General features: G+C 39.8%; 38 protein-coding genes (1 of these 38 only partly in view). 14 read left to right on the top strand and 24 right to left on the bottom strand.

Annotated features, from left to right (window positions below; translation table 11 throughout):
* The 6 genes from IE056_RS03020 to tamL form a co-directional block, all read right to left on the bottom strand.
* Window positions 1-622 carry the 5' portion of a sigma-70 family RNA polymerase sigma factor gene (locus IE056_RS03020; protein WP_029035204.1) on the bottom strand. Its footprint begins 242 nt before the window's first position, so only the first 622 of its 864 coding nucleotides appear in the window; the start codon lies at window positions 620-622; its stop codon lies beyond the left edge, outside the window.
* 226 nt (window positions 623-848) lie between these two features.
* On the bottom strand, window positions 849-3,086 hold the full coding sequence (locus tag IE056_RS03025; RefSeq protein ID WP_189603176.1) for a polyribonucleotide nucleotidyltransferase: 2,238 nt from the start codon (window positions 3,084-3,086) through the stop codon (window positions 849-851).
* A 322-nt stretch (window positions 3,087-3,408) separates the two neighbouring features.
* Window positions 3,409-3,678 carry a 30S ribosomal protein S15 gene (gene rpsO / locus IE056_RS03030; protein ID WP_189603183.1) on the bottom strand — a complete coding sequence of 90 codons (270 nt, stop codon included), beginning with the start codon at window positions 3,676-3,678 and terminating at the stop codon, window positions 3,409-3,411.
* A 136-nt stretch (window positions 3,679-3,814) separates the two neighbouring features.
* Entirely contained in the window at window positions 3,815-4,672 is an 858-nt protein-coding gene (gene accD / locus IE056_RS03035) for an acetyl-CoA carboxylase, carboxyltransferase subunit beta (RefSeq protein ID WP_189603185.1), read from the bottom strand.
* Between the two features lie 107 nt (window positions 4,673-4,779).
* Window positions 4,780-5,847, bottom strand: a complete 1,068-nt coding sequence (gene fbaA / locus IE056_RS03040) for a class II fructose-bisphosphate aldolase (protein ID WP_189603187.1) — start codon at window positions 5,845-5,847, stop codon at window positions 4,780-4,782.
* 41 nt (window positions 5,848-5,888) lie between these two features.
* Window positions 5,889-8,459, bottom strand: coding sequence for a translocation and assembly module lipoprotein TamL (tamL, locus tag IE056_RS03045; RefSeq protein WP_189603188.1), 2,571 nt, complete (start codon window positions 8,457-8,459; stop codon window positions 5,889-5,891).
* A gap of 37 nt (window positions 8,460-8,496) precedes the next feature.
* On the opposite strand from tamL, the gene IE056_RS03050 reads away from it, so the two are divergent.
* The gene (locus IE056_RS03050) at window positions 8,497-9,240 is read left to right on the top strand and encodes a TrmH family RNA methyltransferase (RefSeq protein WP_189603190.1); all 744 of its coding nucleotides are present in this window, start codon (window positions 8,497-8,499) and stop codon (window positions 9,238-9,240) included.
* Here the strand turns inward: IE056_RS03050 and porT are convergent.
* Both porT and ubiE read right to left on the bottom strand, forming a co-directional pair.
* Window positions 9,227-9,934: a type IX secretion/gliding motility protein PorT/SprT gene (porT, locus tag IE056_RS03055; RefSeq protein WP_189603192.1), complete on the bottom strand. Its 708-nt coding sequence runs from the start codon at window positions 9,932-9,934 to the stop codon at window positions 9,227-9,229. The genes IE056_RS03050 and porT overlap by 14 nt on opposite strands.
* 5 nt (window positions 9,935-9,939) lie before the next feature.
* Entirely contained in the window at window positions 9,940-10,665 is a 726-nt protein-coding gene (gene ubiE, locus IE056_RS03060; protein WP_189603194.1) for a bifunctional demethylmenaquinone methyltransferase/2-methoxy-6-polyprenyl-1,4-benzoquinol methylase UbiE, read from the bottom strand.
* 129 nt (window positions 10,666-10,794) lie between these two features.
* On the opposite strand from ubiE, the gene trkA reads away from it, so the two are divergent.
* Both trkA and IE056_RS03070 read left to right on the top strand, forming a co-directional pair.
* Window positions 10,795-12,144, top strand: coding sequence for a Trk system potassium transporter TrkA (gene trkA, locus IE056_RS03065; RefSeq protein ID WP_189603196.1), 1,350 nt, complete (start codon window positions 10,795-10,797; stop codon window positions 12,142-12,144).
* On the top strand, window positions 12,144-13,640 hold the full coding sequence (locus IE056_RS03070; RefSeq protein WP_189603199.1) for a TrkH family potassium uptake protein: 1,497 nt from the start codon (window positions 12,144-12,146) through the stop codon (window positions 13,638-13,640). The genes trkA and IE056_RS03070 overlap by 1 nt, the downstream gene beginning before the upstream one ends.
* 261 nt (window positions 13,641-13,901) lie before the next feature.
* Here the strand turns inward: IE056_RS03070 and IE056_RS03075 are convergent, their stop codons facing one another.
* A complete protein-coding gene (locus tag IE056_RS03075; protein ID WP_189603200.1) occupies window positions 13,902-15,092 on the bottom strand; it encodes a pyridoxal phosphate-dependent aminotransferase in 1,191 nt (396 codons plus the stop codon).
* A gap of 19 nt (window positions 15,093-15,111) precedes the next feature.
* Window positions 15,112-16,212, bottom strand: coding sequence for a fatty acid desaturase family protein (locus tag IE056_RS03080; protein ID WP_189603202.1), 1,101 nt, complete (start codon window positions 16,210-16,212; stop codon window positions 15,112-15,114).
* A 110-nt stretch (window positions 16,213-16,322) separates the two neighbouring features.
* Here IE056_RS03080 and rsmG point away from each other — a divergent pair, with 110 nt between their 5' ends.
* Window positions 16,323-16,952, top strand: a complete 630-nt coding sequence (rsmG, locus tag IE056_RS03085; protein ID WP_189603204.1) for a 16S rRNA (guanine(527)-N(7))-methyltransferase RsmG — start codon at window positions 16,323-16,325, stop codon at window positions 16,950-16,952.
* Between the two features lie 47 nt (window positions 16,953-16,999).
* Here the strand turns inward: rsmG and IE056_RS03090 are convergent, their stop codons facing one another.
* The 4 genes from IE056_RS03090 to pruA all read right to left on the bottom strand — a co-directional run bounded on the left by IE056_RS03090 (window position 17,000) and on the right by pruA (window position 38,667).
* Complete coding sequence (locus tag IE056_RS03090; RefSeq protein WP_189603205.1) at window positions 17,000-24,244, bottom strand: DUF8693 domain-containing protein; 7,245 nt, start codon at window positions 24,242-24,244, stop codon at window positions 17,000-17,002.
* Window positions 24,245-24,487: 243 nt separating this feature from the next.
* Complete coding sequence (locus tag IE056_RS03095; protein WP_189603206.1) at window positions 24,488-34,057, bottom strand: DUF8693 domain-containing protein; 9,570 nt, start codon at window positions 34,055-34,057, stop codon at window positions 24,488-24,490.
* Window positions 34,058-34,283: 226 nt separating this feature from the next.
* Window positions 34,284-36,665: a PKD-like domain-containing protein gene (locus IE056_RS03100; RefSeq protein WP_189603207.1), complete on the bottom strand. Its 2,382-nt coding sequence runs from the start codon at window positions 36,663-36,665 to the stop codon at window positions 34,284-34,286.
* Between the two features lie 373 nt (window positions 36,666-37,038).
* The gene (gene pruA, locus IE056_RS03105; RefSeq protein WP_189603208.1) at window positions 37,039-38,667 is read right to left on the bottom strand and encodes an L-glutamate gamma-semialdehyde dehydrogenase; all 1,629 of its coding nucleotides are present in this window, start codon (window positions 38,665-38,667) and stop codon (window positions 37,039-37,041) included.
* Window positions 38,668-38,807: 140 nt separating this feature from the next.
* Here pruA and IE056_RS03110 point away from each other — a divergent pair, with 140 nt between their 5' ends.
* Window positions 38,808-39,524, top strand: a complete 717-nt coding sequence (locus tag IE056_RS03110) for an NRDE family protein (protein ID WP_189603209.1) — start codon at window positions 38,808-38,810, stop codon at window positions 39,522-39,524.
* Between the two features lie 19 nt (window positions 39,525-39,543).
* On the opposite strand, the gene apaG is transcribed toward IE056_RS03110, so the two are convergent.
* From apaG to IE056_RS03125, 3 genes are all read right to left on the bottom strand, one after another.
* On the bottom strand, window positions 39,544-39,930 hold the full coding sequence (gene apaG / locus IE056_RS03115) for a Co2+/Mg2+ efflux facilitator ApaG/CorD (RefSeq protein ID WP_189603210.1): 387 nt from the start codon (window positions 39,928-39,930) through the stop codon (window positions 39,544-39,546).
* A 2-nt stretch (window positions 39,931-39,932) separates the two neighbouring features.
* Window positions 39,933-40,994, bottom strand: a complete 1,062-nt coding sequence (locus IE056_RS03120) for a DUF3667 domain-containing protein (RefSeq protein ID WP_229793633.1) — start codon at window positions 40,992-40,994, stop codon at window positions 39,933-39,935.
* 61 nt (window positions 40,995-41,055) lie between these two features.
* The gene (locus IE056_RS03125; protein WP_189603212.1) at window positions 41,056-42,309 is read right to left on the bottom strand and encodes a type IX secretion system plug protein; all 1,254 of its coding nucleotides are present in this window, start codon (window positions 42,307-42,309) and stop codon (window positions 41,056-41,058) included.
* A gap of 160 nt (window positions 42,310-42,469) precedes the next feature.
* Between IE056_RS03125 and IE056_RS03130 the strand changes: the two genes are divergently transcribed.
* The 8 genes from IE056_RS03130 to IE056_RS03165 all read left to right on the top strand — a co-directional run bounded on the left by IE056_RS03130 (window position 42,470) and on the right by IE056_RS03165 (window position 50,100).
* Complete coding sequence (locus tag IE056_RS03130) at window positions 42,470-43,813, top strand: Na(+)-translocating NADH-quinone reductase subunit A (RefSeq protein ID WP_189603213.1); 1,344 nt, start codon at window positions 42,470-42,472, stop codon at window positions 43,811-43,813.
* 10 nt (window positions 43,814-43,823) lie between these two features.
* The gene (locus tag IE056_RS03135) at window positions 43,824-45,011 is read left to right on the top strand and encodes an NADH:ubiquinone reductase (Na(+)-transporting) subunit B (RefSeq protein ID WP_189603214.1); all 1,188 of its coding nucleotides are present in this window, start codon (window positions 43,824-43,826) and stop codon (window positions 45,009-45,011) included.
* Window positions 45,012-45,013: 2 nt separating this feature from the next.
* A complete protein-coding gene (locus tag IE056_RS03140) occupies window positions 45,014-45,754 on the top strand; it encodes a Na(+)-translocating NADH-quinone reductase subunit C (protein ID WP_189603215.1) in 741 nt (246 codons plus the stop codon).
* Window positions 45,755-45,836: 82 nt separating this feature from the next.
* Window positions 45,837-46,526: an NADH:ubiquinone reductase (Na(+)-transporting) subunit D gene (locus tag IE056_RS03145; protein WP_373297278.1), complete on the top strand. Its 690-nt coding sequence runs from the start codon at window positions 45,837-45,839 to the stop codon at window positions 46,524-46,526.
* A 24-nt stretch (window positions 46,527-46,550) separates the two neighbouring features.
* The gene (gene nqrE, locus IE056_RS03150; protein ID WP_189603217.1) at window positions 46,551-47,165 is read left to right on the top strand and encodes an NADH:ubiquinone reductase (Na(+)-transporting) subunit E; all 615 of its coding nucleotides are present in this window, start codon (window positions 46,551-46,553) and stop codon (window positions 47,163-47,165) included.
* Window positions 47,166-47,174: 9 nt separating this feature from the next.
* Window positions 47,175-48,464, top strand: coding sequence for an NADH:ubiquinone reductase (Na(+)-transporting) subunit F (gene nqrF / locus IE056_RS03155; RefSeq protein ID WP_189603218.1), 1,290 nt, complete (start codon window positions 47,175-47,177; stop codon window positions 48,462-48,464).
* A gap of 265 nt (window positions 48,465-48,729) precedes the next feature.
* Window positions 48,730-49,089 (top strand): DUF8840 domain-containing protein, encoded by a 360-nt coding sequence (locus IE056_RS03160; protein ID WP_189603219.1) that lies wholly within the window; start codon window positions 48,730-48,732, stop codon window positions 49,087-49,089.
* A 3-nt stretch (window positions 49,090-49,092) separates the two neighbouring features.
* The gene (locus IE056_RS03165; RefSeq protein ID WP_189603220.1) at window positions 49,093-50,100 is read left to right on the top strand and encodes an FAD:protein FMN transferase; all 1,008 of its coding nucleotides are present in this window, start codon (window positions 49,093-49,095) and stop codon (window positions 50,098-50,100) included.
* On the opposite strand, the gene IE056_RS03170 is transcribed toward IE056_RS03165, so the two are convergent.
* From IE056_RS03170 to gpmI, 6 genes are all read right to left on the bottom strand, one after another.
* Window positions 50,101-50,865, bottom strand: coding sequence for a class I SAM-dependent methyltransferase (locus IE056_RS03170; RefSeq protein ID WP_189603410.1), 765 nt, complete (start codon window positions 50,863-50,865; stop codon window positions 50,101-50,103).
* Complete coding sequence (locus IE056_RS03175; protein WP_189603221.1) at window positions 50,865-51,428, bottom strand: HNH endonuclease signature motif containing protein; 564 nt, start codon at window positions 51,426-51,428, stop codon at window positions 50,865-50,867. Before IE056_RS03175 ends, IE056_RS03170 begins: the two co-directional genes overlap by 1 nt.
* A complete protein-coding gene (map, locus tag IE056_RS03180; RefSeq protein WP_189603222.1) occupies window positions 51,421-52,245 on the bottom strand; it encodes a type I methionyl aminopeptidase in 825 nt (274 codons plus the stop codon). Before map ends, IE056_RS03175 begins: the two co-directional genes overlap by 8 nt.
* Before the next feature lies 1 nt (window position 52,246).
* The gene (locus tag IE056_RS03185; protein WP_189603223.1) at window positions 52,247-52,657 is read right to left on the bottom strand and encodes a BT0820 family HAD-type phosphatase; all 411 of its coding nucleotides are present in this window, start codon (window positions 52,655-52,657) and stop codon (window positions 52,247-52,249) included.
* Window positions 52,658-52,730: 73 nt separating this feature from the next.
* Window positions 52,731-53,303: a TlpA family protein disulfide reductase gene (locus IE056_RS03190; RefSeq protein ID WP_189603224.1), complete on the bottom strand. Its 573-nt coding sequence runs from the start codon at window positions 53,301-53,303 to the stop codon at window positions 52,731-52,733.
* Window position 53,304: 1 nt separating this feature from the next.
* A complete protein-coding gene (gene gpmI, locus IE056_RS03195; RefSeq protein ID WP_189603225.1) occupies window positions 53,305-54,822 on the bottom strand; it encodes a 2,3-bisphosphoglycerate-independent phosphoglycerate mutase in 1,518 nt (505 codons plus the stop codon).
* 276 nt (window positions 54,823-55,098) lie between these two features.
* On the opposite strand from gpmI, the gene IE056_RS03200 reads away from it, so the two are divergent.
* Entirely contained in the window at window positions 55,099-55,851 is a 753-nt protein-coding gene (locus tag IE056_RS03200; RefSeq protein ID WP_189603226.1) for a murein L,D-transpeptidase catalytic domain family protein, read from the top strand.
* Here IE056_RS03200 and IE056_RS03205 read toward each other — a convergent pair.
* Entirely contained in the window at window positions 55,848-57,503 is a 1,656-nt protein-coding gene (locus tag IE056_RS03205; RefSeq protein ID WP_189603227.1) for a L,D-transpeptidase family protein, read from the bottom strand. The two genes, IE056_RS03200 and IE056_RS03205, sit on opposite strands and share 4 nt — an antisense overlap.
* Window positions 57,504-57,671: the final 168 nt, after the last annotated feature.

Raw genomic sequence — 57,671 nt, forward strand, 5'->3', positions numbered from 1 at the left:
TGTCTGGGTTTGGAGATTCTCCCGAACGTAAAACGTCATACAGGTTTGAATCTTCTCCTTCAACCAATGGCGCATCCATAGATACGTGACGCCCGGAATTCTTCATGGATTCCTTCACATCATTGATGGTCATATCAAGTTCTTTTGCGATCTCTTCGGCACTTGGCGGACGCTCATGTGACTGCTCAAGGAAAGCAAAAGTTTTGTTGATCTTGTTAATGGAACCAATTTTGTTCAATGGTAAACGAACAATACGGGACTGCTCTGCCAAAGCCTGAAGAATAGATTGACGAATCCACCAAACAGCGTAGGAGATAAATTTAAATCCACGTGTTTCATCAAAACGCTTTGCAGCTTTAATTAATCCTAAGTTTCCTTCGTTGATAAGATCGGGAAGTGTTAATCCCTGATTTTGATATTGTTTTGCCACAGATACCACAAAACGTAAGTTAGCTTTTGTAAGTTTCTCCAGTGCACGGTCATCACCCGCTTTTATTCTTTGTGCTAATTCTACCTCTTCATCAGCGGTAATTAAATCAACTTTACCAATTTCTTGCAAATACTTATCCAGCGAAGCAGTTTCACGGTTCGTTACCTGCTTCGTAATTTTAAGTTGTCTCATCTATCGTCTCCTTGGAATTTAATTGTGAATGACTCTTGTACTAAGTTATACGTACAGAGTCGGAAAAATGTTACAGAAATAACAGAAATTAAATTCTAATTTTAAAAATGATTTAATTCAGCTTGCTTTTCCTGCGTCTATTTTAAACGTAATAATCCGGATTTTATGCATAAAAAATGCCCCGGAAAATTATTTTCCGGGGCATTTGGAATGCAATAAGAAACTTTTAGTCGTTCCTGTTGTTATCTCTAGATCCCCTATTGTCGCGGCTGCGATTGTCTCTTGAACCTCTGTTATCACGACCTCTGTCGTTGCGGTCATTGTTGTCTCTTGGCGGCCTTGCCTGGTAACCTTCCGGTTTATCAAGTAAAGCTTTTCGAGAAACTTTTTCCTTTCGGGTTTTTGGATCTACTCCAAAATACTTCACATCTATAACGTCTCCAATATTTACAACATCGGTTACATTATCCGTACGATCCCATGCAAGTTCAGAAATGTGTAATAGAACTTCGTTTCCGGGAGCATCTACATATTCCACCACGGCACCAAAATCAAGGACTTTAATAACTTTTACTTCGTAAACACTTCCTTTTTCAGGCTTGAAAAGGAGAGAGTCTATCTTCGCAAGAACCTTATCGATTCCTTCTTGATTTGTTCCCAGAATTTCTACCACTCCCTGTTCGTCAACCTCGTTGATCACGATCTCGGTTCCGGTAGTTTTCTGTAGTTCCTGGATTACTTTTCCTCCTGGACCTATTAATGCACCAATAAATTCACCAGGAATAGTTCTTGTGATGATTTTTGGAGCATGAGCTTTTACGCCGGTATTAGGTTGAGAAATAGTTTCTTCTATTTTATCAAGAATATGAAGTCTTCCTTCTCTAGCCTGTTTAAGAGCTTTTACAAGAATCTCATAAGAAAGACCCTTTACTTTAATATCCATTTGACAGGCGGTGATCCCGTCTCTTGTTCCGGTTACTTTGAAGTCCATGTCTCCCAAAGCATCCTCATCTCCTAAAATGTCAGAAAGTACTGCGAAATCTTCTCCCTGGGAAATTAATCCCATGGCGATTCCTGAAACCGGTTTCTTAATCTGTACGCCGGCATCCATAAGGGCCATTGTACCGGCACAAACCGTAGCCATAGAAGAAGATCCGTTAGATTCTAATACTTCAGAAACAATTCTTACTGTATAAGGATTTTCTGAAGGGATCATATTTTTAAGGGCACGTTGTGCCAGGTTTCCATGTCCTATCTCCCGTCGTGAAGTACCTCTTAAAGGGTAAGCTTCTCCTGTGGAGAAAGGGGGGAAGTTGTAATGCAGATAGAAAGTTTCTTCTCCCTGGTATGTTGGCAGGTCAACCTGGTTGGCTTCTCTCGAAGTTCCAAGTGTAACGGTGGCCAACGCCTGAGTTTCACCTCTGGTAAATAAAGCTGAACCGTGGGTAGAAGGTAAGTATGCAACTTCTGACCAGATTGGTCGAATTTCATTTGTTTTTCTTCCGTCAAGACGAACACCTTCTTTTAAAGTTAAGTCTCTAATTGCAGCTTTCTGAGTTTCCTTGTAGTAACGGGAGATCATTGCTCCGTTTTCTTCCAGTTCTTCTTCAGAAAATAATGCTTTTACCTCTTCTTTTATTTCAGAAAAAGCAGCACTACGGTCATGTTTCGCTTTAGCATCTTTAGCAGTATCATAAATCTTTTGGTATGCAGCTTCTCGAACCTTTTCCCTTATGCTTTCGTCATCTTTCGATGTTTCATACTCACGAGGCTCTTTTTTTCCGAAAGCTTCAGCAAGTCTTATTTGGGCGTCAATCTGAATTTTAATGGACTCATGTGCAAATTTAATAGCTTCTGCCATTTCTTCTTCGCTACACTCGATCATTTCCCCTTCCACCATCATAACAGAATCTGCAGAAGCACCAACGATCATATCTATATCGGCTTCAGCAAGTTGTGAGCGGCTTGGATTGATCACGAATTCACCATTAATACGCGCTACTCTGGCTTCAGAAATAGGGGTTTCGAAAGGAATGTCAGATAATTGGATTGCGGCAGATGCTGCAAGACCGGCCAATGCATCGGGCATTACCTCTTCGTCATGCGACATCAACTGGATCATTACCTGAGTCTCAAATTTATAATCTGAAGGGAATAATGGTCTTAATACCCTATCCACTAATCTCATTACAAGAATTTCTTCTGTACTTGGACGTGCTTCTCTCTTAAAGAAACCTCCGGGGTAGCGACCTGCAGCTGCAAATTTCTCTCTGTAGTCCAGCGTTAACGGAAAGAAATCCATTGTGGTGGGGGTGTGAGAAGAAACTACCGTACATAGCATAACGGCATTTCCCATTCTTAGCTCTACAGATCCATGCGCCTGTTTTGCCAGTTTTCCGGTTTCGAGGGAAATGGTTCTTCCATCTCCTAGATCGATAACCTCTTTAAATGTTTTTGGAATCATAAGTTTTTAATTCTTACCTGCCGGTGGCAGGTGTTGTTAAACAATGGTCTCCCATCATACAGGATGGGCCTGGTTGTTGTGTTGTGTGTTGTTGTAAGACCAATGAAAAACCGCCTTTTTAGCAAGTAACTTAGTAATGGTTACGAACCTTGGGGAGACATTTATTTTTAATTGCTCCTGAAATACCGATAGCTATCGGAACAGGTAAAAATTTACATAGATTTTAATTCAGGAAAAAAGAAAAAATCATTAAAATTTTAAAAACAGGAAATTAACCTGAAATCTACAGATAAAAAAAAGGGGCGCGAGGCCCCTTAATTATTTATTTTCTTAATCCTAATTCTTTAACGATGGCACGATATCTCAAGATATCCTTCTTCATTAAATAATCCAAAAGACTTCTTCTTTTACCTACCAGTTTTACCAGTGAGCGCTCAGTATTGAAATCCTGACGATTATTTTTTAAATGTTGGGTTAAGTGTTCAATTCGGTGAGTGAACAATGCGATTTGCCCTTCAGCAGATCCTGTATCATTCTTTCCTTTACCGTGCTTTGCAAAAAGTTCTTGTTTTGCGTCTTTAGTTAAATACATTCCAATATTAATTTTAATGATTTTTATGTATATGACAGCTTTTCTGCCAAGCGGCAAATATAATACTTTCCTGAATAATTTTTAACCCTGAAAGGCTTTTATTTTATAAATTGCTAAAAACCAGTTATTGTAAGAGCTAAGCTCTTACAGGCTGATTCTGAATAAGGTCGATATAAAGGTTTATCTTATCTTTTAATTCAGATCTTTTTGTGATAAAGTCCAGAAATCCGTGTTCTTTTAGGAATTCTGAAGTCTGGAAATCTTCCGGAAGATCTTTTCCAGTGGTGTCTTTTACCACCCTTGGGCCGGCAAATCCTATCAGAGCCCCAGGTTCAGCAATGTTGATGTCTCCCAGCATTGCAAAAGATGCCGTGGTTCCACCGGTGGTTGGATCTGTACACAGAGAGATGTATGGAATTCGTGCATCTGCCAGTTGCGCCAGTTTTGCCGATGTTTTTGCTAACTGCATAAGGGAAAGTGCTGCTTCCATCATTCTCGCGCCGCCAGATTTTGAGATTACCATAAGCGGAAGTTTATGTTCCAAAGCATAATCTGCTGCACGGGCAATTTTTTCCCCTACCACAGATCCCATGGAGCCTCCAATGAATTTGAAATCCATACAGGCAATTACTAACTCGCTGCCTTTGGATTTTCCAACTGCAGTTCTAACCGCGTCTTTTAATCCTGTTTGTTTCTGTGCTGCTTCAAGCCTGTCGGTATATTTTTTGGTGTCCTCAAAGTTAAGAGGGTCTTTAGAGGTTAGATCCTTGTCCAATTCTTTGAACTCATTGTTGTCAAAAAGGATCTTGAAATATTCTGTACTTCCTATTCTTACATGATACCCATCTTCCGGACTCACATAAAAATTCTTCTCCAATTGTTCTGCGTCAACAATTTTACCGGTAGGGGATTTGTACCATAAACCTTTTGGTACATCCTTTTTATCTTCGGTAGCTGTTTGTATACCTTTTTGTGTTCTTCTAAACCAAGCCATATATGTTGGATGTTTTCTGATTCAGGAGTGGATAAATCTCCTCTTCCTGATAAATAAAAATTTCAGGCTGAAAATCAATATAAGGAATTTTCAGCCTGAAGGATGTTTTATAGAGTATTTACGTTATTAAGGTCTTCAAAAGCCTTTTTAAGTCGAGTTTTAAAAGTAAGTTCTCCTTCTCTTACCCATCTGCGAGGATCGTAGTATTTCTTGTTGGGACTATCATCTCCTTCAGGATTACCGATTTGAGCTGCAAGATAAGCAGTTTTTTCTGCCATGTAATCTCTAATCCCTTCCAGGTAAGCATACTGAAGATCTGTATCAATATTCATTTTGATAGCTCCATATCCGATTGCTTCGCGAATTTCTTCTACAGTAGAACCACTTCCGCCGTGGAAAACAAAGTCAATACTATTTTCACCAACTCCGTATTTCTTAGAAACATAATCCTGGGAATTCTTCAGGATCTTTGGAGTAAGCTTTACGTTACCCGGTTTGTAAACTCCATGAACATTTCCAAAGGCAGCAGCGATAGTGAACTGGTCACTAACTTTGCTTAGCTCTTCATAAGCATAGGCTACTTCTTCTGGCTGCGTGTATAATTTTGACGAATCAATGTCTGTATTGTCCACTCCGTCTTCTTCACCTCCTGTTACACCAAGTTCTATCTCCAGGGTCATTCCCATTTTGCTCATTCGCTCAAGGTATTTTTTGGATATTTCGATGTTTTCTTCAAGAGATTCTTCAGAAAGATCGATCATGTGTGAACTAAATAATGGTTTTCCTGTTTCTTTATAAAAAGCTTCACCGGCATCCAACAAGCCATCGATCCATGGGAGTAATTTTTTGGCTGCATGGTCTGTATGCAAAATTACCGTTGCACCATAGGCTTCTGCCAGGGAGTGTACGTGTTTTGCTCCCGCCACGCCTCCTGCGATTGCGGCTCTCTGGTTTTCATTGGAAAGGCCTTTTCCAGCGTTGAAATGGGCACCTCCGTTTGAGAATTGAATAATTACAGGCGATTTCAGCTCGGCTGCAGTTTCTAAAACCGCGTTGATACTGCTAGATCCAATAACATTCACAGCAGGTAAAGCAAAGTTTTTGCTTTTTGCATATTTGAATATTTCCTGTACTTCTTTTCCGGTGGCTACACCAGGTTTTATGTTGTGATTCATACCTAAGATTTTGAATAACAAAAATAAGAAAATTTGTTGGCTTAAAAAGGATAATTGATTCCTACATTGAAAACCGTTTTAGAAAAGTTCCAGTCTTTGAACCATCTATCGCCTTCTTCTCTGGCGGGATTATAGGTTTTAAATCCTAAATCGAACCTTAGTACGAAAAAATCAAAATCATATCTGAACCCCACTCCAGATCCTACTGCGATGTCCTGAAGGTCTTGCAGGGAGGTGAAGGTGGATGCTTCTTCTTCTACTATATCCAAAACATTCCATATATTTCCTGCATCAATAAAAAGAGCACTATTAAGATCTCCAAGTAATGGGAAACGATATTCGGCACTAAATGCCAGTTTTAAATTTGCTTCATTAAATTCATTTCGTCCCCCACTGCTCCCGGGACCTAAAGAATATGGCTGCCACGCCCTGTTGTCGTTGGGACCTCCTCCAAAGAAACTACGGGTAAATGGAATGCTGTTGGAATTTCCATAGGGTATTGCAATTCCTCCAAAGGTGCGGATTGCAAATACGTTATTTCTTCCCAGGTCCCAGTGTTTGATATAGTCAATCTCTGTTTTAATGTACTGAGAAAAGTTTACCCCGAAGATATTATAACGACCATCTTCAGATTTATCGACGTTTGCGATCTTTGAAATTCCTGAAAGAAAGTTACCCGCACTTTCGAGCTTCACGCGTAGCCTGGAAAAATCTTCATCATAAATATCTTCTTTCCGGTTGATGATATATGAAAAATTAGTGGCGAAAATCAGGTTGTCTTCTGTTAGTCTGTTTTTCCTTTCTCTGATATCATTCAGGTTTTGAGTCTGATTTTCAGTAAGGTTAAAACCTCCAGCACGGGAATCCTGTAAAAAATTGTTTGCTCCTTCAGGAATTATAAGACGTTGGTTCCCGGCATTGTCTACAGGCGTAAAATAACTATCGTTTGCAATAACATTTTCTGAAGTCGCTATTTGATTAAGTTCCTGAAAAGAGTTGCGATACACATTGAAATAATTATCTGTATTCAAATTTCGTACGTACTGGATGTTGAGTAAATCCAGTTGGTGTGTAAGAATATCTGAAGGAGACCATCTGTAATTCATGATGGCTGTGAGGTTCTGCTTATCCAGACCAATGTTGGTTTGGGTATTTGCACCCAGGCTAAAGGAGGTAAAAGGGTACATGTATTTTGGGATAAACCCTTCAGTGGAAATGGGAAAAAAAATTCGGGGAAGCGTAAGTTTAATATCAGTTCCCAATTCTGTTATGTCGAAAAACTGATCATTATTTCCTGTTACTGCTGCATCTTTTGAAGAGCCAATGCTTCCACGTGCGGAGATTTCCAGGATCTCTGCTCTTCTAAAAATATTTCTGATTAGCAGTGAGCCTCCAAAACCAATTCCGAATTTTTGAATATTACTTTGAGAAACGTCAAATTCAAAGCCAAGAGAATATTTTGATCTTGGCGTAAGAAAAATATTGGCTATGAGGTTCGTATTAGTAGTATCTGCGGGATCGGGGATGTATTGAATATTGGGATATCTGAAAACCCCCAGTTGATTTATCCGATTATAAGTGAGACTACGGTCATTATCTGCATAAATGCTGCCTGGAGAGATGAAAATTGCATCTGTCAATGCCTGCGATCTGTAATGTATCTCCTCGAATCCATAAATGTCATAACCTTCGTGTGACGTGGTGTCTGTAACAGGACGATTTCTGTTTTCAAAGGTATAATCAGGGAAAATATTTACATGACTTATTTTGTGAACCTTGAATGGCACCCGGGTATTTACTCCATCTACAATTGCTTCCCGGTTTTGAATAATGACGGTTGAATTTACTTTTTTGTCTGTTTCAACAGTATCGGCTTCAAAAGTTAAATATTCCTGCTCGAAATCATAAAGGCCATTATTTCTGAAAAGTGTAGTAAGCCGTTCCCGTTCTGCACTAAAATCAGCAGTAGTGTATCGAAGTCCGGATTTAATACGGGATTCATTCTTGTGTATTCGATAAATGGAATCGGCTGCCCGGGAAGCGATGCGGGTATTTACTGAATCGATAATATACGGCTGGCGTGGATTCACGTAATATTCTACTTTCGCTCGCTGGTTTTTCTGGGGAAGAATTTCATAAGAAGTTTCTGCATCAAACCAACCCTGATTCCAGTACCAGGTCCTTAATCTTTCAGCAGACCGTTCTGTCCTGCTTTCCTGTACAATGGATGGAGTCTCTCCTACTTCCTGTAGCCATTCGTTAATATTTATATAAGAATTTCCCAGTCTTTCAACCTGTTTTTCAGAAAGTAAGTTTATTAACCGCTCTTCTCTTTCAGGTTTTTTTGTCAGCCAATGGTTAAAAGTAGAATCGGGCGTCTGGTCTGCGAGGTTGTATATATGCAATTGCAAAGGGAATCCCAGCAAGGAACTGTTAGGTTTTTGGCTGAGTTGATTGTATAAACGGTTTTCATAAGCTTCTTCTCCGTTAACAAAAATAGTGTTGTCAGAAAGTAAAAACTCATCATTTTCAACTCTTTTAACTGCGTTACAGGAAGAAAATAAGATGAGCGTTAAAAGAATTAATGATATTTTTGCCGAAATGCTTTTCAAATAATGGATTTAAAGTGTTCAAAAATACGATTTTGGAATGTTTAGTAAAAGCCAATATAAACTAATAACAAGTCTTGCTCAAAAAAAGTATAGAGAGAAACACGGACTATTTATAGCTGAAGGTAAGAAAACGATTATTGAGCTTATAAACTCCTCATTGCGTTTACATTCTCTTTTTACTACGGAAGACATTTTTACCGCAGAAAAAGAAAAAACATATTTTCTGAAAGAAGAAGAGCTTATAAAAATTAGCCGACTTTCTACAGCGCAGACCGCTTTGGCAATTTTTCATGTGCCGGAACCTTCTAAACCTGATTTATCTGATCTAATTGTGGCTCTGGACGGGATTCGTGACCCCGGAAATTTAGGAACGATTATAAGGTTATGCGACTGGTTTGGAATTGAAAACCTTGTATGTTCTGAAGATACAGTGGATTGTTATAACTCTAAAGTTGTCCAGGCTACGATGGGCTCTATTGCTCGAGTAAACATCCTTTATATTAATTTAAGCGATTTCTTAAACGAATCGGCTACTGAGGTTCCAGTGTTCGGAACTTTTATGGAAGGAGAGAATATCTACAGTGAAAATTTACCTGCTAAGGGAATTCTTATTTTTGGAAATGAGGCGAACGGAATCCGTCCTGAAACTGCTGCGCTTGTGGATAAAAAATTAAGTATTCCCAGGTTTGGTGAATCAGGTGAAACTGAAAGCCTTAATGTAGCTACAGCGACAGCTATTCTTTTAAGTGAATTCAGAAGGAGGAGCCTTACTGGAATGTAAAGTTCAGGAAGATTCCACGGGATGACATTTTCGAAACATTGCCGGTATAAATACTATTTGGGTCTTCATCCCTTATAAGCTCATCATTAATAGCAAACACTCCTCGAATTGAGGGAGAGAATTTGAAATAATATAAATAAAAATCTATTCCAAAACCTAGTTCGTAATAATACGAATTGGTTGTCATTCTGAACTGTCCATCTGAATTATCTTCAGGATTATTTTCATTACTGGAGAGATTCCATGAGGTAGAGAGACCTCCAACCACAAATGGTTTGAAATTGTTGAGTCGTTGAGTAGAAAATTTTAGCAAAAGTGGAATATGTACGTAAGTAGAATTTATTTCTCTAAAGGTATCAGGGTCGGCTTTGGTTACCATGAAATTTATGCGGTTAAAACTTACGCCGGGTTCCAGACGTAAATCCAGGTGATTTGACAGACGTAGATTCCCAATCAAGCCGACATTAAAGCCTATAGTTCTATCTACCGGAAAATCTTTCTTTAAAAACGATCTGTCCGAAACTTCTATATAATCAAAATCAAAATCATAGGTGTTAAATCCAAGAAAATATCCCCATGATAAACGCTGGAGGTCTACATTTTCATTATTTAATACGCCGTTTCCTCCAAAAAACTGGGCATTAATAGGCTGTACGCTTGTTAGGAGCAGAACGATTAGAAAGTATTTTTTCATAAATATTATTTGGAAGCTACATAAATGGTAGCAACTCCTAATGTTTGAGGTTTGTTCTCTACATCTTTAAACCCAATTTTTCGTAAAATATTGTTGAGCTTTTCACCATAAGGAAAAGCACAAGCACTTTCACTTAGGTAGGAATAGGCATCCCTGTCTTTAGAAAATAGTTTTCCAATTAGTGGGAGGAGATTTTTTGTGTAGAAATTATAACCTTGCTTAAAAGGAAATTTTGTAGGAACCGAAGTTTCAAGGATCACGAAAACACCACCCGGTTTAAGTACCCGAAGAATTTCTTCAAGACCTTTTTTCAGGTTCTCAAAATTCCGTACTCCAAAAGCTACAGTGATAGCATCAAAAGAACTATCCTCAAACGGCAGATTTTCCGAATCTCCCTGAATCATCTCGATTTTTTCTGAAAGCTCTTTTTCTGCAATTTTTTTGCGTCCTACAGCAAGCATTCCTTCAGAAAGATCCAGTCCAACAATTTTTGATGCTCCTGTTTTAGCAAGATTAATTGCCAGGTCTCCTGTGCCTGTAGCTATATCAAGTACCTTATCAGGGTCAGACTGCTCCACTATTTTCACTACCTTCTTACGCCACTTTACATCTATACCAAAGGATATGACACGGTTTAATCCGTCGTAATTAGTGGAAATAGTGTCAAACATTTCTTCCACCTTTTTCTTGTTAAGATCTGAACCTTTATATGGAGTTGTCTTTTTGCTCATCTGCAATTTTTGCCCAAATATACAAGTTATCGCCTAAATGCCTTCTGTAGTTTCCTTTTTTCTAAAAGGGTAGTTTGTTTTGGTTCAGTGAAATATCATACCTTTGTTATTCTTGATTTACAAAATCCTATGAAGATAATAATTGCCGGTGCCGGTGAAGTTGGGTTTCATTTAGCAAAATTGCTTTCTTATGAATCTCAGGATATTACCCTGATCGACAACAATAAAGAGCATCTGTTGTATGCAGATACACATCTTGATATCAGAACCTTAAAGGGGGATGCTACTTCTATAGCTGTCTTAAAAGATGCGCAGGTAAAAAACGTAGATTTGCTTATTGGGGTTACTTCAAGTGAGACAACTAATATTACGGTATGTGTTCTAGCAAAACAATTGGGAGCAAAACGAACCATTGCAAGAATTGCCAATACAGAGTTTCTCGAGAACAAGGAAGAAATAGGATTTGTGAAATTTGGGATCGATGAACTTATTTCTCCTGAAGCTCTTGCGGCAAGGGAGATTGAATTGCTGTTAAATCAATCGGCTTTTAATGATAGTTACGAATTTGAGGAGGGAGCTTTGACCATGGTTGGGCTTAATCTTTCCCGAACAGCCGCTTTTGTTGGAAAGACAGTAAAGGAGGCTGCGCAGATTTTTCCAGGGTTGCAGTTTATGCCCATTGCCATTCAACGCTTCGGAACTCAGTATACGCTTATTCCGCGGGGAGATACCCAGTTTAAAGAAGGAGATCAGGTGTATTTTGTTACTACCAGAGGTGGGGTTGATGAACTTTATAAACTTACCGGGAAAGTAAGGCAGGAAATTAAGAATGTAATGATTCTTGGTGGTAGTAAAATAGGAAAGAAAACGACCAGGGACTTATGCCAGAATAATTTCAGGGTAAAACTTATAGAACAAAACAAAAACAAAGCTTTTGAGCTCGCAGATGAACTTCCTAAATCTTTGGTGATCCATGGTGATGGCAGGAACGTGGAGCTTTTGGATGAAGAGAACATTCAGGATATGGATGCTTTTATCGCTGTGACGGGTAATTCTGAAACAAATATCATGACCTGTCTCGTTGCTAAATCGAAAAGTGTAAAGAGAACGATCGCTCTGGTTGAGAACATGGATTATTTTCAGTTAAGTCATTCTATTGGTATAGATACATTAATCAATAAAAAATTGCTTGCTGCCAATAATATTTTTCGGTACATAAGGAAGGGTGAAGTGGTAGCCATGACGAAACTGAATAATATGAATGCCGAATTACTTGAATTTATAGTAAAACCGACTTCTAAGGCCAGTGATAAAAGAATAAAGGATCTTGATTTTCCTAGGTCGGCTATTATTGGTGGGGTGATAAGAGAAGGGGAAGGGCAGATCGCCCTTGGAGATTTCCGAATCAAACCGGGAGATCGTGTGGTGGTGTGTTCTTTACCGCGTTCTATTAGTAAGGTGGAAAAAATGTTTCTTTAATGCCACGTCTTAATTACAAGATCATTTTTCATATTATGGGTTTGCTGTTGCTGTGCAACGGTGGATTCATGTTAACAGCTGCCCTTGTAAGCTGGTATTATGAAGATGGGGTTACCATGCAAATTTCTGCGGCATCGCTTTTAACACTGCTCTTCGGAATGTTCCTGATGTACAATACGAGAGGTCATCGCAAGGAGATAAAGAAACGTGAAGGTTACATTGTTGTAAGTTTTGGCTGGATATTCATGGCATTAAGCGGAACCTTACCATATGTGCTGAGTGAAAGCATCCCATCTTTTACTAATGCATTTTTTGAAACTATGTCCGGTTACACTACAACCGGAGCTTCCATCCTGAATGATATAGAATCTATTCCAAAAGGCGTCCTTTTCTGGAGGAGTCTTACTCACTGGATTGGTGGTATGGGTATTATTGTCCTTGCCATAGCCATTCTTCCTTTGTTAGGAATAGGTGGAATGCAGTTGTTTACTGCTGAAGCTCCGGGTCCCAGTGCAGATAAATTGAAACCCCGGATCACAGATACGGCAAAGAGATTGTGGTTCATCTATGTGGGGCTGACAGTTACGGAAGCTATATTGCTTAAAATAGCCGGAATGGGAATGTTTGATGCGGCAAATCATGCTCTTAGCACCTTGTCAACCGGCGGCTTTTCAACCAAAAATGCAAGTGTGGCCTATTGGAACGATAATCCGATGATTCAATATATTATTATTGTATTTATGTTTTTGGCGGGAACCAATTTTGTAATCAGTTATTTTGCTTTTAAGGGAAGAATCCAGAAGATACTGCAAAATGAAGAATTTAAATGGTATTCTATTTTTACAGGTGCTTTTTCAATAATTACAGCTACAGTGATTTATTTTGGTGCCGACCTTGGCTTATCTTCCATTGCGCATCCTATGGTTTGGGGCGAAGCGGAGAGCGCATTCCGACATGGAGTTTTTCAGGTTCTGGCCATTGTTACTACTACGGGTTTTGTAAGTGCCGATTACACCCTCTGGACACCTTTTCTTACGGTTCTTTTCTTCGGATTATTCTTTCTGGGAGGTTCTGCGGGATCTACTTCTGGTGGTGTCAAGGTGATGAGGCATGTAATCATGATAAAAAACGGGCTTGCTGAATTTAAAAGAACCCTGCATCCTAATGCTATTCTTCCTGTCCGGTTTAACGGAAAAGCTATCGGAAATGAAATTGTATTTAATATCCTGGGATTTTTCATCCTTTACATGCTTTCCTTTATTATAGGGGCTGTGGTACTTGCGGCTTTAGGGCTGGACCTTCAAACTGCCATAGGTGGAGCTGCTTCTTCTTTAGGAAATGTCGGTCCGGCATTTGGAACTCTGGGGCCTGTCAATAATTTTGATGCACTTCCTGCCGCCGGAAAATGGTGGTGTGCGTTTTTAATGCTAATTGGCAGACTTGAATTATTTACTGTACTTATTCTATTAACACCTTTCTTCTGGAGAAACAGATGATTTCAGTAGGTAGTGATCAGGTTTCAGTTTGCAGTCAAAAGAAAAATATGCAATATTTAGTGAGGATATAATCTTCCCTAGTTAGTTTGATTTAAAAAGGATGTTTTGAGAGAGAGTTTTATGAGTCAAAGAAATAGAGAGTTTCTTTCACATATTGGTCCAACGGATTTATTCTTTCCTATTAAAAATAAGCAAAAACAATAAAAAATCCCCTGACCATTCGGACAGGGGATTTTCGTATTAGAAATATAACTAAATCTATTATTTCTCTTCAGAAACAGCTTTTTTTATTCTCTTCATTGCCTCTTCTATTTGGGCTTCACTGGCGGCATAGGAAAATCTTATACAATCAGGACTTCCAAAGGCATCACCTGTAACCGTAGCTACAAGGGCTTCTTCCAGTAGAAACATAGAAAAATCGGTTGCGTCATTAATTTTATGTCCTTTTATTGTTTTTCCGAAGAAATAAGAAATATCAGGGAAAACATAAAAAGCACCTTCGGGCTCGGTAATTTTAAAGCCTTCAATGTCTGTCATCAGGTCGATGATCAATTTTCTGCGTTCCTTGAACTTGTCAACCATGTATTGAATCTTGCTCACAGGGGCTTCCAATGCGGTAATCACAGCACGCTGTGCAATACAGTTGGCGCCACTAGTAATTTGCCCCTGGAACTTGTTACAGGCCCTGGCAATAGCTGTGGGTGCACCGATATATCCTATTCTCCATCCGGTCATGGCAAAGGCTTTGGAGACCCCGTTAACCGTTATCACACGGTCATACATGTCCTCAAATTCTGCCATGGAAGCATGTTTACCAACAAAATTGATGTGTTCATAAATTTCGTCACTTACTACAGTGATTCCAGGGTATTTTATTAAAACATCAGCCAGTGCTCTCAGTTCCTCTTTGCTATACACCATCCCACTTGGATTGGAAGGGGAACTGTACCAGATCATTTTGGTTTTAGGGGTGATAGCTGCTTCCAGTTGTTTGGGAGTCATTTTGAAATCACTTTCCACTCCTGTTCTAATCTCCACCGGAACACCTTCTGCCAGTTTTACAATTTCAGCATAACTAACCCAGTAAGGGCAGGGAAGGATTACTTCATCCCCCGGATTTAGCATTACCATCGCAACATTCGCCAAAGACTGCTTGGCTCCTGTAGAAACCACTATTTGTGACCTGTCATAGGCAAGGTGATTGTCACGTTTGAACTTTGTGATGATGGCATCCTTAAGTTCAACATATCCATCCACCGGGGTGTAGGAATTATAATTTTCGTTAATAGCTTTAACTGCTGCTTCTTTAATGAAATCGGGAGTGTTGAAATCTGGCTCACCTAAACTTAGGCCAATGATATCCTTTCCTTCATCACGTAGTTCACGGGATTTTGCTGCCATCGCCAAAGTTTGTGACGTAGCCATTTTGTTGATTCTGTCAGATAATTGCATTGATTGGTTGATTTTTCTGTTAAGCTGAAATTGCAGGTTTGGTTCCCATTTCCTTTAGGTGTTTAAAATGGGCAATTATAGCTGCACGTGTAGTTTTATATTCGTTATAAGGTAGTTGGCATTCCTTTGCTGTTTCCTTTACAATTTCTGAAATTTTGTTGTAATGGATATGGCTGATGTTGGGAAAAATATGATGTTCTACCTGATGATTTAATCCGCCGGTAAACCAGTTTACGATCTTGTTATTCGTGGAAAAGTTAACTGTAGTAAATAACTGGTGAATTGCCCAGGTATTTTTCATTGAACCAGTATCATCTGGTAAAGGCATATCTGTTTGTTTCACAACGTGTGCCAGTTGAAATACCACGCTAAGAATCAATCCTGCCGTATAATGCATTATAAAGAATCCTATAAGAATTTTCCACCAGGCAATAGATAAAATAAGCATTGGAATTACGATCCAGATTCCTATGTAAAGAAGTTTTGTGATTGCAACAATACTCCACTGGGTTATGGGATTAGGGAATTTCCCGTAAGAGAGTTTTCTGGCGAGATATCTTTTAGTTTGTTTAAAATCTGTAGTGATGGCCCAGTTAAACGTGAGTAATCCATACAGGAAAATAGAATAATAATGCTGGAATCTATGGAACTTGTGCCATTTTGCATGTTCTGAAAACCGAATGATCCTTCCGGCATCGAGATCTTCATCATGTCCATGAATATTGGTATAGGTGTGGTGAAGGACGTTATGTTGTACCTGCCAGTTGTACACATTCCCAGCCAGGACATAAATGGTTCCCCCCATAAATTTATTCACCCATTTTTTTGAAGAGTAGGAGCCATGGTTGCCATCGTGCATAATATTCATTCCTACTCCTGCCATGCCTATACCCATCACGATGGTGAGAAGCAACATGAGCCATTGAGAAATATCAAAAGTAAGAATTAGAAAGTAGGGGGTGAGAAATAGGGAGAACATCACAATTGCTTTGAGATGTAATTTCCAGTTTCCGGTCTTAGGCAGGTTATTTTCCTTGAAATAAGCATTTACACGCTTGTTTAAAGTTTTGAAAAATTTAGCCGAATCTGTTCGGGAAAATCGGATAGTACTTTGATTCATTTATTGTTATAGTTAAAAGACAAAGGTAAAACATAAAATTTCTTTCGTGGAAGGAAAGTCGGAAATTAACTTCACCGATTTTAATTACTTTTGTGATAAAAATAATAACATTGGAGTTAATTCAAGAGTATTTTCCGGAAATTTCTGAAGACCAGAGATTAAAATTTAAATCTTTGCAAGATCTGTACCATGACTGGAATTTAAAAATAAATGTCGTTTCGAGGAAGGATATTGATGAGCTTTATTTGAGACATGTGCTGCATTCCCTGGGTATTGCCAAGGTGCAGAAATTTAAAAAAGATGCAACCGTCCTGGATGTGGGAACAGGTGGTGGTTTTCCCGGGATCCCATTGGCTATAATGTTTCCCGAAACTAATTTCCATTTGGTAGATAGTATTGGGAAAAAGATCAAAGTGGTGAATGAAGTTGCCGAAGGATTAAGTTTAAAAAATGTCCATACCTCCAATGCAAGGGTAGAGGAAATTACCGGGCATTATGATTTCATCGTAAGCCGGGCAGTAGCAGTGATGCCAACATTTGTACACTGGGTGAAGGGGAAGATAGCTAAAGAGAGTAAACATGAACTTAAAAATGGAATTCTGTATTTAAAAGGGGGAGACCTGTCTGAAGAGCTTGCAACCTACCCAAAGGCAAAGATCTATGATCTTCAGGATTATTTTAAAGAAGATTTTTTTGATACTAAAAAAGTGGTGCATTTACCACTTAAATATAAAGGTTAGCAGCCCTTGATATGAGGAAAAGCTCCTAAGAGTTTCAGGAGCTTTTTTTATTCCTTGATGAATTTTATTGCACTGTTGCCTTCTTTCAGCCTTAACTTCATAATATAAACTCCTTCAGGAAGGTCAATAACTGGTAACTTTACCAGTCTTTCCAGAGGGATATTATGAAATTCCTGAATTTTTTGTCCCAGGATATTATAAACCGCACCCGATTTTATCATTTGTAAACGGGGATTTTTAATCCCTATTTCATTATTGTTGCTGGAATAATAAAGCTCAAACCAGCCAGTCGGAATTTCTTCCACAGGCTTTTCTTCTTCAATTGCCGGGGTTTCTTTATTGAAAACAATGGAAAACCTATTATTTATCGATCCTCCGGTGGCAGAAGTCTTATAAGTTGACTCCTGTAAATCATGAGTAATTTCTGTTACACTATCTTTAATATAGATCCTGAAATCATCAGATAGATTCATGGTTGTGTCAATGGAAATGGAGAAATCTCCATCATCTTTGATTTTTACACCCAGAGGAAGCACCCGTTGCTTGTCAAAATCTGGTACCCCTTGAATTACAGATTTTATGCTGTCGATCATCCAGTACATATCTTCTTTGTTGTTTTCAATGAGGGGGGCATCAAATCCGAGGTCAAAAGAACTGGTAGATCTTACATCATTGGTAACCAGTAACTGGCGTAAATAGCCTTGCGGAGATTTAAAATATAGGAAAATTTTGGGACGTTTGTCACCATTTTTGGTTTCTGGTTTTTCATTTTCGGGGGTCTTAAAAATAGATTCGTCTCCGGCCTGGTCGTCGGTTTTAAAAATTCGCTGTGTATTCTGAAAAATAATATTTCCTCCGGAAATTGTTTCAGGCATTTTTGTATTGGTTTGTGTACTTACCAGGAATGCCTGACCTACCGGAATATACTGGAGCGGGATGCTGTTTTCTTCTGCGCTTTCTCCGTTGGCATTGATCCGCTCGTCTGTTGCTACAGCAACTACCCCTCCTGAAAGATTTAAGGTAGCATATCCACCTACGTATTCCTGGAGGTAATGAGATTTGCCGGAGAAATGATCCCAGAAATAAATGGTTCCATTAAAAATATTCTGACTGTTATTGCCGCCACTTGCACTTAAATTGTCCAGGATGAATTTCTCACTGTCGATAGCTGATGGATATGGATTTCCTATCAAATAATCATTTCCGGCATCCAGGGTAAGCTCAATAGTTCCGTTATTAGGTTTTCCTATATAAGTATAATTCTGTCGGTCTGTTATTTTTGCAGATCCTGAAGTTCCTTTCATAGAATAACCTTCCGCAGCTTTTATGGTTCCATTTTCACCAACATGCTGCCATTGAGAGTAGGTGTTACTGGTATTATTTGTGTAAATGTGCAGCCAGTAACTACTGATTCGTTTTGCACCCGAATATTTCCAGTCTGCAAACTGAAAGGAATTATTGAAAACCAAAGGTATTGGATTGGCAGGGTTGCTTCCATCTCTCAGCACCTTCTGTACTGTGTACGGACTGTTATTGGCTGTTCCCTGAGGTGCAACCGGCGAGGACCAGTAATTATAGTTAAAACTGCTGGCAGTTCCCTGCTGGTCGCGCTCAATGTAACCAGAGCTGGTTTCTGCAAAAATGCTTTCGTGGTCCTGTAGTAACTGAGACTCCCCAACCAGATCTATTGTGCCATTTAGCTCCAGGTAATCTGTGATTCGTAAACTTTGTCCTGGATCATATTCACTGGCATTATTACCCATTTTGCTAACGCTCAATTTGCCTTTCTTAGAGATAAGTCCCAAGAGAGTGATATCGCGGTTACCAGAGGAAATATCATGGGAAACCTCGGCAATATTCCATTCAATCCTGGTATTCCCGTCAATCCCAATACTGTTTGGAGCATCCCAGACTTCTGATTCGGCCCATGGAGTGCCATCCCATGTACCGGTACTGCCAGTGTAATAAGGAAGGGGAGCTGTATTATCCTGTGTGGATTGTATATTTTTTAACCGGCCGTGAATTCCATTATCAATTCTGTTTTTAGTAATTCCATTAGTGGCTTCAGCAGTCATTAATCTGTAGTAAGCTGTTAAATTACTCCAGTTTAAGTTTTCAGGGACATCCAGAGGAAGAGTTTCGCCTCTTACTTTTCCGTTGTTGAGAATTCTCTGATTCATCATGAACCTGAGCTGAGTAAGATTTAAAGCGGTACCCCAAATTCGCACTTCTTCAATCCAACCGTGAAAGAAATTCTTCGGAAGTGGAGTGGAATTACTATCATAAGCAGCACCAATTAAGAACGGACTTGTAGAAGAACCGGGTATGCCTAGATTTCCATCAGAAACTTTAATTCCATCTACATAAAGTCCTTCATCAGGACCGCCTTTTATGACTGCGATATGATACCACCTGGCTGTATTTATAGGAAAATCTGAAGAAAGTGAGCTATCGTTCCACCTAAACTTCGGAATGTCGTTTTCAATTATAAGGTCGAATCCTCCTGCAGTTGGACTGGAAACATCCTTTTTTGAAAGAATAGTTTTTAATCCGGCGGAAGTTGAAGGGTTTTGTTTTATCCAGGCTTCAATGGTGAAATCACCGGATAAATTATAATTACTGCTAAAATCTATATAATCATCCTGACCGTCAAAATCTATGGTACTACAGTTCCTGAAGATGATTTTTACATCGTCATATGCCCCGCAGGGGACCGTCCATCGTAGCGTATAAGTTCCTGTTGCGCTAATGGAGAAGAGAGCCGCTGGATCGTTGGCATCTGAAAAGGCAGAGCCGGCAGGGCCGTTTATCACAGTCCATTTTCCGAATTCCATTTCTCCGGTAGCCGGGTTTGTATAATCTTCAAAAATAGCACCCAGGTTCACCTGATCTACACCACAACCAAGTTCCTGGTCCGGGCCGGCATCGGCAACTGCAACAGGAGGCTCAACTATCTCTATTTCTGTAGATATTTCACATCCATTGTTGTCAACCACTCTCACCGTATAGAAACCGGCAGAAAGATTGGTAGCTGTTCCGGTATCTTCAGTAGATGTCTGGCTTATATGGTCCCAGACAATGGTATAGGGGGCTGTACCACCTGAAGCCCGTACGGTAGAAGTGGCATCATTCCCGCCGTTACAGATCAAAGGAGTGTTGCTGATTTCCTCTAAAAGTAGCGCATTATCAGGTTGTATGATTTCAATGTTTCTTCGGGTGTAGGAGTCATTGTTGTCTGAAACAGTCACGTCATAAATTCCGGCAGGTAAATTTTCAAATAAAAAGGAAGTTTGAGTGATTGTTTCGCTAGTCCCAAGATTTTTTACTGTATAAGTATAAGCGCCGGCTCCACCCGAAGCATTTACTTTAATAACTCCTTCATTGCTTCCATGACAATAGACGCGGGTAACATTTACTGTAGCAGATAGAGGGAATTTTATTTCATCTTTTTCATTGGTTGAAACACACATTTTTTGCCTTACATCCCCGCAAGGTTTGTGGGAGCCATTAGTCCAGTCCATGTAGAAATTTTCCAGGTTTACAGCGTAACCACAAGACCAGTTGTTCACTTCTCCAATTCTGAAGATTTCCGGAATTTTGCCGTTGCCTTCCATAGGAACACAACCGGTGATCCTCTCTTCGGAAATTACTTCCTGATTTTGGGGATCTGTAATAGTGTATATGAATTCTACAGAAGGATTGTAAGCATTGGCATTTTTTTCAATATTTAAATATATATAGATTTTTCCTGTATAGCCTTCACACTCAGAACTGGTAAGGATACTGCCATCTTCTTTGCCTACATAAAAAGAATTTACAAAATCAAGATTACCGGTTTTTCCGCAGGCTTCAAAACATTCACCTACATAATAATCCAAAATTTCAATGAATTCGTTGCCTGCCGAATCTGTTACAGTTAAGGTAATCGTATAAGTTCCTGTTGCTATGTAATCAACCACATGAACTCCTTCTCCTTCGGCGGTACTGACACCGTTTGTGGTTTCCCCACCAAAATCCCAATGATATGTGTAAGGTGCAATACCCCCTCTTACACTCTCGACCTGGAATGTTGAGGTTCTTAGTCCTCCATCATCGCTAAGACATTTTGAGATTGGAAGCATCACTGCTTCCAGCGGATCAATCACTATAGTGCTTTTTGATGCTGTACAGCCATTGGCATCTGTAACAGTGACAGAATATTCACCGGCGGTAAGTCCTGTCGCTACTTGAGTTGTTTGTCCATTAGACCATTCAAAAGTATAATTAGGTGTTCCTCCTTCAAGAATAACAGTTGCGGTTCCTGTAGAAGATCCAAATGTATTTGTTTCTGTAGTTACAATGTTTGTAATGATGAGTTCATCGGGCTCATTGATGGTAACAGTTTCTTCCTGGGAACATCCGTTATCATCCACAACCTTGAGACTATAAGTTCCGGGGGCAAGATTCTCTATAGTTGTTCCTGGAACTTGCGCATCATTAAGAAAATAAGTGAGTGGTGTTGTGCCTCCTGTTGCAGTAAAAGATATTTTTGCATTATTCTGTCCAAAGCATCCTTTATTGATATTGATGTTTGTAATCTCAATAAAAGATTCCGGTTCACTAATGACAAATTCTTTATGAGCTGTACACCCATTAACATCTGTAACTGTAACTTCATAATTCCCGGGACTTAATCCATCTTTTGAAGGACCAGTCCCCAGGATACCCCAATCGTACGTAAAAGGAGCAATACCATTTGTGACCACGGCTTCTGCCCCACCTGTAGCAAACCCATTACATAAAATATCCTGAGTGTTGACACCTACTTCGATCTGGTTTATAATGACCTCTTGTGGTACTGAAGAACTATTGCCTTTACTGTCTGTAAAAGTCCAGGTAATTGTGCCTGAAACAGGGAAAACAAGGCTGCGGTTTCCGGTAGCTGTAATTTCCCCTTCACAATTATCAATGGCTACTGGAGGCGTAACAGTATATTCACAACCCCACACCACTGGCTCCAGTTGCGGAGCTACGGGGGCTTCATTATCAGAAACAGTAACCGTTTGTTGTACCTCTACGGCCAGATTGTTATTATTATCTTTGGCAGACCAGGTAATGGTGGTGGTTCCAACGGGATATGGAGCACTCATTGCCTGCCCGTCACTTCTTGTTCCAGTAGGAACCGAAGAACCACAATTATCGCTTACTACTGGTGGTTCAATAGCGATAGTAGCATTGCAAAGACCAGCATCTGTATTTGTGTTGATTTCATTAACTGATGAAATTACAGGAATCTCATTATCTACCACAGTAACTGTTGCAGATCCAGAAGCAGAATTTCCATTACTGTCTGTCACTGTGATTACCACAGTATTTTCTCCCACATTAGAACAGTTGAAAGTAGTAACATCCGTGTCAAAAGTTAATCCTCCACAGGAATCGGAGGTACTTCCGTTCACAGCGTCTTCAGCAATGGATGCATTTCCAGAAGCATCAAGCTGCACTATTATATCCTGAGTAGTAACGCTGGGTGCGGTATTATCCAAAACAGTAACAGTTGCGGTTCCAGAAGCAGAATTTCCATTACTGTCGATAACGGTTAGGATCACATCATTAACTCCCACGTCAGTGCAATCGAAAGCAGTGATATCTGTGTCAAAAATAAGTCCGGCACAGGCATCGGATGAACCATCGTTTACAGCGTCTTCAGCGATGATGGCATTTCCGGTAGCATCCAGTTCTATAGATATATTTTGAGTAACCACTGTTGGAGCAGTATTGTCCTCTACAGTAACTGTTGCAGTTTCTGAAGTAGAATTCCCATTATCATCTGTTACCGTAAGTGTTACGGTATTGGCTCCAATGTTTGTACAGTCAAAAGAAGTAATATTTGTGTCAAAACTGATTCCGCCGCAGGCATCGGATGAACCATTGTTTACGGCGTCTTCAGCAATTACCGCATTTCCGGTAGCATCCAGTTCTATAGATATATTTTGAGTAACCACTGTTGGAGCAATATTGTCCTCTACAGTAACTGTTGCAGTTTCTGAAGTAGAATTCCCATTGGAGTCCGTTACTGTAAGCCTTACGGTATTGGCTCCAATGTTTGTGCAAACAAATGTGGTAATATCGGTATCAAAAGTGAGTCCTCCACAAGCATCAGATGATCCATTATTCACAGCGTCTTCAGTAATTACAGCCTTCCCTGTAGCATCTAATTGAACAGTCAGGTTTTGAGTAGTAACTGTTGGAGTAATTTTATCTACAACAGTAACTGTTGCATTTTCTGAAGCAGAATTTCCATTGCTGTCTTTTACTGTAAGAGATACAGTATTAGCTCCTAGGTCTGTACAGTCAAAAGAGGTGATATTGGTGTCAAAACTTAATTCGCCACAGGCATCTGAAGATCCATTATTTACGGCATCTTCAGCAATTACTGCTTTTCCTGAAGCATCAAGTTCTATAGTAATGTCTTTTGTTACCACAGCCGGCGCTACATTATCTTCTACAGTGACCATTGTAGTTTCTGAAGCAGAGTTCCCATTATTATCTGTGACAGATAAAGTTATAGCGTTCTGCCCCACATCTGCACATGTAAAATTTGTTTTACTCAAGGAAACAGTCGAGATTCCGCAGTTGTCGGTAGAACCGTTTTCAATATCGGCTTTAGTGATCGTGGCGTTTCCGTTAGGACCTAATGATACGGTGAGGGATCTGGTTCGTACAAAAGGTTTTTCGGTGTCGTTGACCGTAATGATCTGTACGTCTGTAGTAGTATTTCCATCGGCATCGCTTGCAGTCCAGGTAACAGTTGTAGTTCCTAATGGGAAAGTAGTTGGTGCATCATTTTTAATACTTGATACCCCACAGTTATCACTCATTGTTGCACTGCCAAGGGAGACATTTGAGGCTGTACACAACCCGAAATCTGCAGAAATGGTTTTATCTGCTGGAGCTGTAAGAACCGGATCTTCCAAATCCTCCTGAATTATAGTGAAAGTAGCCGACTTTGTTACAGCGGTGGGAGTAGTTTGGTCTGTGACGGTAAGTGTGTAAGTTCCCTCCGCAAGATTGCTAATGTCTTCTGTATTTCTGGTGAAGGTGCCGGGGCCTGCCCAGGAATAACTTAAGGTACCCGTCCCCCCAGAAATGGATACGGAAATGCTACCTGTGTTTCCTTCTGGACAAACAACATGCGTAAGATTATCCTGTGTTATCGTTATTTCATTAGTCTGAAATGCCATCAGGAAAATCAGGCTTCCGGACAGTAAAATAATAGAAGAAAATTTAAACAGAGTAGTTTTTTTACCCATACATTTTGGCTAATAAAATATAGCAAAATTACAGAAAATTCTGATGCACAGGCCTTTTTAGATGATTTTTTATCGATTAAAGTCTTGTTTTCCTGGATGAAAGGTTCTAAACCTATTGTTTGGAATGTATAAAATTTTATAAGTAGGAGGATGATTACAACGTTACTATAGCCTAAAATGGATCCATAATAGTGGAATGATCATTAAGCTAAAATCTATATATCTATTGTTAATAGTGATTAATTATTCTAAGATTACCTTCTTTGAAACAGATCCTTCACTTGACTGAAGCCTTACGATATAAACGCCGCTGCTAAATCTTGCCACTGGAAGTGAGATTTCCTGTTGCAAAGGAACATTATAGAAAACATGCACTTGTTGCCCCAAAAGATTACTTAAATTAATTCTTGAAATATCTAACAATTGTGGATTTCGAATCAGTATTTCACGGGTGTCATGAACATATATTATTTCAAGTCCAGCCGGAAGAATATCTTCATCTTTTGAAATAGTTTCTTTGAAAACAAGTGCAAACCTATCGTTTACACTGCCAGGTACTGCAGTGCTTTGATATGCAGACTTTCTTAAATTGTGAAAAAGTTTGTTTTTGCTGTCTTTTAAATAAATTTCCTTGTCATCAGGAATGTTTGAGAGCCTTGAAATATTTATGCTGAAGGTTCCGTCGTCTGCCACTTTAATTCCTAATGGAAGCTCACGGTCTTCATCAAAACCTGGTACTTCCTGGGTGAGGAATTTGGATTCCTCTATGAGCCAGTACATGTCTTCTGAAAGATTTTCCGAAAGTATTTCCTCTTTGCCGGCATCAAACTTATCTGTGCTTTCTTCATCTGCTATTACCCGAAGCTTCCGGGTATGACCATTTGAAGACTCGAAATTTAACCATATTTTTGATCGGTTGTCTTCAATAACTTTTCCATCAGTAAAGACAATCTCAAAACGATCGTTAAAAGTTCCTGGCTCAATTGCCAGTTTAAATTCTTCATCACGTAAATTATGATACGTTGTGTCCTGATTGTCGCGTAGGTAAATTTCTGTTTCCTCTGGCACATTTAATAATTCTGCAATTTCAATAGTAAATTCCCCTTCCACTTCTGTTTTAATGCTCAATGGTAAAACCTGATCTCTGTCAAAATTTGAAACACCCTGGATCACAAATTGATGTTCCCTAATTAACCAGAACATATCTTCTTTGTTATGATTCATAGATAAAGCATCAAATCCAAGATCAAAATCATTGGATGCATCTTTATCGACTCCTACAAGGATTTGACGATGATAGCCATTGGGAGATGAGAAATTAAGCCTGATTTTACTGCGTGTATCTTCTTTAACAGACGATTTTTCCCGTATTTCCGGCATCAGAAACATAGAGGCACCCGGGGATTCCGGTGCAAAGGCCCGCTGATTGTTTTTAAAAGTTAAAGTTCCTCCCTCTACAGAGGTGAAGTTGGATATATCGGAATCAAGAGTGGTATTAATAAAGAATCCCTGTCCTACAGAAATATATGCGCCGGGTCTCTTTGTTCCTTTGGCATTATTAGCATTTATCCGTTTATCTGTAGAAGCAGCGGGAACTCCATCCAACCGGTTCCTGGTAGCATAGCCTCCAATATATTCTTCAAGATAGTGTGTTTTTCCGGAGAAGTGGTCCCAGAAATATATGGCGCCATTAAAAACATTTACACTGTTTCTACCTGCTCCGTCTTTTGTATTTTCTTTAATAAATTCTTCTATGTTAATCGCTGAAGGATATGGATTCCCAATTAAATACTGCTGTCCCTTACCAACCTGTAATTGGACATCCCCGTTATTAGGAAAGCCTTTAAAAGTATAATTTTGCTGAATTTTTCGGGCTGCAGCATCGGCTACAGAAATATTTTCGGGACCTTTCATTGTATAACCTTCTCCCGCAAGCAGCTCGTGTTCACTTCCCACATGTTCCCAGCTACTGTAATCGTTTGCCTTTTTGTTTCTGAAGGCATTGATCCAGTAATTACTTATTTTTATGGGGCTCGTAAGAGGACCATCTGCATAAAATGGTCCGTTCCCAAAGTTTATTGTTTTCCAGGCACGGGCACCATCTGCAGCTCCATCATACATTATTTCAGCAACTTTAAATGTAGAGGCTGATGCGGAAGGAATTACTGGTGAAGACCAGTAATTATAATTAAAACTACTGGAAGTACCCTGTTGATCCTGTTCAATGTATCCGGTTTTTGAGATATCCAAGTTAGGGGATTGCTCAATTTTGCTTCCTTCAGGTTGAATAAGTTGAGATTCGCCATTCAGGTCTATTATACCATCCAATTTAAGGTAACTGGTGATTGTAAGCGCATTGCCCTGTACGTTGTTCATTCCCATCATTTCCAATGTGCCTGCTTCAGAAATTAGCCCTAGCAGGGTGATGCTATTCATATTGGTAGGACTGCCTGGATTTTTCACATTCTGCGGTAGTTTTACAATGTTCCAGTTTATTTTTGTTCTTTGGTCTATTCCGGTGCTATTAGGAGCTTCCCAAACATTTCTTTGGGATATGGATCTTCCATTGATTTCTGCAGGTAGTTGCCAGGTTGAATTATCATACCAGTTCCCGTTATTAGTAGTATATAATATATATGGCAGGGGAGCTGTATTTTCCTGATTGTCTTCAATGTTCTTTAGCTCTCCGTCAATTCCGTTAAAGGATAAATCTGTTGTGGTTCCATCAGTTACTTCTGAAGAAAGGAGGCGGTAATAACCGACTAAGTCAGACCAGACGAGATTTCCCGGGATAGATACTGGGAGCACCTCTCCCACTATACCTGAGCTTCCTTCCTTTTCCACTCGTTGATTCATTATGAAATGAAGCTGATCTTCAGATAAGGCTTTCTTCCATATTCTCACTTCTTCCATCCAGCCGTGAAAATAATTTTCAGGAACATTTTGGGTGCTAGCATTATGCATGGCTCCTATCAAGGTGGGAGCAGCAATCTCACCAGGTGTTTCATTGAGAGATTGTGTTTTCACCTTTAATCCGTCAATATATATATTTACTTCACTTCCATTATGAGTCGCGGCTATATGGTACCATCGGGAAAAAGTCAACCTTTGTGTGACGGAAATAGTGGTATTATTTATTCTTAAGGCAGGACGTCCGGTATTGAGAATAAGATCATATCCTCCTTCAGAAAGGTTATTCGAATTTCGTTTGGAAATAATCGTATTGATACCTACGAGGGTGTGTGGTTTTACCCAGGCTTCTATGGTAAAGGAATTTTGGATATTCAGGTTATGGTTGTCTCCAAAGGAAATGTGATCATCCTCACCATCAAAATTTAATTTACTGCATTCAGCCGGAAAACCTACTGCTACAGGCTCAGAAACTACAGGTGGACAATCGATGATGGGTGTTACCGTCCAAGTTAATTCGTAATTTTTCCCAGCCTCACCGTAGAAAGTAGTGGCATTAGAAGTAAGATTTGTAAAGTTACCTGTACCACCATTAGAAGAAGTGAAAGACCATTCTCCGGAACCAATTTCAGGGTCAACCTGTACTGCCTCCAAAGCTACTACTTTGGTGCCACATTCATTAGGTGGAGTTATAATTCCTGCATCGGCAATGACTTCAGCTGGTTGAGTGATGGTTACATTTCGAGTGAGTGCAGAGCAGCTTTCTCCGGTGCTTACCAAAAAGGTGAAATTACCGGCTACAAGACCAGATGCTGTAAAAGAATTTTCTTCTGAATTTTCTTCTGAAAAAATGACACTTCCTTCACTATTCAGAAGCTGATAATTATAAAGAGGTGTATTTCCGGCTAAATTACCTCCTGAAAGCACTATAGTTGCTGTACCGTCTGCATTGCCAAAACAAGTTGTTTCTGTATACTCGACTGAAGTGATTTCAAGGGCAGTTGGTTCTTCAATTATGATGTTATCTGAAGTTACAGAGCAGCCGTTCGCGTCGCTTACTATAACAAACAAGTTCTCTGTCTCTTCTGTTTCTGATAAACCCGTAGCTGTTTCTTTGGTTTGTCCATTGCTCCAACTGTATGTGAAAGGAGGAGTTCCGCCACTCACGATCACTTTTGCCGAACCATCCGACCCGGAGAAGCATAACGGAGAATTAACTTCAATCCTGTCAATGACTGGAGTGGGATTAATCTGGATGCTAACCGAATCCAGGACTGGCTCACATGGCTCATCTGGGGCATTAGAAGTTAAGGTGAGAGTTAGCCTTCCTGTAATTATTTCATCGGCAGTGGGAGTATAAATTGCGTTTAATGTACCTGAATTCGGATTAAAATTACCATTTCCTCCAGACCAGAAACCTGATGAGACAGATCCTGAAATTTCCCCATTAAGTTGAATTTCTGCTTCTTCAGCACATATTATAAGATCTTCCCCTGCATCTACTATTGTTTCAGGGATAATAAAGACTTCTGTAGTTCCTACTGTTGGATCACAACCGTAGGCATCGGTCACTGAAAGTGTATATGTACCTGCATCTTCTGCAGAAATATTTTCCAAAACGGGATTTTCCTCTGTAGAAACTACTTCTCCATCTGAATTTGTCCAGGTAAATTCAATAGGTTCACGACCTCCCTCTATGTTTGAATATAATTCTAAAGTATCTCCTGAACATATAGTAGAATTATTTGATGGATCTATACTGAAAATAATAGGTTCAAGTGTTCCAAAAGAAATATCATCCAAACCAAAATCGTTTCCTCCAAGAGTCACGTTAATATTCACAATTTCTAATGTAACACTTGTATTTTCTTCAGAATTCCAGAAAGGATTACTGTAAAACTGGATCCAATTTTCCCGACTCACCTGATTATTACTCGTAGGTTTATCAGCATTATCGAGATATGCTACTGTTCCTGTTAATTCCCCATTTACTCTGAACTGTAGCTGAGCAGGTGAAGCAGGGTTTACATTCATTCCCCATGCACTAAAGTAATAATTAGTGTTAGGCTGAATGTCATCAATAGTCTGTTTCCAAATAACCTGATTTTGCCTTGGGGAACCATTAACAATTAGAAAATTGCCATTTCCTGTAGTGTGGTCTCTTCCGTAGAAGTTGCTGTGGTAATCATGGGCATCATCATCTACTGCATAATCACCTTCTGGATAAAGGTCTCCGGTTCCTGTTTTGTTTCGATAATCTGTTTGAAAATCCCTTGCACCTGCTTCGAAATCTCCATTGGCTACCAATTCCTCAGAAATGTTTATAGAGCCTGTCCCTGTACAGCCATATTCATCTGTAACTGTTAATATATAGGTTTGTGCAACTTCTACATTCAGTGTTCTGCCTCTTCCAAACTCTTTTCCGGCAGATTCCCAGTAATAGGAGGCAAATTCATTATCTGAAGTTAATTCTATATATCTCGAATCACCGCAGTAATTTGCACTTATTGTTACCTCTGGAGGTTTACGTACAATAACTTTTACTGAAGCTCTACCGGGACATTGTGTAACCGGATCCATATACGTAGCAGTATATACCGTAGTTTCTACAGGAGTGACATCTTTAGGGTTTGGTTCCGTTGAGGTGAAATCCCCGATATCTGAAGTCCATTCAACTTCCGGAGAACCCGATCCCTCTCCGGTAATTCTTATATTATCAACAGCCCAATAGCGATCGTTGTAAGCGTTATCATAATTAAAACGGATTCGTACATCTTCTTGTCCTACGGGAAGATTGTAAATCGTTTCCTTCTCAAAACGGTCTTCTTCCCCCTGAGTTGAAGTATAAGTTTCTAAATTTAGCCAATCACCATTATTAATAGAATATTGTAGCCTTCCTATATCTTCCTGGTTGTTTCGATAACCTCCCCCGTCTTTATAGTGATGCCAAAAAGATAATTCTAATGATGTATATCCTTTTGTACTAAAAGATGGACTTATCAAACTAACATTGCTGTAATCTCTATTGTTTTCATAACTGCTTATAAGGAAAAATTGTGAATTATCATTTGAATGAAAATTAACTTCTCTGTCCTCACAAATAAGTCTCCAGCGCCAGTTCTCAAATCTATAGTAGCAGTAAGTTCCACCATAGGCTCTTGTTCCACTATTCGTCAAAGACCAGTTAGTGTTGTTTGATGAAGATTGTGTGGTCCAATTCTGTATTCCGTTGTTGAAATCTGATGTAAGAAGTACCGGAGGTAAATTCTCTACAAAAGAGGTGGAAGAGAATAAATCCACACTCTCCCCGGGACATACCTCAATCTCATTTTTAACCGGTTGTTCTCCTCTTTTTGATACCAGTACTTCGGTTTCCGGTGCCGGAATTACAGTCACAGTCAAATTGTAAGTATCAGGATTTGTACAGTTATTACTGCTAAGGCTGTAAATATATGTAACTGTTAAAGGTTGATTAGTGGTGTTTTCAAGAGTTTCATTAATAGAACCTGTGCCACCGGCTGCTGAGTTACGAATGCCTTCAACGGCTGCCCTGGTCCATTTAAATACTGTTCCTGAAGTTTTGCTTAAAGGTGTATATTCAAAAGGTGTTTCACTACATACAGCTGGAGGTGAAAGGGTGCTGGTAAGGGTGGGAGTAGGTGTGACGGTGGTCGAAATTTCCTGAATGTTAGGACAACCGTCTTGGCTTACCAGTGTTATTTCGTAAGTGACTTTAATGGGGTTGTTCGTGTCATTCACCAGGACTTCACCAATATTTCCCTCTCCTCTGTTCGCCGGGGTGGAAATCCCGTCTATTGCCTGGCGATCCCAGGAGTAAGTTGTCCCGGGTATATTACTGGAAAATTCATATACAAAAGGGGTTTCAGAACAGAATCCGGAGGCTTGTAATGGACTGGTAAGTTCTGGGGTGGGATTTTCTGTCACTACAACAGGTTTAATGATCGAGCAGCTACTGCTGGTAGTAGCCTTTATGAAATAGGTTCCAGGACCGACATCATTTGGATTGGCCACCGGCCTTGTTGCTCCTTCATTTGTCCAGTATGACAGACTCAATCCTGAAGATGAACCCTGGGTGATTTCTTCAGAAGTTAGGTCTACAACCGCAGGGGAACATACGGTTTCGGGATCCGTTATGTGCAGTACAGGTGTGGGATTAACTGTTACAGTTACAGTAATGGGAGTTCCTTCGCAATCCTTGGCAGAGGGAACCACCCTGTATTTTACTGTTGCAGGACTATTTGTATTGTTCGTTAAGGTTTGTGCTATTTCGCTCCCGTTGCCATCTGCAGCTCCCTCTATACTTCCGGCAGGAGAAATTTCTGAAACAGTCCAGTTAAAAACAGATCCCTCAATACCACCTGATAAAGAGAGGCTGGTAGTTTCTCCTGAACAAAGTTGCTGATTCGAGGGTGAAATGCTAACGTTTGGCGTAGGATTCACCGTCACATCATAAGTTACTGGATCACCGGTACAACCATTTGCCTTTGGGATGATTGTGATAGTGGCAGCGACAGGTACGGTGGAATTATTTACAGGAATAAAAGAGGGGATTTCTGGGACGCTCATTTTATTAGATAAACCAATGGAGCCCCCCCCTAGTATATCGTACTTTACTCCTGTAGGAGAACCAGAGAGGGTGATACTTGTCGTGGTGACTCCGTTACAGTAAACTATATCCGCCGGAGCGTTTACTGTAGGATTGGGTTTTACTTCTATTTTAAAAGTTTCTGGAATTCCTATACATCCGTTAGCCGAGGGGGTGATGGTAATGTTTCCAAAGATACTTTCAGTGCTATTGTTCACAGCAGTAAATGAAGGTAGTTTATTTGTTCCACTTCCTAAAAGACCTATAGCAGGGTTGTCATTGGTCCAGCTTATATCACTTCCATTAACTGAGGCTCCTGAAAAAATAATTTCGGGAACTACTTCTCCGTGACAAACTACCATATCTGCCGGTTTTGTAATAGTAGGAGTAGGGTTGACTATAATGGAGAATTGTCCCGGTTGACCTTGACAATCATTTCCAAAGGGAATAACAGTGAACAAGGCTGTAACAGGTTCATTGGAAATATTTTTAGCTGAAAAAGCAGGAATGTTCCCTATGCCACTTGAAGGTATTCCTATATCTATAGTGTTTCCGGTGGAGCTTTCATAGGACCAGGAATAGGATTTGTTTTCCAAAGTGTTCCCTGTGAATACTATAGCGGGAATTTCTTCTGTGTTACAAAAGGCTGAACCATCAATTTCAGGTATTTCAACAGTAGGTTCAGGAATAACTATTTTTTGCGCCTCGGCCGTAATGGAGTTCTCATTCCCGTCATTAAAAGTCCAAGTGACAAAATATTCTCCGGGAGAAGAAAATGTTGTAGCGTCTGATGTAGTACCAGTCACCTCCCCTGCACAATTATCATTTGCTATAGGTACTGGAATTTCCTTGCCACAACTCCAGTTATCAAGTTCTTCTATTGTGGGTAGAATGGGAGCCACTTTATCTTCCACTGTAACTATAGCTGTTTTGCTGTCAGACTTTCCGTTTTTATCTTCAACTGTGAGGGTTACGGTATTGATTCCTACATCATTACAGTCGAAGCTTGTGATATTTGTATCGAAAGTTAGTCCCCCACATGAATCGGAAGATCCGCTATTGACTGCATCTTCGGCGATAGTGGCATTTCCTGAGGCATCCAGTTGGACGGTGATGTTCTTGGTGACAATAGTTGGTGCCACATTATCCTCCACTGTAACAATAGCTGTTTTATTGTCTGACTTTCCGTTTTTATCTGTAACTGTAAGGGTTACGGTATTGGTCCCTACATCATCACAGTCGAAGCTTGTGATATTTGTATCGAAAGTTAGTCCTCCACATGAATCGGAAGATCCGCTATTGACTGCATCTTCGGCGATAGTGGCATTTCCTGAGGCATCCAGTTGCACGGTGATGTTCTTGGTGACAACAGTTGGTGTCACATTATCCTCCACTGTAACAATAGCTGTTTTATTGTCTGACTTTCCGTTTTTATCTGTAACTGTAAGGGTTACAGTATTGGTCCCTACATCATCACAGTCGAAGCTTGTGATATTTGTATCGAAAGTTAGTCCTCCACATGAATCGGAAGATCCGTTATTGACTGCATCTTCGGCGATAGTGGCGTTTCCGGAGGCATCCAGTTGCACGGTGATATTCTTGGTGACAACAGTTGGTGCCATATTATCCTCCACTGTAACGGTAGCAGTTTTGCTTGCTATTTTTCCATTTTCGTCAGTAACTGTTAGAGTTACAGTATTTAAACCTATATCATTACAGTCAAACCTGGTAATATCTAAAGAAGTTGATTTAATTCCGCAGGCGTCATTCGAACCATTGTCTATTTGTTCTTTTGAAATTGAAGCGTTTCCATATTCGTCTAGTTGAACGCTGAGGTCCCGAGTGATAACTTCAGGATCAATATTGTCTTCAACTGTTACTATCGCATCTTTATAAGCTGAATTTCCTTTAGCATCAGAGATTGTTAACCTAACCAATTGCTGTCCCACATCTGAACAGCCAAAAGTGGACTGACTTAAATTTCTGTCGGTAATCCCGCAATTATCTGAAGAACCGTTGTCAACATCATCTGCGTCTATTGTTGCTGTTCCGGCGGAATTAAGACTAATGATAATATTTTTTACAAGTACTGTAGGATCTTGAGTATCATTTTCACAGTCATCATACCCCAAAGCAAAAACACCAAAAGGAGACTCATTCCAGGATAGTTGTTGTTGGTCAATGGTAGTAGGGAAAAGCACCGCACCTTTAGCTGGTGCTTTCCAATACGAGGCCAGTGCTGAAGTCAGCACCAATAAAAAACTAACAAGTAGAATAGAGGTAGTTTTTTTCCTCATAAAAAATTGTTAACAATATAACCGGGTAAAAGTAGGAAAAAAAATTATATGCTCCTCATTTTAAGCATGTTTAGTAGGTGAAAAGCAAAAAACACCGATAAAATGGAGGTTTAAAGCGGAAAGAGAAATATGTAATTAGCTTTTCTGTAAGTAGTAGCCTACAGTAATGAGTCCGGAATAATAGCTGAAAACGATGAAAAATTCGATAAAAGGTCATTTTCTGCTCTTAATCCAGCATTATTTGTTTAGTGAGAATGCCTTTTTCGGAATGTATCCTGGCAAGGTAAACGCCTGGAGTGAATTTTGTTACTGATAATTTAATTTGCTTCTGATTTTCGATGTTATCATAGATAAATAACTCTTGTCCTAGGAGATTGTTTATATATACCTTTTCAATTTCAATGAAGGCGGGATTGTGAATGATCAACTGCCGACTTCTGCTAATGTAAACGGCAAACATTCTGTCTTCCAGTTTCCCGGAAGGATCTTCACAGTTGACATCTTCGAGTATTTGAGGAAGACTCCGGCCACAACTATTGACAGCTTCCACCTTAACAACATTGATGTCGGAACTATTTTGAATATCAGGCACTTCTACAGTGATGGTTCTTGTACCTCTTCCGGAACTAATCTTCCATGCTGCCGGTAAGGTCCAGTCGTAGCTGACGGCACCAGCAACTGCAGGAACAGAAAAAGTTGCTTTACCGTAGGTCCTGCAAATATTTAAACCTGGACCCAAGTTGTGAATGATCTTTTCAGGCTTTTCTGGTGGAGCTGAGGTCGCGGTTACAGTCAGTTTTGTTCCCCTGCTATCGCCGCAGAGGTTCAGTACCTTGACGGTGATTGTGCCACTACGGGAGGCAGTTTTGACTTCCACAGTGTTAGTTTCTTTTCCTGATAAGATCTCCCAACCCAGTGGGACAGTCCATTCATATCCTGAAGCTCCCTCAACCGCAGGGATGGAGTAGGTAACTATTGTTTGTGTAGAACAGACTTCTGTAGGGCCTGCAATGGAGCGAATAGTAGATAAACCATTTAAGATTTTGATGTCTCTTTGGCCTTCCAGATTTGTACCGCAGCCGGTTTCGACAGTTACTCGTACAGTACCACTTTCTCCGGAAGCTTCCGCAATTACTTCTATAGTATGCTTTTCATTTTTCACAAAAGACCATCCGGAGGGAATTTCCCACTTGTAGGATTCGTAAAATGAATCTGTTGAAAAGATCATCTTTTTTCCGGGACAAACTGTTGTGTCGCCGGTTATGGTTATTTCTCCTGAAGTACCGGAATTAACAGAAACTTCCATTTTTCGTAAAGGTCCGGTTCCACAATTATTTTTTACCTTAACTGTTATCTCCCCATTTCCGGAAGTTGGAGCTGTTACAGTAATGAAATTAGTATTGCTGGCCCCAAACCATCCGGAAGGCAGTTCCCAGATATATTCACCGGCCCCTTGAACTTCCGGAATTGAATAAGTTGCTGTGCTCCCTGGGCAGACTTCCGTTGGTCCTGAAATGATTTTAGAAATTGCAGGAGGTCCGGATTTTACCAATACAGGAAGCATTGCTGCTGTACCTGTTCCGCAGCTATTTTTTGCACTGACTTCAATATTTCCGGTTCCAGGAGGACCCGTGGTAACGGTGATAGAATTGGTGATGCTTGAGCCAGTCCATCCGTGGGGCAGCTTCCATAAATATTCTGAAGCCCAGGGGACCTCCGGAATGGAGAATGTAGCTGTAACTCCCGGACAGATTTCTGTTGCTCCCGAAATCTCTGTTGGGATTTCGGGTATTGCATCCTTCGAAGAAACAGTCAGGGTTTGTTCCTCGCTTTCTCCACAGCCATTCTTTGCTTTAACACGAATATTGCCATTTCCGGTGCCCGGAGTGACGATGATGCTATTGGTTTTACTGGAACCTGTCCAGCCTGTGGGAAGCAGCCAGATATATTCTGAAGCACCATTTACATCGTGTACCGAATAGGAAAATTTGTTTCCCGGGCACACCAAAGTCTCTCCTGAAATAGCAACGGGAACAGCGGGAGGGCTGTTGCTTTCTGTAATTTTTATAATGTTGCTAGAAAATTGAGCGACACAAGGCAATCGGGACTCTACCATTAGTTGGACTTCATCCCCATCCTGAAAAATATCTGAAGATAAATTATTGGAAGTGCTAATCACCGAGGAAATTCCATTTCTTTTTAGCTGCCATTTAAAAGTGGTTCCCGAACTTTGAGGGGTAAGGGTAGCTATACTGAAATTCACCGTTTCCCCGGGACAAATATTTCTGTTGTTCGCCTGAATTTTTGCTAATCCCGAAATATTTGGATTTACTGTTATTTTTAAATCACTGCTTGATTTTTTGCAGCCGGGAGCATTAGAAGAACTGACTTCAACCCTCACAAGATCTCCATTTTTTAATCCGGGGATGCTAACTTTTTTTCCGGTTTCCCTGGCCAAACCGTTGACTATCCATTGATAATAAAGATTATTTCCGCCGTCGGGCTTTGCAGTTAAGGTGATCGTTTCATTTTCACAAATAGAGATTCCCCCGAGTGCTTCAATAGAAACTGAAGCAGGGCAAGCCTGTCCAAATGTTTGTTGGGGCATGAGGATTAACAACACCGGTAAAAGCCATAAAAAAAGTAATTTTTTTACCATTGATCATTTCCTTGAGATACCTGATAATCTGTGGGGGAGAGGTTTCAGAAGAACCAAATTACAGTTTATTTTGGATACTTTTTTCGGATTTCGACCAATAGATATAATCACTGGATAAGATGAAGAAATCGCTCTAAATGAGGTTTTCTTAAACTGGTATTGTAGGAAAAATGATGTTAAAATTTTTAATAAAGTGAGCTGATCAGGCTTTTGAAATTAGACTGTGGTAAAGAGTTTCACATTAAACAGGATAATAAAAAAAGCCATCTAAAATGACTAATAATCATTAAAAGATGGCTTTAAATAGATAATTATATATGATTTATTCTCCCATAAAAGGATATCTGTAATCTGTAGCACTTACAAAAGTTTCCTTAATAGTTCTAGGGGAAATCCATCTGTAAAGGTTAAGAATTGAACCTGCTTTATCATTTGTTCCACTACCACGTGCTCCACCAAAAGGCTGTTGCCCCACAACTGCACCGGTTGGTTTATCGTTGATGTAAAAATTTCCGGCTGCATTTTGTAATGCGTTGGTAGCATGTGCAGCAGCATATCTGTCCTGCGAGAAAATGGCTCCTGTTAAGGCATATTCTGTAGCCTCATCGATTTCCTTCAGAGTTTCCTCCCATTGGTCATCTTCATATAAATAAATAGTAACCACAGGACCGAATAGTTCGGTACACATGGTGCTGTATCTTTTATTTGAAGTAAGAATGATGGTAGGTTCTACAAAATATCCTTTGGATTTATCATAGTTTCCTCCCACCACGATTTCTGCCTCATCATCTTCTTTAGCGCCGTCAATGAACTTGGCCAGTTTATCAAAGGACGCTTCATGGATCACTGCAGTAATAAAATTACTCATATCTTCAGGAGAGCCCATTTTAAATGATTTTAAATCTTCAATGACAAAATCTTTGATTTCCTGCCATAGACTTTTTGGAAGGTAAACCCTTGAAGCAGCACTACATTTTTGCCCCTGGAATTCAAATGCTCCACGGGAAATGGCAGTAGCTACCTGTTTTGGGTGAGCAGTAGGATGTGCTATAATGAAATCCTTACCTCCTGTTTCACCTACAATCCTTGGATAGGACCTATAGTTATGGATGTTGTCACCAATTTGTTTCCAAAGGTTTTTGAACACAGTGGTACTTCCGGTGAAATGAAGTCCGGAGAAATCACGGCTGGCAAGTACGGTGTCACTTATCATTTTTGGATCTCCCATTACCATATTAATAACTCCATCTGGTAATCCGGCTTCCTTGAATACTTCCATGATCACTCGTGCAGAATAAACCTGGGAGTCACTTGGCTTCCAAATTGCCACATTACCCATCAGGGCAGGTGCAGATGGAAGATTTCCAGCAATTGCGGTAAAGTTGAAAGGAGTAACGGCGTAAACAAATCCTTCAAGAGGACGATATTCCAGCCTATTCCATGCTTCCGAAGAAGATTCCGGTTGCTCTTCGTAAATGCGTGTCATGTATTCTACATTGAAACGTAGAAAATCGATCAATTCACAAGCCGAATCAATTTCGGCCTGGTAAATATTTTTTGACTGTCCAAGCATGGTAGCAGCATTGATCTTATACCTGTAAGGCCCTGCGATCAATTCGGCTGCTTTTAAGAAAACGGCAGCTCGCTGCTCCCATTCCAGATTAGCCCATTTTTCTCTCGCCTCCAGTGCTGTGCTTATTGCTTTTTCAACATGCTCTTTGGAGGCCTTGTGGTAGGTTCCTAAAATATGTTTATGGTCGTGTGGAGGGCTCATGGTGGCTGTATCCCCTGATTTTATTTCTTCGGAACCAATGTAAAGTGGCACCTCGACAGTGGAATTGTACTGGCTTTTATACTCCTGAAGTACTAATTCCCTTTCCGGAGTCCCGGGAGCATACGATTTTACAGGCTCATTAACCGCCTGAGGAACTTGAAAAACACCTTTTCCCATAATTTATTTTGTTTTTATTTTGTTGTTATAAATGCTTTGTAAATGTAAAAAAATCAAAAGAACTTTAACGGCAATGAAAAAGCCTGAACTTTAAGTGAACTTTTTGTTTTCAAAGCCTCATTTCTTAGAAAATTCATAAAATGTGTACCATAACCTTTGTGCCTACTTCAGCAGCATCTAAAGAATTCATTCTTACGTCCAATCGGGATGAAGCTGTCGACCGAAAAACCTTAGTCCCCAATACTTATTATGAAAACGGAACTGCTTTGTTGTTTCCTAGAGATGCGCTGGCAGGTGGTACCTGGATTGGCCTTAGTGAGAAAAAACGGGTGGTATGCCTGATGAACGGCGGATTTGAAAAGCATCTTCGGAAGCCTTCTTATGCGAAGAGCAGGGGAGTGGTGGTAAAAAATCTTCTTGCTGCCGGAGATCTTTTGCCCGCATTCGAGTCGGAAGATTTAGAGGAAACAGAACCATTTACCTGCATTGTGGTAGAGTGGAAGAAATCCCTTGATTTATATCAGCTGGTATGGGGTGGAAGCGAACGGCATATTCAGAAATTACCACTAAAAAATCACATTTGGGCCTCTTCTTTTCTTTATACTCCTGAAACAAGATTGGAGCGACAACAGCATTTTAAAACTTTTAGCTCAGGAAATAATCTTACGCAGGAAAAAATAATGAACTTCCATTCTTCTGAAGATGCAGAAGGCGGTAAAGGATTAATTATTGATAAAGGTATATTGAAAACTTGCAGTATAACTCAGGTTGAAAGAACTTCAGAAGAGGTAAAAATGATCTATAAAGACCTTTTAAGAGAAGGAACTCCTGTTTTTGAGACTAAAAAATACTGGTAATGTCCTCTTTTAAAGCAATTTAATTTAACGCAAACGGAGCGCTTAGTTGAAACGAAGGGATGGCTACCCTGAACTTTCTGGTAGAAGTAAAATTTACCATATTATAGAATCCACTCATGGAGCCGAAGGGAGAAGTTAAAAGGCTTCCGCTTTTATAGGTATGAGATTCTCCCGGCTTTAAAACAGGTTTTTTCCCAATCACTCCTTCGCCTTCTACAATTTCAGTGTTGTTAAGAGAATCTTTTATTCGCCAGAAACGGGAAGTGAGTTGTACAGAGTCTTTACTTTGATTTTCAATGGTGATTTGATAGCCAAAGGCAAAATGCATTCGGTAATTTCTATAGAAAGTCCCTTCGAAACTGGTTTCGATTGAAATCTTAATGCCTCTAGTTACCTGTTGTACCATGATTAATAAACCGCGAATGATGCAATCAATGAAAATATTGTTGCAATTACTGCTAAAATAAAGAATATTCCGTTTATAATTATAAATTTTAGAATGGTTTTAACTCTTCCCTGCCTGTAAAATTTGCGCATTGCCTTATATAAATAGAAAAGAAAGAAGAAAGTTCCTATGGTTTTTCCTGTACCAATATTAAATGTATAATCTACGATAATGGCTATGCTGAAGAGGACAAACCACATAGTTTGGTTATGAAAAGTGAAAATTAGGTGTTCCATATAAGAAAAAGTCCGGCGTGCATAAACCAGCCAGATAAAAAGGGCAAAGACCGGTAAGTAGAAGAAAATGATAAACGGAAGTTTGCTGAAAAAGTAATCTATGAACAGGTTTGGATTGGAGGAGATAAGGTTGAGGTCTATAGTTTTCTTATACAGCCATTTATTGAAGCCGGTCTGATCGTACTTAAGGCTTTCCATAGCTTTTGTGGAAGCTGTTATTTTATTGTCATCATAAAATTTAGAAAAGATCTTCATTTTTGTGGCCGATCTTGTCCAGAATCCCATAGTATCCAGTTCTTGTTGAGAGAGATAGATTTCTTCAAGGGTTTCGTCTTCATCATTTAGCAGGGTAAATGAATTCTCATTAGCGGTGCTTTCCACCGGCAATTCGGCATCTGCGATTGCAGAATCAATTTCCTTCTGAATTTCTTCGTTATTTATTTCATTAGCGGCTGCACTTGCTTCCTGTATGCCTTCAGAATCTGTAGTGAATCCCCAGATAATAAAAAAAACAATAGATGCACTAAGGTAAAACCTGTAGGGGTTAGCATAACGCTGACGTTTACCTTCTATGTAATCCTTAGAAATTTTTCCTGGATTAAACAACAGGGAATTAATGGTGCGATACACCCTGGAGTCGTAGGCAAGAATACCGGCAAAGAACTCATTAAAGAAGTCATTAAAGGTGAGTTTCTTAGTACTGTTTAATTGTCCGCAGTTGTGACAGTACTTCTCACTTTTGTCAAGAGGTTGAAAGCAGTTAAGGCATTCTTTGCCTCGGTACTTCAAAAGTTTACGTTCGGGCTGCATTGATTAAGAATAAACTAATCAAATATAAATTTAAATTCAATTAGTTTGAAATATTAACAGAGGTGGCGCTGCCAGTGCCAATTATCCGGTCGTATCGCGCTCCCAGATTCCGGTAGTAGATGAGCACGGTATAAATATTTTCGGTATTGACGAAATTTCCGCTAATAAAACCTTCATCCAGAATTCCGTCTTTTCTAAGCAAAACATATTTGTAGTTGTAAAACCCTTGTTTAAATAACCTTGCTGTTTCATATCTTCCGGTTCTGGAATTGTATTCCAGATGTGTAGATTCATCTAGCTCAAAATTATTGAAACCGCCATAGATATGCAGTTCTCCGCCCTCTAAAGGTTCGTAGGTCTCAAGGGCGAAATGGGTCCATACGTATTCAGATTCTATGTCTGGATTCTGACCCTGTAAAGTGCGTACCACAAACCCACCGTTTATGTCGGGGTTGTAGGTATATGGATCAAAAGCTCTAATGCGATCCCGGTTTAGAAAATGATGATAAAGATCCCGAACTTCTATCCTTCCAATACTGGCAGTAGCGGCACGAAGATCCTTGCTGTCAAAATCAAGATATTCATTTCCTGCCCAAAAAGAAGTGAGCTCGTCGTACCTGTAGATCAATTCGTTTCCTACCGTGTATTGAGGTTTTATATTATAAATACCTGTTTTGGAATTGTAATTTTGAAGGATCACAGCTGAAACCGTTTCGTCCGGATTCTTAAGTATGAAATCTGGGGAATCTACACGAAAATTTACAACTTGCCTGGAATGAATAAGCTTTACATCCCGGGCTCTTTTAACTTCTACTTCTACCTGAGCCAGAGATTCGTAAACAATAAATTTTCTGGAAAAAACCAGTTCCCGGTTGGCGTTAAAGATGTTTAGCATGTAATTGCCACTAACCTTTAAACCACGGGTGTCTTCATTTGGAATTCTAAGGCTGTAGTGGGAATATAACTGTAAGGTGTTGTAGGAATTTTCGTAATTAAATAATCGGATGTTGTCAAAGCCTTGCAAATATTCGGCTTTTACAAGCTGAGAGGGTGTCCAGTCATAGTTGTAGTGCTCGATGGTATAGTAGTAGTCGGCTTCATCTCCAATGATATCATCAAATTCCAGATGCAGTGGTTCTCCCAGTCTTACCACCGGAATTCCGCTTCTCAATTCATTTCCGCCAAAAGTTACAGTGCGGATATAATTTGGGGGCACAATTTCCTGTATTACCTGAGCTCCCATTCCAGGGAGGAAGAGTATCGTGTAAATAAAGAGGATGGAAAATATCTTCATTGGCCAAATATATATCAAAATACTGAAAAACTGATCAAGATCATTGTTCGGTCATTTTAACACCCCGTGAACGGAATTAATTGTCATTTATTTGGGAAGTGTGCCATTAAAATATGTAAATTTGCAGCAATTTTTAAACGAAAATTTAACACTCCATCCTATGTCAAACGACATTAGAATTAAACGAGGGCATACACTACGATTAAAAGGGGAGGCTGAAAAAACTTTGATTGACGCCCCGCGATCAAGATCTTTCGCGATTAAGCCGCCAGATTTCCATTCAATTATTCCGAAAATGGTTCTAAAAGAAGGAGCTAAGGTGCAAGCCGGTGATGAGCTTTTCTTTTCCAAATATACCGGGGAAGTGAAATTTACTTCTCCTGTAAGCGGTACGCTTAGAGAGATTAAGCGTGGGGAGAAAAGACGAATCATGGAAGTGATCATTGATGCAGATCCCCAGGATACCTACAGGGAATTTGGTGCAATGGACCCTCTTACTGCCGATTCTGTTGATGTGAAAAACAGAATCCTGGAAAGTGGATGCTGGGCATTTGTGAATCAAAGACCATACGATATTGTAGCAGATCCTAAAGATTCCCCTAAAGCAATTTTTGTTTCTGCAATGAATACTGCTCCGCTATCTGCAGATATTGAATTTATCTTGCAGGACAGGCTGGAGGCATTTCAGGTGGGGCTTAATGCTTTGACCAAGTTAACCAGAGGTAAAGTTCATCTTTCTGTGGCGAAAAAAGGCGGTTCTTCCCTTAATGGTATGAAGAATGTTGAGCTTCATGAAGTATCAGGTCCGCACCCCGCCGCAAATGTGGGGGTTCAAATCCATCATGTTGATCCTATTAATATGGGTGAGCGTGTGTGGACAGTAGGACCGGAAGATGTTGCCAACATTGGAGAACTTTTCCTAACCGGAAAGTTTAATGCTGTTCGTACTATTGCAGTTGCCGGAAGTTCTGCTGAAAACAGAAAGTATTTCCGTACGAAGATTGGTGCTAATGTTTCAGATTTAATAGGAACAGTGAGTGATAATGTAAGGATTATTTCTGGTGATGTTTTAACGGGAAAAAAACTTTCCAACGGACAATATGTAGGTTTCTTCCCGAATGTGGTAACATTAATTCCAGAAGGGAATAAGTACAGAATGTTGGGATGGTTGCCTTTTACATATAATGATATTCCTTCAAAATCTCGTACCAACCTATCCTGGATGTTTCCGAATAAAAGGTATGACGTTGACACGAACCTTCATGGCGAGGTAAGGGCTCTGGTTGTGACCGGGGAAATGGAGGCTGTTGTGCCAATGGATCTTTTCCCGATGCAGCTGATAAAAGCCTGTATGGCCGGTGATATAGAAAAGATGGAAAGCCTTGGTATCTATGAAGTGGCTCCTGAAGATTTTGCACTGGTTGATTATGTGAATACTTCAAAAATTGAAGCTCAGGAAATTATACGATTAGGATTGGATTTAATGATTACCGAAGTAGGATAAACAGTTCACTATGGAATGGATAAGAACAAAATTAGATAAATTAAGAGAGCCTTTTAATCAAGGTAAAAAATACGAAAAGTTTGCGCCGGCAATAAATGCCTTTGATACGCTTCTTTTCACCCCTAATCACACTACCAGTAAGGGTGCGCATGTAAGGGATGCCGTAGATCTCAAAAGAGTGATGATCACGGTGGTGCTTGCATTGATCCCTGTGCTGTTGTTTTCTATGTGGAATATTGGTTACCAGTATCTTTCACAAATACAGGCGGAGGTTGGTTTTTGGGAAGCTTTTGGTCATGGGGCATTAAAGTTAATGCCTATGGTCGCAGTGTCTTATATAGTAGGTCTGAGCATAGAATTCGCTTTTGCTATTTACAGGGGGCATGAAATTAATGAGGGTTACCTGGTAACGGGATTGTTGATCCCCATGATTATGCCTATTGATATTCCTTTATGGATGGTGGCGGTTTCTGTTGTGTTTGCTGTTTTAATTGGTAAAGAAGCTTTTGGAGGAACCGGAATGAATATCCTTAATCCTGCATTAACAGCGAGAGCCTTTGCCTTTTTTGCATATCCTACATTCATGTCGGGTAATACGGTTTGGGTAAGTAACGCAGCCGAAGTAGATGGTGTTTCGGGAGAAACAATTCTTGGAACTCTTGCAGCCGGCGAACAGGTGCAATACAGTACTATGGATATGTTCCTTGGAGTAATTCCGGGATCGGCTTCAGAAACTTCAGCAGCATTGATCCTTTTAGGAGCATTATTGCTGATATTCACAAAAGTTGGTAGCTGGAGAATAATGCTGAGTTCTGTAATTGGAGCTTCGGTAATGGGATTGATCTTTAATGCACTGCCGTCAATGGGACTGGAAGGTAATGAATTGACTAACTTTCCTTGGTATGAACACTTATTAGTGGGAGGACTGGCTTTTGGTATTGTTTATATGGCTACAGATCCTGTTTCGGGTGCACAGACGACCAGAGGAAAATGGGTTTACGGATTTTTGATAGGGTTTTTCTCTGTAATGATCCGCGTATTCAACCCTGCTTATCCGGAAGGGGTGATGCTGGCGATACTTTTAATGAATGTATTTGCACCCACCATTGACCATTACGTGATACAGGGAAGTATCAAACGAAGGAATAAAAGAAAAAGTCCGGAAGGAATAAATCCACAAGTTAATACAGCAGTTTAATTATGGAAGAAAAATCAGTAAATAAAACGAACACCAATTCGTACACCTTTATCTTTGCGATAGTAATGGTGATCGTGGTGGGAAGTGTGCTGGCCTTTGCTGCCACTTCTTTGCAGCCAATGCAGTATGAGAATATGCGGATTGATAAAATGCAAAGTATTCTAATGACCGTTGGGGTGGTTGCCCAACCAGATGAAGCACAGGAACTTTACGAGCAGTATATAACAGAAGAGATTGTACTGGATAGTGAAGGTAACGAAAGAGAAGGGGTAGATGCTTTTGATGTAGACCTTGCAAAAGAACTCAAAAGATCTGCGACCGAACAGAATTTTCCGTTGTACAAAGCGAATGTTGATGGAGAAGCTTATTATATCATCCCACTTAGGGGAGCCGGATTATGGAATGCGATTTTTGGCTATATCTCTCTTCAGAATGATGTAAACACCATCAAAGGAGCTACTTTTGATCACCTTGGTGAAACACCGGGACTGGGTGCAGAAATTACCCAGGAATGGTTTAGAGAGCGTTTTGCAGAAGAAAAGATCTTTGATGATACCGGAAATCTTGTAGGGGTTTCTGTTGTGAAAGGAAATTCAAGTGCGTCTAAGGATGATAATAAGGTGGATGCCATTTCAGGTGCAACCATTACTGGAGACGGAGTTTCAGATATGATCTCTGAAAGGCTTCAGCATTATTTACCTTATTTCGAAAGTGAAACGGACGTTAATGTTTCAAACAACTAAAATTATGGCACAGGAAATAAACAATAAGCCTGAGCAAAATGCTGAGGTTACAAATGAAGAAAAGGAAGCTAAAAGAAAAGCAATGGTACTCTTCCTTTCAGATTCTGAAGAGAGAGAGAGCTTATTTTCTAAAAGGAACAAAAAACTACTAAGCGATCCTTTAGATGATGATAACCCAATTACCGTTCAAGTTCTTGGTATCTGTTCTGCCCTGGCAATTACTGTTCAAATGGAGCCGGCCATCGTTATGGCGATTGCTGTAACCGCTGTAATGGCTTTTAGTAACGTAATTATTTCAGCTCTAAGGAACATGATTCCAAGTAGGATTCGTATTATCGTCCAATTGGTTGTGGTAGCATCATTGGTGGCTTTGGTTGATCAAATCTTGAGGGCTTATGCTTACGATGTCAGTAGGCAGCTTTCAGTTTTTATCGGGTTGATTATTACCAACTGTATTGTAATGGGACGTTTGGAAGCATTTGCACTTGGAAATGGATTATGGAGGTCTTTCCTTGACGGTATTGGAAACGCAGCAGGTTATGGTCTTATTCTTATTATAGTGGCTTTCTTTAGAGAACTGCTGGGCTCCGGTAAATTATTTGGATATGAGATACTTGGGCACAAAGGTGTGACCATGGCAGAATCTACAGGATTATATGCTCTTGGTTATGAAAACAATGGTTTGATGTTGCTTTCTCCTATGGCTTTGATAGTGGTAGGACTGCTAATCTGGGTACAAAGAGCCAGAAACAGAAAACTCATCGAGAACTAATCGGGGACAGTTAAAAAACAGACTATGGATTATATAAATTTATTTGTTCGAAGTATTTTCATCGAAAATATGATTTTCGCTTACTTCCTGGGGATGTGTTCCTATCTGGCAGTTTCGAAAACAGTAAAAACAGCAGTAGGACTTGGAGCGGCGGTAATTTTTGTACTTACAATTACGGTTCCTATCAACTTCCTGCTTGATAATTACCTGTTACGTCCCGGGGCCTTATCCTGGCTTGGAGCAGAATACGCATCAATTGACCTTAGTTTCTTAAGTTTCATCATGTTTATTGCAGTTATCGCAGCGATGGTGCAGTTAGTAGAAATGATTGTTGAGAAATTTGCACCCGCATTATATGGTGCTCTTGGGATCTTCCTTCCACTTATTGCAGTAAACTGTGCGATTCTTGGAGGTGCATTATTTATGCAGCAAAAAGATTTCCCCGGAATCGATTATGCGATCACTTACGGACTTGGAAGTGGTATTGGATGGTTCCTTGCAATTCTTGGAATTGCGGCCATTCGTGAGAAAATCACCTACTCAAACGTGCCTGCACCTTTGAAAGGACTGGGAATAACCTTTATCATTACAGGATTGATGGCTTTAGGGTTTATGAGTTTTATGGGAATCAAATTATAGAAAAGAGTTATGACAGTTATTATAGCAAGTGTAATTGTATTTTTAGTATTGATCTTAATACTGGTAAGTGTACTGTTGGGAGCCAAAGCAAAACTGATTCCTTCAGGTCCTGTAAAGATCAATGTTAATGGAGAGAAAGATTTGGAAGTTGGTTCCGGTGGAACACTTCTTTCAACCCTGGGGCAGGAAAAATTATTCCTTCCATCTGCCTGTGGTGGTGGTGGTACCTGTGTACAATGTAAATGTATAGTTTCTGAAGGTGGAGGTAGTATACTTCCAACAGAAGAGCCTCATTTTACCAGAAAAGAGATCGCCCAGGGGTGGCGTCTTGGTTGCCAGGTTAAAGTGAAACAGGACATGAAGATCCAAATTCCTGAAGAAGTCTTCGGAATTAAGAAGTGGCAGGCAACAGTAGTTAGTAACTACAACGTGGCTTCGTTTATCAAGGAATTTGTAGTAGAAATTCCTGAAGATATGGACTATAAGGCCGGTGGTTATATCCAGATCGAGATACCTAAATGTGAAGTGAAGTTTGAAGATATGGACATCACAGCACACCCTGAGGAACATCCTGGAGATCCTAAGAAATTCCACGAAGAGTGGGACAAGTTTGGTCTTTGGCCACTTGTGATGCGTAATGTTGAAACAGTTGAGCGTGCTTACTCTATGGCTTCTTACCCAGCCGAAGGAAGAAGGATTATGCTAAACGTTCGTGTTGCTACTCCGCCATGGGACCGTGATAAAAACGCATGGTCAGATGTAAATCCTGGTATTGCTTCTTCTTTTATTTTTAATCAGAAGAAAGGGGATAAAGTAACCATTTCAGGACCTTACGGTGAATTCTTTATTAACCACAGTGAGGCAGAAATGCTTTACGTAGGTGGTGGTGCCGGGATGGCTCCAATGCGTTCTCACCTGTACCATTTGTTCAGAACCCTTAAAACCGGAAGAAAAGTTACTTATTGGTATGGTGGTCGTTCCAAGCGTGAATTGTTCTATACAGAGCATTTCCGTGCACTGGAAAAAGATTTCCCGAACTTTAAATTTTACATCGCTCTTTCTGAACCTCTGGAAGAAGACAACTGGAAAGTTAAAGACGGAATTCATGGTGAAGGAGATGGATTCGTAGGATTCATTCACCAGGTGGTAATTGATAATTACCTGAACCATCACGATGAGCCTGAAGATATTGAATTCTATTTCTGTGGGCCGCCGTTGATGAACAAGGCAGTAGAGAAGATGACAGATGATTTTGGTGTACCTGCTGAAAATGTAAGATTTGATGACTTCGGAGGATAGTTAAAAATCTTTTTGAATTATATACAAAGCAGCTATCGTTCATTCGGTAGCTGTTTTTTATTGGTGTTTTCCGGAATCACCTTCATGGGAAGAGTTTTTTAAAAGCGTTTCTGGCAATCTCTTTTCTTTCTACCTGCCTTATCTATTTATTTCAATCTCTATACTTTCTTTTTATAGTTTCAGTCTTAAGAAGGGTGTCTGGTTATATATTTAATAGGTCTGCTTTTCTTTTAAAAATTCCTAATAGTTGTATTTTTGTTGACATATGAAAAAGGAACTTTCAAAACAGGAACTTCATAACCTCGCAATGAATATTGTGGGCAAGGATCTGGAAGATCAGGGGTTCGAATTTTTAGGTGTGAATAGTAAGCTTAAAAGCGATCCTCAGTTCGTGGCCTTGAAAAACAAAAAACTACACTTTGTAGTAGTGAGGGCGATCGAATATCCGCAGGATCCAAAAGAGATCGATTACATCTTTATGGAATCCATTAAAGAGCACGCGCTAAAATTTGAAGCAATTACCTTCTTTGCGGGTGTGGGAATCGCCCATGCCGATAATTATGAATTACCGGTAAATGATACGGAAAATTACGTGGTAAACTACGACGGACTTCAGGAAATATAAATAATGAAAAAACTACTTTTTTGCTTGGCAATTATTTTCTTCACAGGATGCCAGGAATCTGCCTATGAGGAAAAAGCAGTTTCCGGCAAAGCGCTGGGAACTACCTATACAATTAAATATTTTTCAGAAAGAGACCTAGGGATGGAGAGAGCTCTTGATTCTATCTTTAAAGTGGTGAATAAATCTATGAGTACTTATCAGCCAGATTCCGATATTTCACGTTTGAACCGCGGAGATTCACTGGTGATTGTCGATACTTTGTTTCAAAATGTTTTTTCTCTTTCTCAACAAATTTACAGCGAGAGTGGAGGTTATTTCGATCCTACTGTAGGTGACCTTGTAAACATGTATGGCTTTGGACCTGAGAAAAGTTTAAAGATCATAGATAGTACTACAATTGATTCCCTGATGGTTTTTGTGGGGCTCGATAAGATAAAGATCTCTCCGGAAGGGCAGGTGAAAAAAGATTTTCCTGAAGTTTATCTTGATTTCAATGCAATCGCAAAGGGATATGCTATTGATTTGATAGGCCTTTACCTGGAACAGCAGGGAGCAAAACATTTTCTGGTGGAGCTGGGAGGCGAATTGTTGGCTAAAGGCAGAAATGTTAAGAAAAATACTGCTTGGGTTGTGGGAATTGATGATCCCAATCAGGAGGAAGATCAGCGAACCCTTATAGCGGGTGTTCAACTAAAGGACAGAGCAATGGCGAGTTCAGGGAATTACAGGAAATTCCGGACAGATCCGGAAACGGGTACGACCTATGTACATACCATTAATCCGTTGACAGGATATCCCGAAAAAAGCAATTTGCTTAGTGCTTCTGTGCTGGCAGAAAATTGTGCTTTGGCAGATGGTTATGCCACAGCTTTTATGGCGCTTGGAGTAGAGAAAACATTAAAGACCCTGAAGGATCTTAAGAAAGTAGATGTTTATTTGATATATACCGAAGCCAGTAAAGTAAAAACCTATGCTTCTGAAGGTTTTCAGGCAGTTTTGGTTGAGTTGTAATTATTTCCGGCATACCGGAATAATTTCTCCTTTTGCCAATCTGTATTTTTCAATCTCTTCCGTAGAAAGTTTAGAGGTATAATCCACTTCTTCCACCGTAAAGCCTGTGCTTCTCAGAATGTCGAAGAAATCTCTGCCATAAACCCGTACGTGATCATATTGTCCGAAAATCTTTGCGCGCTCCCGGGGATCTGTAATGGAGTCATCTTCAAAAGTGGTTTCCCTGCTCAAATTCTGCGGAATCTGAAGGACTGCAGTGCCACCTGGTTTTAAGATCCTGTAGAGTTCCTGCATCGCCTTCCGGTCATTTGGAATATGTTCCAGTACATGATTGCACAGAATAAAATCATAAGTATTGTCCTGGAAAGGAAGATCACAAATATCAGCTTTTACATCTGCCAGGGGAGAGTTAAGATCTGTGGTAGTATAATCTAAGTTTGGTAATTCCCGGAAACGTTTGTAAAAGGCTTGTTCCGGTGCGAAATGCAGCACCTTAAGCTCATCTCTGAAAAATGAAGTTTCGTTCTTTAAATAGAGCCATAAAAGCCTGTGGCGTTCAAGAGATAGAGTAGAAGGGGAGAGTACATTTTCCCGCTGCTGCTCATATCCATAGGGAAGAAATTTCGAGAAGCTTTTGCCGTCAATTGGATCTGTTACCTTGTTTCCCTTAAGCGACAAAACCAGGACAGGCCTGGCGACGTAACTGAGTTTAATAAGTAAAGGTCTGGGAATGAAATTGAGAACTAATTTAAAGACTTTCCTGATCATACTTTTATCTCGCCCCAGTTTTCCCCCGATTTAATTCTGTAAAGTTGCATTTCAGAAACCCCAAATTGTTTGGCCAATACTCTAATCCGGGTTTTTCGATTGGGATCAAGCAGCTTCTTTTTTAAAATGGTGGCCTGGGCATAGGTAAGCTTCGAATAACATTTTATGGTCCCAATCTTACGCTTTATTTTATTTTCCTTCACCTGTGGATTTCCCTGCTGGTGTGCCGTCCATTCTTCTTTGGTGACCCAGGCAAGGTTGTTTGCCCGGTTATCTGTCTTTAAATAATTTTTATGGATGACGAATTTATCTCCTTCTTTCTTTTTCAGAAATAATTCGGCTACTACCCTATGAATGTAACATGCCTGTTTTTTGCCTGTTTGAAGATTGGCAACAAAGGTGAGAAAACCCTGAGATTTTCCTCCTCCTATAAGCTCTCCCTTAGGATTCTTGACAAAACTAATAACCCTTCCATAATTCGAGATCGAATACCGAAAACGCTCTTGCCAGGTTTCTTTATGGTAAGGCTTCCATACTTCCTGTCGAAATTTTTTAATCATGTAATTCCAGTTTGACGGCCCTGAACTCTTCCTCTTCATCACTGGAAATTCCAAGGGCTTGATAAATATACTGAAAAGTTGAAAGTAGTTCAGGTTTTCCATCAACTAATGCAACATCATGTTCAAAATGTGCGCTCGGTTTATTATCGGCAGTTAAGATGGTCCATCCGTCTTTTAGCTGGTGAATCCTTTGGGTGCCGGCATTTATCATTGGCTCAATGGCAACGATCATCCCTTCAATAAATTTTTTCCCTCTTCCTCTTTTTCCGTAGTTGGGCATTTCGGGGTCTTCATGCATTTTCTTTCCAAGTCCGTGACCTACCAGTTCTCTTACTACTCCAAATCCATGTTTTTCTGCGTGTTGCTGAATGGCAAATCCCACATCTCCCACTCGGTTTCCTTGCTTAAACTCCCTGATTCCTATATAAAGAGATTCCTTTGTTACCTTCAGAAGCTTTTGGGTTTCAGGATCAATTTCTCCCACGGCAAAAGTATAGGCGTGATCTCCATAAAAACCGTTTTTCACTGCTCCACAATCTATAGAGATGATATCTCCTTCCTGTAAAGGTTTGTCATTGGGAATTCCATGCACTACCTGCGCATTAGGGCTCATGCAAAGAGTGTTGGGGAAATCATACATTCCCAAAAAGCCGGGTATAGCTCCCTGATCTCTTATAAATTCTTCCGCCAGTTTATCAAGCTTAAGAGTGGTCACTCCGGGTTTTATTTCAGGCGCCAGGATTCCAAGGGTTTTGGATACAATAAGGGCACTTTCCCGAAGGAGTTCGATTTCTTCTCTGGACTTTGGAATGATCATATTACGTTTTTAAAAATTTCAATAACCCCTTTTTCTTCTTCATAACCTTAGGGGCTTCAGGCTTTGCGGTGGTCAATGTATGGTAAATTTCGCCCCACGGAGGCAGGCCGTTAATATTGCGGTCGTCAATAAAAAGATCGGCAAGTATTTTTCGGCTTATTGCTTCTTCGTAGACTTCTTCAGGATAACTTTTATTAATGGCGTAAAAAGTAATTCCTTTTTTTTCGCAGAAGTCTACAGCTTCTTCAAGTTTTTCTCCGCTTCTATAAGTCCATAGAATTAATAAATGCCCTTCCTCCTGTAATTTTTTTAAAGTCTCAAAAGCAAACATAATAGGCTTGCCAATTTCCGGATACCTGTTTTCTACCAGGGTACCGTCAAAATCAACCGCTATGGTGAGCATTCTTGACATAAAACAAAAATAAAAAGAATAACAGGATTATGCTAAAGCACTTCCAAAAAGAAGTTCTTCATTTTATCCTTTATTATTCTGCGTAAGGATTTGTGTATTCTTCTCCAGAAACAATTTTGGCAATATCTTCTTCAAACGATTCCTGTGAAAATTCTACAAAACGATTCACTTCCTCCTCATTTTTATAGAATATAATTGTCGGTACCATTTGAAATTCTGCAGTGTGCTCAACATTTTTAGGAAGGGTTTTATTTCTGTCTACTGCCACGATCTCCAGCTTTTCAAGGTCGTAATCTGATTCTTCCAAGATCTTAAACAGCTTTGGAATTTCCCTTTGACTATCGGCACACCAGGTACCCATAAAAATTTCAATTTCGTAGTCATTGATATTGTTCTTAATAACTTCCAGAACTTCGGATGAAGGTTCATAAGAATTGAAAGTTGGTTCAAACCAGCTATTATAGGGTGCCTGTTGAAGGTCTTTTTTGGATATCACGCCGGTGAGCATTTCTTCCTGCTCTGCCTCCTGTTCTGCGATATTTTCGGTTGCTGCAGCAGTTTCACGTTCGTTAGCTTTATTTTCATTCGTGGCGTTTCCGCAACTAAGGGCTGCAGAAATAAAAAGTGCAATAGATAATACTTTCATATTAAAAAAGAGGGTTTTGAGTCATTAAGTGGGGCTTTTCTATTCCCATTAGTTTGAGAATAGTCGGAGCAATGTCTCCTAACTTACCGTCTTTTATATTTTTTACATCTTTATCTACAAGAATAAAAGGAACAGGGTTTGTAGTGTGAGCTGTATTGGCACTACCGTCTGGATTGATCATCATATCACTGTTACCGTGATCGGCAATTACTAATACAGAGTAGTCATTTTCAATAGCGGCATCAATTACCCCTTTTGCACATTCATCTACCGTTTCACAAGCTTTTACTGCCGCTTCGAATACTCCGGTGTGTCCCACCATATCGGGATTGGCAAAGTTGAGACAGATGAAATCTGCAGATTTGCTTTTGATCTCCGGAACGATTTTATCCCGAAGTTCATATGCACTCATTTCAGGTTGTAGATCGTAAGTAGCAACTTTCGGAGATTCTGCCATAATCCTTTTTTCCCCTTTAAAAGGAGCTTCCCTTCCGCCCGAAAAGAAGAAAGTAACATGAGGATATTTTTCTGTTTCGGCTATTCGAATCTGGGTTTTGCCTTCATGTTCCAGGACTTCTCCCAGGGTGGCTTCAATGTTTTCTTTGTTGTAAACCACCCTGATGTTCTTAAAATTTTTATTGTACATGGTCATGGTCACGTAGTACAAGGGTAGACTTTTCATTCCGTATTCCGGAAAATCTTCTTGGGAAAGGGCCTGGGTTAACTGGCGACCTCGATCTGTACGGAAATTAAAAAATATAACTACTTCCTCTTCTTTTAGTGTCGCTACAGGATTTCCGGCGACATCGGTCATTACTATAGGCTTGATAAACTCATCGGTGATTTCCTCGTTATAACTTTTCTGAATAGCCTCAGAAGCATTTTGAGTTTTCTCACCTTTTCCACGAACTATTAAGTCGTAAGCCTGCTGAACCCTTTCCCATCGATTATCGCGATCCATGGCATAATATCTTCCAATGACAGAAGCCAGTTTTGCATTGGTTTTCTTTAAATGAACATCTATTTCTTCAATGAATCCTTTTCCCGAAAATGGATCAACATCACGACCATCGGTGAAAGCGTGAAGGTATTTTTCCTTAATTCCAAATTCTTCTGCTGCAGTTAATAAACCTTTTAAATGATCTATATGGGAATGAACCCCTCCATCACTTAGTAGCCCCATGAAATGTATGGGTTTATTATTGGTTTTGGCATAATTGAAGGCCTGTTCTAAAACAGGTTCCTTAATTAAAGTATTATTCTCGACTGCAAGGTTTATTTTAGCAAGATCCTGATATACAATACGCCCGGCGCCAAGATTCATGTGACCAACTTCGCTGTTTCCCATCTGTCCTTCGGGTAACCCAACATTCATCCCATCTGTCCTCAATTGAGCGGTGGGATATTTCATCATAAGTGAATCTATATAAGGAGTATTGGCTTGTGCAATTGCGGAGGTTTTTTCATCCTGAGAGATCCCCCAGCCGTCCAGGATCATTAAAATTACTTTCTTATTCATCAAAAAAATATTTTCGTAAAGATACGAAACAAAATCACTTTTTGATAGATGGACAGAGGGAAGCTTCCCTGAAGATACTAACGAAAACCATTGAATTTTTTATTTTTTTTTCTTATTTCTGAAAATTAACGTACGGCAGACAATAAAAATACCTTTCCAGGGTTATCATTTGGCTGGTATATGTTGAAAGTTTAATTTACAGCAAGTTATTTTATTGTAAAACCGGTATGGTATCATTGTTGAAATATTTAAAACACAACACTAAAAAACCATTTTATGCTAAACAAATTTCTATTGCTAACTGCGTTTGTAACCGCTTCTTTTGCTTTCACAACTAATTTAGGATCTACTACATATCTTTCTGAAAAAGAAGAAGTTATAGATGAAGTAACTTCAGAAAAGACTACTATTGCTCTTACCGCAGATGAAGAAATTAATCTTCTATACAAGACTTTTTCCGACAATAATGTATCCATGCCATCTCTTATTTCCTTTAAGAGTGCGTTAACAGGTTATGCTATATTAGTGGATGAAGGAAAGATCAAGAATGAACTTTTAACCATAGTGGATTTCAGTCTGTCTTCAGATAAAAAAAGAATGTGGATTCTGGATATGACTACCAATGAGGTGTTGTATCATACTTACGTAGCTCACGGAAGAAATACCGGAGGAAAAATGGCTACTAAATTTTCTAATAAATCTAATTCTTTTCAAAGTTCCCTGGGTTTTTATGTTACCGCGGAAACTTACTACGGTAAAAACGGATTATCTCTTTTTATAGACGGGATGGAAGAAGGAATCAATAGTAATGCCCGAAATAGATATGTTGTAATGCATGGTGCGGCTTATGCCAACCCCGATTTTATTGAGAAAACCGGGAGATTGGGTAGAAGCCTTGGGTGTCCTGCAATACCACAGGCTTTAACTAAAGAGGTCATTGAATTGATCAAAGGCGAATCTGCTTTATTCATTTATCATCCAAATAAAGAATACGCTAAAAATTCAAAATATGTAAATCAGGCTGTTTAATTTCTCTGAAGGGCAGTATAAATTTCTTTGTCTAGCTCATAAACATCCTCAGTAAAGACAGTATTCCCATTGTCCCTCCAGGCGGTCCAGTAAAAATGGTGAACCCGGATGGGACTTTTTATTGGTACCTGTATGGTCTCGCCAGATGCAACTGTTTCATTGATCTTTTCCATATTCCAGTCTTCCTGGCCATCTAATAAATAATTTGCCAGATCAAGTACATCCTGAACCCTTACACAACCAGAACTGGCTGCTCTTTCATTTTGCTCAAATAAATCTTTAGAAGGGGTATCATGAAGATAAATCGCATAATCATTCGGATAAATAATTTTCACCTTTCCCAATGGATTGGCGGGTCCCGATTCCTGTACAAACCGATAGCTCTGCACCTCGTCACCGGACCAGTTAATAGATGATGGATTGATTGCTTCTCCTTCAGCTGATAGTACAGACATGTTACGGCTGCTCAGGTAATCTGGATTTTTTGAAGCTGCGGGAATCACATCTTCATTTTTGATGGTCGAGGGAATATTCCATTCGGGGTTCAGGACAATATATTGAAGGGAGTCACTAAAAATAGGAGTAGGGCGCTCTTTTGTTCCTGCAATCACCTTATGTTCCCTTACCGTTTCACCACCTTTTACTACGGTCAATTCGTAGGCGGGAATATTGATGAGTATGTAATGTTCCCCAAGATCCCTAGGGTACCATCTCCATCTTTCGAGATTTGCCAGGATCTGGAAATACCGGTCTTCAGGACTCATATTTAATTCCCGAATAGTAGAATTCCCTAAAATAGCATCTGTTTGAAGACCTTTTCTATGCTGAAAATTGTTGACAGCATCCTGCAGTCTTTCATCATACAAATTTCCTTCTGAAGTGTAATCTTTATCAAGAAAGTTTAATGTCTTTAGACGTTCAGTAATAGCAGCAATACGTTCATCTTCGTCCCCCGGTTTGATCAATTCCCCCTCCGGAATTTTTTGGATGGAGATATCTTCTTCCTTCAGTTTTTCGTATTCCCCTAAGGCCTTTTTAAGATCGGAATATACCTGATGTTTGGGTTTAAGATCGGTTATTGCATCTTCAATGTTGCCGTTTTCAGCAACATCCTGCAGTAGTTTCTGAAGGTCTTTCTGCTTTCTTTTTACACCCCAGATCTCATACATGCTTTTGGGATCTAGTTTTCCGTAATATAAATGTGAGGCATATTCAAAAAAGGCATCGGTGAGAAGTAGTTCCATCCTGGCTTTTTCTTTTGCAGAAAGATCCCCGGGATCATCCATTAAATCTTCCAATTCACTGCCGTGATAATCCAGAAACTGAAGTCCCTCTTCATTAGATTTTTTTAATTCTCTGTAGAAATCTCTCCTTATTTCGGCATCTCCCCATACAGCCAGATTGGACCGACTGTTGTAAAAATTTTCAAGCTCTTTTTGGTTCAATAACTGATTCCCAATATTCTTCAGATTTCCGGAGATTTCTTCTGAGGAAATTTCAATATCCTCTCCGGCACCATTTCCAAACAAGTTGCCAAAAAAGGAATTGTCGTCATTTTCACTGCCTTCAGATCCGTTATTACAGGAGGCGACGACCAAAGTCAGGAGTAAAATAGCAGACAAATAGGTGTATTTGTTGATCTTCTTTTTCATAAGATAATTTTGATTTGGATACTGGATGATTTCAGGGAATGTGCTTTCCGGTATGAAAAATAGCTTCTTAAGAGCCTTAAATGAAAAAATCTTCAACTTTTATTATTTTTCATTAAGAGCGAAAAATAGTTTTTTCGGTTTAATTCTCTTTTCTGCACAATACAAAAC

This window comes from Salinimicrobium marinum (genome assembly GCF_014651535.1).
In the GTDB taxonomy this organism is placed as follows: Bacteria; Bacteroidota; Bacteroidia; order Flavobacteriales; family Flavobacteriaceae; genus Salinimicrobium; species Salinimicrobium marinum.

Bases quoted from the DNA above. Each gene is read 5' to 3' on its own strand.
- porT (WP_189603192.1), bottom strand. From the start codon at position 9,934: ATGAAAAAATACTTTCTAATCGTTCTGCTCCTAACAAGCGTACAGCCT.
- rpsO (WP_189603183.1), bottom strand. From the start codon at position 3,678: ATGTATTTAACTAAAGACGCAAAACAAGAACTTTTTGCAAAGCACGGT.
- gpmI (WP_189603225.1), bottom strand. From the start codon at position 54,822: ATGAATAAGAAAGTAATTTTAATGATCCTGGACGGCTGGGGGATCTCT.
- nqrF (WP_189603218.1), top strand. From the start codon at position 47,175: ATGACAGTTATTATAGCAAGTGTAATTGTATTTTTAGTATTGATCTTA.
- trkA (WP_189603196.1), top strand. From the start codon at position 10,795: ATGAAGATAATAATTGCCGGTGCCGGTGAAGTTGGGTTTCATTTAGCA.
- IE056_RS03165 (WP_189603220.1), top strand. From the start codon at position 49,093: ATGAAAAAACTACTTTTTTGCTTGGCAATTATTTTCTTCACAGGATGC.
- IE056_RS03050 (WP_189603190.1), top strand. From the start codon at position 8,497: ATGTTTAGTAAAAGCCAATATAAACTAATAACAAGTCTTGCTCAAAAA.
- IE056_RS03160 (WP_189603219.1), top strand. From the start codon at position 48,730: ATGAAAAAGGAACTTTCAAAACAGGAACTTCATAACCTCGCAATGAAT.
- IE056_RS03190 (WP_189603224.1), bottom strand. From the start codon at position 53,303: ATGAAAGTATTATCTATTGCACTTTTTATTTCTGCAGCCCTTAGTTGC.
- IE056_RS03135 (WP_189603214.1), top strand. From the start codon at position 43,824: ATGGAATGGATAAGAACAAAATTAGATAAATTAAGAGAGCCTTTTAAT.
- apaG (WP_189603210.1), bottom strand. From the start codon at position 39,930: ATGGTACAACAGGTAACTAGAGGCATTAAGATTTCAATCGAAACCAGT.
- IE056_RS03095 (WP_189603206.1), bottom strand. From the start codon at position 34,057: ATGAGGAAAAAAACTACCTCTATTCTACTTGTTAGTTTTTTATTGGTG.
- map (WP_189603222.1), bottom strand. From the start codon at position 52,245: ATGATCATTCCAAAGTCCAGAGAAGAAATCGAACTCCTTCGGGAAAGT.
- fbaA (WP_189603187.1), bottom strand. From the start codon at position 5,847: ATGAATCACAACATAAAACCTGGTGTAGCCACCGGAAAAGAAGTACAG.
- IE056_RS03090 (WP_189603205.1), bottom strand. From the start codon at position 24,244: ATGGGTAAAAAAACTACTCTGTTTAAATTTTCTTCTATTATTTTACTG.
- IE056_RS03145 (WP_373297278.1), top strand. From the start codon at position 45,837: ATGGTACTCTTCCTTTCAGATTCTGAAGAGAGAGAGAGCTTATTTTCT.
- IE056_RS03185 (WP_189603223.1), bottom strand. From the start codon at position 52,657: ATGTCAAGAATGCTCACCATAGCGGTTGATTTTGACGGTACCCTGGTA.
- accD (WP_189603185.1), bottom strand. From the start codon at position 4,672: ATGGCTTGGTTTAGAAGAACACAAAAAGGTATACAAACAGCTACCGAA.
- IE056_RS03205 (WP_189603227.1), bottom strand. From the start codon at position 57,503: ATGAAAAAGAAGATCAACAAATACACCTATTTGTCTGCTATTTTACTC.
- IE056_RS03140 (WP_189603215.1), top strand. From the start codon at position 45,014: ATGGAAGAAAAATCAGTAAATAAAACGAACACCAATTCGTACACCTTT.
- nqrE (WP_189603217.1), top strand. From the start codon at position 46,551: ATGGATTATATAAATTTATTTGTTCGAAGTATTTTCATCGAAAATATG.
- IE056_RS03075 (WP_189603200.1), bottom strand. From the start codon at position 15,092: ATGCAATTATCTGACAGAATCAACAAAATGGCTACGTCACAAACTTTG.
- IE056_RS03130 (WP_189603213.1), top strand. From the start codon at position 42,470: ATGTCAAACGACATTAGAATTAAACGAGGGCATACACTACGATTAAAA.
- pruA (WP_189603208.1), bottom strand. From the start codon at position 38,667: ATGGGAAAAGGTGTTTTTCAAGTTCCTCAGGCGGTTAATGAGCCTGTA.
- IE056_RS03125 (WP_189603212.1), bottom strand. From the start codon at position 42,309: ATGAAGATATTTTCCATCCTCTTTATTTACACGATACTCTTCCTCCCT.
- IE056_RS03080 (WP_189603202.1), bottom strand. From the start codon at position 16,212: ATGAATCAAAGTACTATCCGATTTTCCCGAACAGATTCGGCTAAATTT.
- IE056_RS03100 (WP_189603207.1), bottom strand. From the start codon at position 36,665: ATGCCCCAACAAACATTTGGACAGGCTTGCCCTGCTTCAGTTTCTATT.
- IE056_RS03110 (WP_189603209.1), top strand. From the start codon at position 38,808: ATGTGTACCATAACCTTTGTGCCTACTTCAGCAGCATCTAAAGAATTC.
- IE056_RS03175 (WP_189603221.1), bottom strand. From the start codon at position 51,428: ATGATTAAAAAATTTCGACAGGAAGTATGGAAGCCTTACCATAAAGAA.
- IE056_RS03070 (WP_189603199.1), top strand. From the start codon at position 12,144: ATGCCACGTCTTAATTACAAGATCATTTTTCATATTATGGGTTTGCTG.
- IE056_RS03025 (WP_189603176.1), bottom strand. From the start codon at position 3,086: ATGATTCCAAAAACATTTAAAGAGGTTATCGATCTAGGAGATGGAAGA.
- ubiE (WP_189603194.1), bottom strand. From the start codon at position 10,665: ATGAGCAAAAAGACAACTCCATATAAAGGTTCAGATCTTAACAAGAAA.
- IE056_RS03200 (WP_189603226.1), top strand. From the start codon at position 55,099: ATGCTAAACAAATTTCTATTGCTAACTGCGTTTGTAACCGCTTCTTTT.